Genomic DNA, 57024 nt, shown 5'->3' with positions numbered 1-57024 from the left:
CGGCCGTAGGCCCGGCGGCCTTCTTCGGCGTACCAGTCGAGCACATCGGCACTGACCTGGATTTCCATCCGTGCCTCGCCCAGCGGCTTGCCTTGCTCCAGGCAGAGGATCGCCGCTGCTTCTTCGGTGCGTTGGCGCAACAGTCCGGCGGCCGTGCGCAGGATCTGGTAACGCGCTTCGGCGCTCTTGCCGCGCCAGCCGGGCAAGGCCTCGTCCGCGGCGGCCAGGGCCGCATCGATATCGGCCGGCGAGGCGTGGCGGTAACGGCCCAGCACCTGTTCGGTGGCCGGGTCGAGCACCTCTTCGACGGCCTGCCCGCCGCCTTCGACCCAGTGTCCGGCAATGAATTGATAAATCTGCGGATAACTCGCAATGCTCATGAAGGACTCCAGTGCGTTAAACGGTCGGCATAGGGCGATTGGCGGTTTCGGACACCGTCAAGGCCACCAGCAGGGAAAGAAAAGCCATGGCCATCAGGATCCAGGCCGGGGCATGGGGCACGCCGGTTACCGAGATCAGCCAGGTGGCCAGGTACGGCGCGCTGCCGCCGGCGAGAATCGCCGAGAAGTTGTAGCCCAGGCTGAAGCCGCTGGAACGCACCCGGGCCGGGAACATCTCGCAGTAAGCGGCCAGGATAACCCCCAGGTAGGCGGCTTCGATCTGTCCGAGCACGATCTGCGAAAAGAACGCCGCACCCACCGAGTTCTGCATGAACAGGAACAACGGCCAGGCCAGCAACAGATTGGCGACGCACACGCCGATCAGGATCGGTCGCCGACCGATGCGGTCGGTGATCTTGCCCCAGACCGGAATGGCCACCGCCGCCAACAGCAGCGTCAACGTCGTCGACCAGGCCGCCAGCCCCGGACGCATGATGCCCTGGCGTTCGAAGTAGGTGGCCATGTAGGTGAACACCAGGTAGTAGGAGGCGAATGACACCAGGGTCAGGCCGAACACGGTGAACACCGCCCGAGGGTGGGAGACCAGTGCCGACAATGCCGGGATCTTCGCGACCGCGCCCTGCTCTTCCACGGACTCGAACTGTTTCGACTCCTCCATCCTGCTGCGCACGATCAGGGCGGCAATCCCCAGCGGCAGGGAGATCAGGAACGGAATCCGCCAGCCCCAGGACAGGATCTGCTCGTCACTGAGCCCCATGTGCATCAGGCCGACACACAGCGAGCCGAGCATGGTGCCGACCAACGTACCGACCTGGGTGGTGCTGGTGAGAAAGCCGCGACGGGCATCCGGCGCCACTTCCGCCACATAGGAGCCGGCGCTGCCCAGTTCGCCGCCGGCCGATAGCCCCTGCACACAACGCAGGACGAACAACAGTACCGGCGCGGCAATTCCGATACTGGCATAGACCGGCAGCAGCCCGATCAGGGTGCTGGCGAACGCCATGCCGACCACCGCCACCGTCAGGGCCGGGCGCCGGCCATAGCGGTCGCTGAGGTGGCCGATCAGGATGCCGCCCAGGGGACGGGCGACAAAGGCCGCGCCAAAGACGCCCAAGGTGTAGAGCAGTGCCGCGGTCGGGTTCTGGGCCGGAAAAAAAACCGCGGCCAGAGTGGTCGCCAGGAAGGCGTAGACACTGAAATCGAAGTACTCGACCACGGTCCCGAACGCGCCGGCCAACACCACCCGGCGAATGGACTGGCGACTGGCGTCGGGCGTCGTTGCTGATGACGTCGGCGCCGAAGCCCCGGCCATCACACCGTTATTGACTGTGTTCATAAGAAAGCTCTCGTGTTGTTGTTTTTATTGAAATTGGCGGTCTCAGACCACTTCGAACAAACCGGCTGCGCCCATCCCTCCGCCGACGCACATCGTCACTACCACCCAGCGCGCGCCACGTCGTCGTCCTTCGATCAGGGCGTGACCGGCCAGGCGCGACCCCGACATACCGTAGGGATGGCCGAGGGCGACCGCGCCGCCGTTGACGTTCAGGCGTGCGTCGTCGATGCCCAGTCGCTCCTGGCAATACAACGCCTGTACGGCAAAGGCTTCGTTGAGCTCCCAGAGATCGATATCGTCGACACGCAAACCGTGCCGCGCCAACAGGCGAGGCACCGCCAGGACCGGCCCGATGCCCATTTCATCCGGCTCGCAACCGGCCACGGCAAAGCCACGGAAATACCCCAGCGGCCGCAGGTTGGCCCGCTCGGCCCGGCGGGCGTCCATGAGCACACAAGCCGAAGCGCCATCGGACAACTGGCTGGAGTTGCCGGCGGTGACACAACCGCCTTCGATCACCGGCTTGAGCACAGCCAGCCCTGCGACGGTGGTGCCGGGGCGAATGCCCTCATCCTCGCTCAAGTGACAGGCTTCGCTGCCGACCTGACCGCTCTCCTTGTCGCGCACCTGACGCCACACCTCCATGGGCGCGATTTCGGCGGCAAACCGGCCTTCGGCCCGGGCCCGCTCGCTACGCTGCTGGCTGCGCGCGGCAAAGGCGTCCTGGCGCTCCCGGGAAATGCCGTAGCGCCGGGCAACCACCTCGGCGGTCTCGATCATGCTCAGGTAGATCGAAGAGTGTCGGGCCAGCAGCCAGGGGTCCTGCGCCATGAAGTGATTCATGTGCTCGTTCTGTACACAGGAAATGCTGTCCAGGCCTCCGGCGATCACGGTTTGCGCATCGCCACAGGCGATCATCTGCGCGCCCATGGCAATGCTCTGCAACCCGGAGGAACACAGGCGATTGATCGTCGCACCGGGCACCGATACCGGCAGCCCGGCACGCAAGGCCACCTGCCGGGCGATATTCTCCCCGGCGGTGCCTTCCGGGCGACCGCAGCCCATCAGCACATCGTCTATCTCGCTGGCATCAAGGCCCGATCGCCTCAACGCATGTTCCACCGCGTGCCCGCCCAGCGTCGCACCGTGGGTGGCATTCAGAGCACCGCGATAGGCCTTGCCAATGGGCGTGCGGGCAGTGGAAAGAATCACGACTTCGTTCATCAGCGTTCTTCTCCTTCGTAGGCCGACAGGCGGGCACCGCGCTGCGCCATATTGCCCAGCAGGCGCGGCGGGGCCCAGAACGCAGCGTCATCCTGGGCGGCACGCCGATTCAAGCGTTCGATCAACGCCGGCAACCCGGCCTCGTCGGCCTGAAACAGCGGTCCGCCCTGTACACGAGGAAAACCGTAGCCGTTGAGGAAGACCGCATCGACATCCGAACCCCGTTGGGCCACGCCATCTTCGAGCAGGCGGATACCTTCGACACTCAATGCATCCAGGCAGCGACTGACGATCTCCTCATCAGTGAACGCCCGGGGCATGACACCCCGTTCGCGCCGGTAGGCCTCGATCAATGCCTGTACCGACGGGTCTTCGACCGCTTGCCGACTGCCTTGCGGGTACGCATAAATACCCTGGCCGCCCTTGAGGCCGAGCCGACCACTTTCACTGACGCGGTCGAGCCAACCGGACCAGCGCTGATCCGGGTAGTCGCGGTATTGCCGCTGGCGAATGCTGTAGCCGACATCCAGGCCCGCGAGATCGGCGACCCGCAACGGCCCCATGGCGAAGCCCCAGTCCTGCAGGGCGCGGTCCACCTGCATCGGCGAGGCCCCCTCTTCCACCAGCAGCGAGGCCTGGCGCAGGTACTGGTGCCACATGCGATTGCCGATAAAGCCGTCAGCGCTGCGTGCCACCACCCCGACCTTGCCGAGGGTCCTGGCCAGGCCCAGGGCCGTGACCAGCACCTCATCGCGGGTCGCACGACCGCGCACGATTTCCAGCAGGCGCATCACCGGTGCCGGGCTGAAGAAATGCAGGCCCAGGACTTGCCTCGGACGGCGGGTGAACCCGGCGATATGGTCGATATCCAGGGTCGAGGTGTTGCTCGCCAGCAACGCCTGCGGCTTCATGACCCGATCCAGGGTTGCGAATACCGTCTGCTTGACGGCCAGGTCCTCGAACACCGCCTCGACCACCAGGTCCGCGTCGGCAATCGCCTCGAAGCGGTCATGTGGCTCGATCCGCCCGACCAACTGCCGCGCGGCCCCGGCACTCAGGCGGCCCTTGTCCACTTGTGCCTGGTAGTTCTGGCGAATGCCGGCCAACCCACGCGCCAGCGAGTCCGGATTGACATCGAGCAGGCCGACGGTAAACCCGGCATTGGCGAAGCACATGGCGATCCCGCTGCCCATGGTGCCGGCACCGACCACCGCGATCTTGTGCAGGGCCAGCGGACGTGTTCCGGCCGCCAGCCCCAAAAGCGTACCGGCGCGGCGCTCGGCGAAGAAACCGTGGCGCAGGGCGGCCGACTCGGCACTGCGTTCCAGATTGGCGAATGTCGTGCGCTCCAGGTCCAGCGCGGCCTCGAACGGCTGGTGCACGGACGCCTCGACGCACTGCCGCAAAGCCTGCGCGGCACGGCTGGCGGCCCGTCCGGAGAGTGCCGGCAGTGCCTGTTCGACAACCTGCCGCGCGCAACTGCGGCGCACGCCTTTACCGCTGTCGAGCAAGGCGGCGAACCAGTTGAGCGCCTGTTCGCGAACCTCGCCGTCACACACCTCATCCACCAGGCCGAGGCCCAGTGCCCGGTCGGCATCGACCGGCTGGCCGCCGAGCATCATGTCATAAGCCGGCTCAAGGCCGATCAGCCGGGGCAGACGCTGGGTACCGCCGGCACCGGGAATCAGCCCCAGGTGAATTTCCGGCAACCCCAGGCGGGAGCGGCGGCTGGCGATGCGCCAATGACAGCCCAGGGCCAACTCCAGGCCACCGCCCAATGCGTGCCCATCGATGGCGGCCAGTATCGGCAGATTCGCGTTCTCGATCCGCCGGATCAAGACGTCCAGGGAAGGTTCGGCGTGGCTGGCCGGCAAGTCGAACTCAGCGATATCCGCCCCCGCTGAAAAAGCCCGTCCGCCCGTCCCCATCAGCATGATGCCGCGCACCGCCGGGTCGGCCAGGCAGCGTTCCAGGCGTTCGCCCAACGAACGCCGCAAGGCATGGTTCAAGGCGTTCACCGGCGGGTTATCCAGCGTCAGCAACGCAATCCCTGCGTGTACTTCATAAAGTGTCGTCATGGCAGGAAAATCCTGAAAAAGTGAAGCCGCAAGGGTCAGCCGATACGGCGAACAATCGCCTCGACCCGCTCACGGTGGTCGTCGGTGGCATGGGCCAGCGCCTGGAACGCCGCGGACATTTCCAGGATGGTTTCCAGCCGTGCATGGGCCGACTCGCGCATCAAGCGCTTGGCCATGCGCAACGCGTGACCGGGATTGACGGCGATGCGCGCGGCCAATGCCCAGGCTTCATCCAGCAGCGTCTCGTGTCCGACCACCCGGGAAACCAGACCAAAGGCCAGGGCCGTGGGGGCATCGATCGTGTCGCCGGTGAAGGTCATTTCCGCAGCCCGGGCAACCCCGATGGCCCGCTGCAGCAACCAGGCCCCGCCATCACCGGGAATGATCCCGACCTTGACGAAACTCTCGGCAAAGGTCGCCTTTTCGCTGGCGATGCGCAGGTCGCACATGCACGCCAGGTCCAGCCCGGCACCGATGGCCGGCCCGTTGATCGCGGCAATCACCGGCACCTCCAGGCGATGCAGGGCCAGAGTCACGCGGTGGATGCCTTCCTGGTAGCGGTAGCGTTCTTCAATGGGCTCGGCGGTGCGGTCCTGGGCACGCTGGTGCATCAGCTTGACGTCGCCGCCGGCGCAGAATGCCTTGCCGGCGCCGGTCAGTATGGCGACGCGAATACTCCGGTCAGCCTGGATCCGTGCGCAGGCGCGTTCGATGGCATCGAACTCACGGGCGGTGCTCAGGGCATTGCGGGTATCCGGCGAATTCAGCGTGAGCAGAACGATGCCGTCCCGTTCGGCAACAGTGACAAAAGGAACATCAGTCATTGGGTATCTCCAGAAAACCGGGGCAGGCGTTTCTCGCGAAACGCCTGCAGTCCTTCTTGATGGTCGGCACTGCGCCGTGCAACGTCGAGATCCTGCTGGCTGCCGCGAACCGCTTCGAGCAAGGTCTGTTCATGGGCGGCCCAGGCCTGGCGCTTGATCACCGCCAGGGAACGCGGCGAGCAACGCTCCACCAGCGCCAACAGATAGTCTTCGACATGCGCGTTGAAGCCCTCGCCATCGACCACCTGATTGACCAGGCCCATTTGTCGCGCTTCGAGCGCCTCGACCAGGCGACCGGACAACAACAGGTCATTGCTCGCTCCCGGCCCGATCAAGCGAGGCAGCCACCAGGCAATGCCATATTCGGCGACCAGGCCAACGCGGCTGTAGGTAAACCCCAACCGCGCGCGGGCCGAGGCGATACGGATGTCGCAGAACGCCGCCAGCACCAGCCCGACGCCCACCGCCGCGCCGTTGATCGCCGCGACGATCGGCTTGCGGGCCTGGATCAGGTAGCCGAAGCGAAAAGCCTCCAGGCTGTGCGGTTCCAGGCTGTAGGGAAGCTGCGCCGGCAGCGCCGGCGATACGCTCAGGTCGGCCCCGGAACAGAAACCTTCGCCCATGCCGCTGATACAGATCACGCGACAATCGGAATCGCCCTCGGCACGGAGCACGCAGGTACGCAATTCGGCATCCATGTCCGCGCTCAGGGCATTGCGTCGTTCCGGACGATTGAGGGTGATCCAGGCCACGTGGCGATCCAGCAGATACAACACCGAGGGGCCGTTTTCCCGGACAACCGCGGAATCATTGACCATGGCGCTTTCTCTCGGACAACACCACGCCCTGACTGAGCATCTGTTCGATCTGCGCGTCCGAATAGGCCGCCTCGCCGAGGATCTGCCGGGCATGCTGGTTGTATTCCGGCGGGGCGCTGTGCACCTGTCCCGGAGTGCGGGACAACTTGATCGGAATCCCGGTGCTCTGGTACTCGCCAAGCTGCACGACCATCTGGCGATGCAGGGTATGAGGATGGCTCAGGGCCTGATCCACCGATTGCACGGCACCGGCGCCCACGCCCACGGCCATCAGCTTCTGGCAGATATCGACGCCTTCGAAATGCGCCAGTTGCGCTTCCATGGCATCGGTCAGTACACGACGGTTGACGATGCGCCTGGCATTGCTGGAAAAGCGCTCGTCCTCGGCCAGTTCCGGCAGTTCCAGCACCGCGCACATGCGCTTGAACTGGTTGTCGTTCCCCACCGTGATCAGCACCGGCTGGGTCTTGGTCTGGAACAGGCTGTAGGGCGAAATGCTCGGATGCTCGTTGCCGGTCAGTCCCGGCACCTTGCCGGACATGAACCAGTTGGGCGCATGAGGGTGCAACAGGCTGATGGCGGTGTCGTAGAGCGTCAGGTCGATATGCTGGCCCTGGCCGGAACGATCGCGTTCATAAAGCGCCAGCAGGATGCCGATCACCGCGTTGCTGGCGGTGGACATGTCGATCACCGGAATACCCAGGCGCAGCGGACCGCTCTGTGGCGTGCCGTTGGTCGACACCAACCCTGACCACGCCTGGGCCATCAGGTCATAGCCCGGCTGGCCGCCGAACGGGCCGTCCTTGCCGAAACCGGTGACGCTGGCGTGAATCAGGCGCTCGAATCGCCTGGACAATACGTCGAAGCCGATGCCCCACTTCTCCAGCGTCCCGGGCTTGAAGTTTTCGATCAGGATATCCGCGTCTTCGAGCAGGCGCATCAGCACCTCGCGCCCTTCCTCGAGGGACAGGTCCAGGGCCAGGGTGCGTTTGTTGCGATTGACATTGAGGAAGTAGGCCGAGGCATCTCCCCGGAAGGGTGGGCCCCATTCACGGGTCTCGTCACCCTGCGGCGGTTCGACCTTGATCACATCGGCGCCATGGTCGGCGAGAATCTGCGCCGCCAGCGGTCCTCCCAGCACCCTGGACAAATCGATCACGCGTACGCCCTTGAGCGCACCGGAAGTCGACACTGACGGTCGGGATGAGGTGCCCATAAAACGATCTCCATAACGGTTTCTTGTTTTCACCGCGGCGCAGGGGCCACAGGTCATGTCAACCGATTATGTGCAAGCACTCGCCGGGCAGCGACGGCCTAATCCCACACAGTGGAATTGTCTGTGTCCACGTACTGCGGACCTTCAGCGCCATGCCCCGTCGCTCAGGGACGCCGACCCTCTACGACAAGTCTTCCAGCGAACGGACTTGCGCCAGTTGCTCGCGGACTTTTTGCAACAGTCCTTCGAGCAAGGGGGTCAGTTCGCTGTCGATTTGCCCGGCGGTGAAATCCTGGCTGGCGAAGCTGATGTTGAACACATAGGGCGGTTGATCCTCCAGACCCAGGGGCAAGGCGATGGAGGTGATACCGGCCTGCCATGACGCCTGGCAGACACCCCGACTGTGCACGGCCTTGCGCGCCGCGGCGATCGCGGCGCGCACCTGCTTCCAGTTCTTCGGGTGCCGTGGCTTGAGTTGCTCCAGGAGTGTTTCCAGGGCCGTCCCGGACAGAGTCGACAAATAGGCTTGCCCCAACGAAGTGATTTCAATGGGCACCCGCGAACCACTGGTGACATGGCGGAACAGGCCGCTGCGGTTCTTGCGCACGGACTCCAGGTAGACCATGTCCGTCTGGTCGGCGACGGCCAGGCCCACATTGATCTTGTGACCCTCGGCAATTTCGCGCATCAGCGGCTGGGCCAGCTTGAGGATCTCGGACTCCAGGCGCAGGGCATGGGCCAGGCTCAACAGCGGCGGACCGAGGCGATAGGTGCCGCGCTGCAACTCGTATTGCAGGAAACCGTTTTCCACCAGCGTCTGGGTCAGGCGACTGATGGTCGAGCGTGGCAGGCCGGTCAGTTCCACCAGTTCGGCATTGCCCAGCGACGCCACACCGGGGCGAAAGGCCCGCAGGATCAACAGCGCACGCTCGACCGAGCGGTTGGAGGGAGAACTGCGCGACTCGGTGGCTTTTCTGGGCATCGGGACACTCCTGGGTGTTCATCATGATGGTCATGCAACGGTTTACAGGTAGCGCGAGAATGACACTCAAGCCAATCCCACTCAATGGAATTACACGCTACTGCCCGCGAGAGCCGCCATCGATAATCCCTGGACAGCCATGGCTGCCATCTTTCTCCGCGGCATGGCATTACCCACGACCATCGAGAGTCTGCCCATGTTGAAAAGCTTCAGTTTCCAGACCGTCAAATCCCTGCTCGTCGAAGCCGGCGCAGTGAGTCGTCTTGGCGAAATCGCCGAGCGTCACGCCATGCATTCGATCTTGCTGGTCTCCGACGCCGGAGTGCAGCGCCTGGGCCTGCTGGACGCCGCCATTGCCAGCTTGCGGGCCAGCAACATCATTGTGACCCTGTTCACCGAAGTCGAGGCCGACCCTACCGCCAGCATGGTCGAAGCCGCCGCGGCCGCCGCCCGCGCCGCCGGTGCCGATGGCGTGATCGGCATCGGTGGCGGCAGTCCCATGGACGTCGCCAAGCTCGCCGCCCTGCTGGCCCGAGGCGAGCAGACGCTGGACATGGTCTACGGCGTCGACCTGGCAAGCGGCCAACGCCTGCCGCTGATCCTGATTCCGACCACCGCCGGCACCGGCTCCGAAGTCACCCCCGTGGCCATCGTCACCACCGCCAGCGGTGAAAAGAAAGGTGTGGTTTCGCCCCTGCTGCTGCCGGACTGCGCCCTGCTCGACGCCTTGCTGACCCTGGGCCTGCCCAAGCCGGTCACGGCGGCGACCGGGATCGACGCGATGGTCCACGCCATCGAGGCCTATACCAGCCGACGCCTGAAGAACCCGATTTCCGATTGCCTGGCCCTGGATGCCCTGCGACTCCTGAGCGCCAACATTGTCCGGGCCTGCGAGCAGGGCCAGGATGTCGCCGCCCGCGAAGCCATGTTGCTCGGTGCCTGCCTGGCCGGCATGGCGTTCGCCAATGCCCCGGTGGCGGCCGTCCACGCCCTCGCCTATCCCGTCGGGGCGTTGTTCCATGTGCCCCACGGCCTGTCGAACGCCCTGTTGCTGCCCGGCGTGATGGCCTTCAACCTGCCCGAAGCCCGACCGCTGTATGCGGAACTGGCCAGGGCGGTGGTGCCGGATGCCCGGGGCGACAGTGGCGAACTGGCCGCTGCCTTGCTGCGGACCATGACCCGCCTGCCGCTGCAACTGGGCCTGCCGACCCGTCTGGCCGACGTGGGCATTGCCGCCGCCGACCTGCCGAAGCTGGCCGGGGACGCCATGAAACAGACCCGCCTGCTGGTCAACAACCCGCGCGAGATGACCTACGATGCGGCCCTGGCGATCTACCAGGAGGCTCTGTGACCCAGCGGCAGGCCGCACCAACCCGCGACCGCTTTCCCGTGCTGCGCAGGATGCCGACGCGCTGGGCGGATAACGACAGCTACGGGCATATCAACAACGTGGTGTATTACGCCTATTTCGATACCGTGGTGAACACCTGGCTCATGGAGCAAGGGGCCTTGCAGTCCCTGGAGGCCGGCGCCGAAACCATTGGCCTGGTGGTCGAGACCCAGTGTCGTTACTTTGCCTCGGCGCAGTTTCCCGATGTGCTGGAGATCGGCTTGCGGCTCGCCCATGTCGGCACCAGCAGCGTTCGCTACGAGTTGGCGGTGTTTCGCGACGACCATGACTTCGCCGTGGCACAAGGGCATTTCGTGCATGTGTATGTGCACAGTACGAACCGCCGGCCGGTGAAGGTATTGCCCGGCGCACTGCGGACCGCGCTGGCGATGCTCGAATCGATGCCGATGGGTTTCAAGGCCCTGGTCGAACCCGATGGTTTGTCAGTCCCGGGCTAAGCCTGACGGGGCTCGCGCCTCCTCGGAGAAGTCAGCAGGGCTCTCACCGCCATCAGCGCTCATGGACGGTTCAGTGGCGTCGCTCAGGACATCCCAGTAGGGCGGGGAGCCGAAACGTTCGACAAGGAAGTCGACGAACGCACGGACCTTCTTCGACGTCCGACGCCCCGGCAGGTATACCGCGTAGATAAAACCGCCATTGCCGCCCAGTCCCGCCTCCCAGTCGGGCAGGACCACGCGCAGGCGCCCCGCCTCGATATCCGCACCGACGAGCCAGCTCGGCAGCAGTACCAGCCCCATGCCGCCGACCGCCGCTTCGCGCAGCACCTCGGAATTGTTCGTGCGCAGATTGCCGCTGACACGGACGACCTGCTCGGAACGTCCCGAAAAGCACCAGGTGCTATGGCCCCGGGTGTAGGAAAAGGTCAGGCAATTGCGCTCGGCAAGCTCTGCGGGCGCCTGGGGTTCGCCCCACTGTTCAAGGTAATCGGGGCTTGCGCACAGCAGCCGACGATGGGGTGCAATCTTGCGTGCAACCACACTTGGCGTTTCGGCGCTGCCGAGACGAATGGCCAGGTCCAGGCGCTCACCGACCAGGTCGGCCCTGTCGTCCGACAGCGAGAGATCCAGTCGAATGCCGGGATACAACCTGGAGAACGCCGCGATGGCCGGGGCGATATGCAGGCGCGCGAAGGTCACGGGAAGGCTCACCCTCAGAAGTCCCCGGGGCGGCCCCGCCGCCTCGCTGACCTCGAGGTTGGCGTTTTCGAGGTCACCCAGGATACGCACCGCCTGCTCGAAGTAGCTCTCGCCCATGCTGGTCAACGTCACGCTACGGGTCGATCGGTTGAGTAGCTGGGTCCCGAGACTTTTCTCCAGCGCATCGACCTGACGTGTCACGGACGAAGTGGCGACCCCCATCCGCCGACCGGCCGGTGCGAATCCTCCACCCTCGATCACGGCCACGAATGCTTTGAGCGCTGCGAATGTGTCCATGAATCACCTTTGCGTCTTGTGCAATGAACTTAACCGATTTTGCCCAATTATCAAGTATCACGCTACGACCTACAGTGACGACCAAGAGCAACCACCTTCCCAAGGAGCAGCACCTTGATCACACATCTTTTCCAACCCATCACGCTGGGCGCTTCCACGTTGCAACACCGGGTGGCAATGGCTCCGCTGACACGCTCCCGCGCCGGCCAGCCCGGCGATGTGCCGACCGCCCTGAACGTCGAGTATTACCGGCAACGTGCCGGCGCGGCATTCATCGTCACCGAAGCCACCCAGATCTCCCGTCAGGGCCAGGGTTACGCCTGGACCCCGGGGATCTACAGCGAAGAACAGGTCCAGGCCTGGCAAGCGGTCAGCGCGGCCGTGCATGAGCAGGCCGGCACGATCTTCATGCAGTTGTGGCATGTCGGTCGGGTCTCTCATCCGAGCTTCCAACCCGATGGCGCACTGCCGGTCGCCCCCAGTGCGCTGCCCGTGCCCGGCAAGACCTTCATCGTGGATGACCAGGGCAATGGTGTCTGGGGCGATGTGCCGGTGCCCCGCGAACTGACTGTTGATGGTATCCAGGAGATCATCGGCGACTATCGGCGTGCGGCGCGCAACGCCATCCGCGCGGGTATGGACGGGATCGAGATTCATGCCGGCAACGGTTACCTGCTCGACCAGTTCATCAATAGCAACAGCAATCATCGCCACGACAGCTATGGCGGCACCGTGGAAAACCGTGCCCGCCTGCTGCTGGAAGTGGTCGAGGCGGTGGTAGACGAAGTCGGTGCCCAACGGGTCGCCGTGCGCCTGACCCCCATGGGCCGGTTCATGGGCATGGGCGACGAAACACCGCAAGACACTTTCGGCCATATCGTCAGCCGGCTCAACGACTGGGACCTGGCTTACCTGCACCTGGTGGAACCGGCCGTGGTCGGGACCGTGAAAGACGAAAATTTCGACCCGCGCTGGGATGAAATCATCCACCAGTTGAGGACGCTGCACCGTGGTGTGTTGATGCTCGCCGGTGGCTACAGTGCCGACAGCGCCGAGCGGGCGCTTGCCGACGGGCGCGCGGACATCATTGCCTTCGGCCGGCCGTTCATCGCCAACCCGGACCTGCCCGTACGCCTGCGAGACAACCTGCCGCTGAACGAACCCGACCCCACGACCTTCTTCGGTGGCGACCACCGAGGCTATATCGACTATCCGACCCACCCTTGAAACCGCGGGGGCTGGGATTGCCGCTCAGCCCCCCGCCTCCAGTGCCAACTGCGAACTGATGGTGTCAATCAGGGCGCGGACACGGCGCGGCAGGACACGCACCGGAGGATAGACGATCTGCAGCGCCGTCTGGCCGGGTGAATAGTCCGGGAGCACCTCCACCAGCCGCCCCGCCGCGATGTCGGCCTGGACGTCCCAGACCGATTTGTTGCAGATGCCGTGACCGTCCAGGCACCACTGCCTGACCAGCCCGCCGTTATTGGCCACCCTTCTCCCCTTCACCGCCACGCGATGGCTTTCGTCGCCCACCCGGAAGGTCCAGATCCGATCGATATTGGTGCCAAAGCGCATGACGATGCAGTCATGCCGCGCCAGATCGTCCGGGTGTTGCGGCGTGCCATGGAGTTCGAGGTAACGAGGCGCCGCGCAGATCACGCGACGGTTCTCGCCGATGGGCCTGGAGCGCAGCGTGCTGTCGGCCAGGGCACCATAACGAACGGCGAAATCGATCCCCTGGCTGACCAGGTCGACGAAACCGTCGGTGAGGTTGAGATCGATCGTCACGTCAGGATGTTCGGCCAGGAAACGGTCGAGGACCGGCACGATCTGCGCCTGCCCCAGATCGACCGGGGCACTGAGGCGAATCAGTCCGGAAATTTTCTGCGCCCCCAGGCGGATGCTGCTTTCCAGTTCCTCGGCTTCGGCCAGCAGGCGGCGGGCACCGTCGGCCAGCAAACGCCCCTCGTCGGTCAGGCTGATGGAACGGGTGGTGCGGGTGAGCAGGCTCGCGCCGTAATAGCCTTCCAGCACCGCCAGCCGTTCGGAAACCGAAGCTGGTGACAACCCCAACTCCCTCCCCGCGGCAGACAGGCCGCCCTTCTCGACGATCATCAGGAACAGCGCCAGGTTATCCAGGGTCATTCTTCGGAAACTCCGAAATATAATTTCGAATCCTAAGCAATTATCAAGTCGTTCCGCAATGTCTATCTTCGCCACATCCACCGGCAAGGCGTACGCCGGCAACCCACTGATTTGTGCATAGGAAGAAGCCTCATGTCACTGACCTCGAGAATGCCGATCCAGATCTGGATCCTGACCCTTTCCGCCTTCGCCATCGGCACCGCCGAATTCCTCATAGCCGGCATCCTGCCCCAGGTCGCCGACAGCCTGAAGATCAGCACCGGACAAGCCGGCAACCTGATCACCGCCTATGCCCTGGCCATCGTGATCGGTGGTCCCCTGCTGACGTTGTGGCTGGCTCGCTTCGAAAAACGCAACGTGCTGATCGTGCTCCTGGGACTGTTTGTCGCCGGCAACCTGATTGCCGCCTTCAGTACCGACTACACGATGCTCCTGATCAGCCGGGTGGTGGCCGGTCTCACCCAGGGCCCGTTCTACGGTATCGGTGCGGTGGTGGCGACGCGCATGGTGGCCGATAACATGGCCGGCCGTGCGGTAGGCCAGATGTTCGGCGGCCTGACCCTCGCCAACGTCCTGGGCGTACCGGCCGGTGCCTGGATCGGCAATGCCTTCGACTGGCACACCGCCTTTCTCGTGGTGGCGGTCATGGGCGTCGTCGCCATGCTGATGATTGCCGTCACCATTGCCCGCAGCCCGGAAAACAGACCGGCCTCGATGCTGGCCCAGCTCTCGGTGTTCCGCGACCGCAACCTTCTGGCCAGCCTGGCCTTCACCATGCTCGGCTGGGTGGGCTTCATGACGCTGTACGGCTACATCGCACCGGTGGCCGAACAGGTCGCCGGCTTCGACCGCAGTGCGATCACCTGGGTACTGGTCGTGGTCGGCGCCGGCCTGGTGGTCGGCAACAGCATCGGCGGCCGGACCGCGGATGCCAACCTGCGTCGCTCACTGAACTTCTGGCCGCTGGCGATGATTGCCGCGCTGCTCCTGGTGGGTTTCCTCGCCCCCTACAAATGGCTGTTCCTGGTCGCGGCATTCATCTACGGCGTGACCACCTTCGCCAACCTGCCCCCCATGCAGATGCGGGTCATGAAGTACGGCTCGAAAGCGCCCGAACTGGCGGCCACCGCGAATATCTCGGCCTTCAACATCGCCAACGCCCTGGGCGGCTTCATCGGCGGCGCAGTGATCGACAGCCACCTCGGTGCCGCCGCGATCCCGTTTGCCGCAGCCATCATCCCGGTGCTGGGCCTGCTCTTCATCTGGTCGCAGGAGGCCAGGTTGTCGGCCCAACCGAAGACTGCCGCCCCTTGTGTATCGCTTGGCAACTGATTCCTTATCCCACCTGATCCAGGAGACGACAATGTCCACGACATCAAAGCTGTTCAGCACCACCCGGCTTGGCTGCCACGAGTTGCCTCATCGCATCGTCATGGCGCCGATGACCCGGGCCCGCAGCACCCAACCCGGCGATATCCCCAATGCCCTCAATGCCCGCTACTACGCCCAACGCGCCTCGGCCGCACTGATTGTCAGCGAAGCCACGCAGATTACGCCCCAGGGCAAGGGCTACTCGTTCACCCCGGGCATCTACAGCGCGGAACAGATTGCCGGCTGGAAGCAGGTGACCCAGGCGGTGCACGATGCCCATGGCCGTATCTTCCTGCAGCTCTGGCATGTCGGCCGGATGTCCCATCCGGACTTCCACGACGGCGAACTGCCGGTCGCCCCCTCCGCAGTGCCGTTCGACGGCTCGATCTGGAAGGTCGACCCGGCCACCGGTATCGGCGCCATGGTGCCGAGCCCGACACCCCGGGCGCTGTCCCATGACGAGATCAAGGCCATCGTCGACGACTTCCGCCAGGCCGCGCGCAATGCCATCGAGGCGGGATTCGATGGCGTGGAAGTGCACGGCGCTAACGGTTACCTGGTCGACCAGTTCCTGCGCACCACCTCCAATGTACGCACCGATGAATACGGCGGCTCCCGGGAAAACCGCCTGCGCTTCCTCAAGGAAGTGATCGACGCGATCGTCGACGAAGTGGGCGCCGAGCGCACCGCGATCCGCCTGGCGCCGTTCCTCACCGCACGCGGCATGGGCTGCCCGGATATCCTGCCGACCATCCTGGAGGCCAGCGAATACCTCCAGGCCAGGGACATCGCCTATCTGCACCTGGTGGAAGCGGACTGGGACGATGCCCCGCAATTCACCGAGCAGTTCCGCCAGGATATCCGCCAGCGTTTCCACAACTCGATCATCGTTGCCGGGAAATACGACAAGGCGCGGGCCGAGTGGGTGCTTGCCAAGGGTTATGCCGACCTGGTGGCCTTCGGTCGGCCTTTTGTCGCCAACCCCGACCTGCCACACCGACTCGCCGAGGGCCTGCCGCTGGCGGACTTCGATGGCGGCTCGCTGTTCGGCGGCACGGAGCAGGGCTACACCGATTACCCGGTCTGGAGCGCTACGCATCAAGCGGTGTCGCCGGCCTGACCCAAAGCCCCGCTCCCTCTCCATGACTGATCCAGCGTATTCGCCTGTGCGGGCTCTTCCAACCGCCCAGGCGAATGCAACCGCTGCACCGGTCACGTCCTTTGCTCCTGACTCCCCTCCACCTTCCCCAATGCTCGCTGCCCGATCGCCTTGCATCTCGTTGGCAGTTTTTCGAAAAATCACCTAAATCCCACAATACGAAATATTTGATAAATCCCTATTTACAGAATTTTTGATTAGGCATAGATTGACTCCATGGCCCGCCTGCCGAAACACGGGCCGCAAAAACAAAAAAAAGAGTCCATGCCATGCAAACCGTGCCTGAAACAGAAAACGTCCTCAGCGACGTGATCGACCCACGTCCCATGGGGCGTCTGCAGTTCGAGTTGATCGGCCTGTGTGTGATCCTCGCCGCCATCGACGGCTTCGATACGCAAGTCATGGGGTTTCTCGTCGGGCCGATGGCCGACTCCCTGGGCCTGCCGGCGGCCAGCTTCGGCCCGGTATTCGCCAGCACCCTGTTCGGGCTGATGATCGGTGCCTTGAGCCTGGCCCCCCTGGCCGACCGCATCGGACGCAAGAAAGTCCTGCTGGGCTGCGTGGCCACCTTCAGTCTGTTTTCACTGTTCACCGCCCTGACCCACAGCTACGAACAACTGCTCCTGGCTCGCTTTCTCACCGGCCTGGGTCTGGGCGGCGCGATTCCCAACCTGATTGCCCTGGTTTGCGAATACACCCCCAGGCGCCATGCCCGCAGCGCGGTCACGCTGGTGTTCTGCGGCATGCCACTGGGCGCCATGGCGGCCGGACTGATTGCCGAGCAGGTGCTGCCGGCCCTGGGTTGGCGCGCGGTGTTCATCTGCGGTGCGCTGCTGCCGCTGGTCTTCGCCGACCTGTTGTGGCGCAGCTTGCCGGAGTCGGTGGAGTTCCTGTCGCGGACAGCCGCCAACCGCGGGCAGGTGGCGAGGATCGTTTCACGCCTGGTGCCGGGCCTGGAAACCCTGCCGGAAACGCTGTTCGAACGCCCTCGGGCAAATGCCCCGCGCATCTCCCCCTATCGGTTGTTCGAACACGGTATGTGGCGCCGGACGCTGCTGCTGTGGCTGCCCTATGCGATGAACCTGCTGATCCTGTACTCGATCATGAGCTGGGTGCCGACCGTGTTGAGCAGCGCCCGACTGCCCGCTCATACCGGCGTCCAGGCCATCGTGCTGTTCAGTCTCGGTGGTGTGCTCGGCTCATTGGTCCAAGGCCGGTTGATGGATGCACTGGGTGCCCATCGGGTACTGATCGCCGAATTCCTCGCCTATCAAGTGCTGGTCCTGTTGCTGGTGATGCTGCCGCTCCAGGCGGCCAGCTTCCTGACCCTGCTGTTGCTGATGGGCGTACTGATCCAGGGCGCGCAAGCCGGGCTCAACGCCCTGGCCGCCGAACTCTATCCCCAGGAAATCCGCTCCACCGGTATCGGCTGGGCACTGGGCGTCGGTCGCATCGGCTCGATCCTCGGCCCCTTGCTCGGCGGCCTGATGGTCGGCCTCGGCTGGCACGTCCAGCAAGTCTTCATGGCGGCGCTGATTCCCAGCCTGATTGCCCTGTGCGCGCTGCTGGCGATTCATTTCAGCCAGCGCCGCGCCAACGCTTCCCACCCTACCCCGACTTATTGATCCTTCCAGGAGACCCACCATGAAAATTGCCAGCTTCCTCAACCAGGGCATCCCGAGCTACGGCATTGTCGACGGTGACCAGGTGCTCGACCTGCAATCGTTGAAAGCCGAACTGGGCTATGACCTGAAAGCCGCGATCACCCACGGTCTGTTGGGCAGCCTGACACCTGAGCGCATCGCCGCCCTGCCCCGCCTGGCACAGGCCGAAGTCACCTTCCTGCCGGTGATCCCCAACCCCGGCAAGGTGCTGTGCATCGGCATCAACTACGCCACCCATGTCCGCGAAACCGGTCGCGAAATGCCGACCTACCCGATGATCTTCACCCGTTTCGCCGACAGCCAGGTCGCCCACCTGCAAGCCATCCTGCGCCCCAAGGCCTCGCACAAGCTGGACTTCGAAGGCGAGCTGGCCATCGTCATCGGCAAGAAGGCGCGTCACGTCAAGGCCGAGAATGCCCTCGACCATGTGGCCGGTTACGCCTGCTACAACGATGGCAGCGTGCGTGACTGGCAGAAACACACGATCCAGTTCGTGCCCGGCAAGAACTTCCCGCAGACCGGCGGTTTCGGCCCCTGGCTGGTGACCGCCGATGAAATCGGCGATCCGCAGGATCTGGAACTGACCACCCGCCTCAACGGCGAAGTCATGCAGCACACCGCCACCAGCGACATGATTTTCGATGTGCGCAAACTCATCGAGTACTGCAGCACCTTCACCGAACTGGCTCCCGGCGATGTGATCGTCAGCGGCACCACCGGCGGCGTCGGCGCCTTCCGCGAACCACCGGTGTGGATGAAACCGGGCGACGTGGTCGAAGTGGAAATCTCCGGCCTGGGCATCCTGCGCAACACCATCGCGGACGAGATCTGAATCATGACAGAAGCCAACCAACCCGTCGTTCCCCCGCCATCGACCGAGACATTGGAAAGCACCGCCGACGCCAAGGGCTCCAGCCTGGAGCGCATGCTCAAGGTGCTGGACCTGTTCACCGAGCACCAGCCGGTGTGGACCGTCGACGACCTGGGCAGTGCCATGGGCTTCACCCGCTCGACGATCTACCGCTATGTGCGTGAACTGGCCGAAGTGGATCTGTTATTCCAGGTCGAGGCCGGCCGCTATGCACTCGGTGCCCGGATCATCACCTGGGATCGGCAACTGCGGGTCAGCGATCCGTTGGTGCGCGCGGCCAACCAGTTGGCCGGCCAGTTCCCGCAGTGGAGCCCATCACAGGTCTGGTTGACCTGCCGGCTGTTCAAGGACCAGGTGGTCTGCGTGCACCAGAGCGGCAGCATCACCAGCGAAGTCAGCTACACCCGCGGCACGCCGCGCCCGCTGTTCCTCGGGGCGACGTCCAAGGCCATTCTCGCCAACCTGGGTTCACGCCAGCACAACCGCCTGTACCTGGAAAAGCACGAAGAGATCCGCCTCAGCCACCTGGGGCAGAACTGGGAGGAGTTTCGTCGCTCGATGCAGCGTCTGCGCAAGAAAGGCTATGTCGTCTCGCGCGCTGAAGTCGACAGCGGCATCTGCGGCATCGCGGCACCGATCCTCGACAGCGATGGCAAGGCCATCGGCAGTATCAGTTGCGTGCGTCCGGACAGTGAATGCGACGCCGCCCGCGATGACGAGTATGGCCAGCAGATCGTGCAACTGGCCCGGCAGCTATCGCAACTCATGCAGGCTTTTTCCGGGCGTCCCCGGCCGTTGGACTAAACAGCATCGGTATCGACCATGACCACTTCCAATATCATCAAGACCGGCGTACTGATCAGCGGCGCCGGTCCCACGGGCCTGACCTTGGCCAATTATCTGGGTCAGGCCGGCGTGGAGACGTTCATCATCGACCGCAAGCAGGGCACGGTCGGCGAACCGCGGGCCGTCTCGATCGACGACGAATCCCTGCGCACCATGCAAGCGGTGGGCATGGACCAGGCCGTGCTCAAGGACGTGGTGCCCGGCTATGGCGTGCACTACTACACCCGTCCGGGCGGCCGCTGTTTCGGCAAGGTCGAGCCAACCTCGACCCTGTACGGTTTTCCCAAGCGCAATGCGTTCCGCCAACCGCTGTTCGAGGCCACGTTGCATGCAGGCATGCAGCGCTTCGACAACCTGCGGGTCGGTTTCGCCCATGAACTGCTGCATGTCGAACAGGACGCCACGGGAGTGACCGCCAGCGTGCGCAACGCCGCCGGTGAAATCCTCATCGTCAGGGCCCGCTACCTGGTGGCCTGCGACGGCGGGCGCAGCCCGGTACGCAAGCAACTGGGTATTAACCTGGTGGGTTCGAGCTTCCAGTCACGCTGGCTGGTGGTGGACACCGAGCGGGATGACGATCCGTTCTGGCAATGCCGGATGTATTGCGACGCCCGTCGTCCGACCGTGGACGTGCCAGGCCCCCATCACACCCGGCGCTACGAGTTCATGCTCAAGGCCGATGAAAGCGACGAGGAGATGCTCGACGAAGAGCGGATCAAAGAGCTGGTCAAACCCTTCCGGGGTGACAAACCGATCTCCATCGTGCGCAAGACCGTGTACACCTTCCACGCCCGGGTGGCCGAGCGTTGGCGCGAAGGTCGGATCTTCCTCGCCGGCGACGCCGCGCACCTGACCCCGCCCTACGCCGGGCAAGGCATGAACAGTGGTGTACGCGATGCCCATAACCTGGGCTGGAAACTGGCCGGCGTGTTCAAGGGCCAGCTCGGCAGCGATGCCCTGGACAGCTATGAAACCGAGCGTCGCGATCACGCCTGGGCCCTGATCAAGCTGGCCCTGGGCCTGGGCGTGGTGATGGCGCCGTCCACTGTCTGGCGGGCCAACCTGATCAGCGCGGCATTTCGCGTCATCGGCCTGCTGCCGCCGCTGCGCGACTACTTCCTGCAGATGCGCTTCAAGCCCAAGCCGCGTTTCACCCAGGGCCTGGTGATCGGCAACGGTAGCTGCGGGCAGTTGAGTTGCGGGCAGATGTTCCCGCAACCCCGGGTCGAGGATGCCGAAGGCAACAGCGTGCTGCTGGACAAGGTCCTCGGCACCGGCTTCGCCCTGCTGCAATACGCCAGCCCCACCGACAGTCGACTGGACGCGTTGCGGCACCCGCTGTGGGAGCGCCTGGAAGCCCGGCGCATCCTGATCCAGCCCAAGGACAGCACATCCGATCCGGCGCGCATGAACGTCTGGACCGACAGCGACGGAGCCCTGGCAACGCTGCTCGGCGAGCCCTCGGGGCAGTTGTTGCTGCTGCGTCCCGACCGGTATGTCGCGGCGATTTTCCCGCTCGCCGAGGAACAGGATATCGCCGAGGGCTTCGCCGCCCTGCTGGGCATCCAGCAGACCCCGGCCAGCGACAGGGTCGATGCGCCAGCCCTCGACGAATCATTACTGCGAAATTCACGCTAAGGAGACCGTCATGCACACCTTGCAGACCCAAACCCCTGCGCACCTGTTGTACCTGCACCTCTCCAGCAAGGAGCCGCAGCGCCAGGTGGACTTTTACCAGCGCATGCTCGACCTGCAGGGCTATCGGCAGGCCGATGGCACCTGGGTACTGACCGGGCCGCAACGCGCCGTGCTGATCAGCCCGGCCGACAGCAACGGCTTTCTCGCCGCGGCCTATGGCGTGGCCGACCAGGCCAGCCTCGGCCGGCTGCGGGTGAACCTGCAGGCCCGCGGCTGCCAGCCCGAAGACGTCCGCTCGCCGCTGCTGGAGGACAACGCCTTCAGCATTCGCGATCCCCAGGGCCGGCAACTGCTGTTCGGTGTCAGCCAGGGTATTCCCGACGCCAGCCATCCCGGCATGCCGGGTCGCCTGCAGCATGTGGTGTTCCAGACCACCGAGCTGGAAGCGGTGCTGGACTTCTACATCAACAAGGTCGGCTTCACCGTATCCGACGATGTGGTCGACGAGGCCAACGGCGCCCTGATGACCCGCTTCATGCGCTCGGACAACGAGCACCATTCGCTGGCGTTCTTCCGCGGTTCCAGGAACGAACTGGATCACCACTGCTACGAAACCAACGAGTGGAACGACATTCGCGACTGGGGCGATCGCTTCGCCGCCGAGCGCATCACGATCTTCTTCGGTCCCGGCCGCCATGGCCCCGGCAACAACCTGTTCTTCATGGTGGTGGATGCCGACCGTAACCGCCTGGAGCTGTCCTCCGAGCTGGAAATCACCGGTCCGGAACGCCAGGCCGGAGTCTGGCCGCACTGCGAATACTCGCTCAACTCCTGGGGCAAGGCCTGGATCAGGAGCTGAAGCGCAACACCCTCGATCAACACCACAAAAACAACAGACAGGTGACCTATGAGCGCTTCATTCACTCAGCAACTGCAAGGTGGCTGGACCCGTTTCATGCATGGCGAATTCGAGTGCACGGTCATTACCGACGGCCCGTTGCACATGGGTGCGCCGCATCCGACCTTTATCGGGGCTGATCCGAAGGAAATCGATCAGTTGCTGGAAGACAACTTCCTGCCCAAGGACCGGATGTCACTGAACCAGAATATCCTGATCGTCAACACCGGCAGCCAGCTGGTGCTGTTCGATACCGGCTCCGGGGTCAATGCCGATTTCGGTATCAAGACCTTCGGGGCGCAGACCGGCCAGGCCCTGACCAACCTGCGGGCGGCGGGGATCGATCCGGCGGACATCGACATTGTCGCCCTCACCCACGCCCACCCCGACCATTGCTGGGGCCTGGTGGACGATGACGGTCAACTGCTCTACCCCAATGCACGGATCGCCATCGACCCCAGGGAGCTGGACTACTGGACCGACCTGAGCATTCTCTCGACACCCAAGGGCGAGGCGATGAACCCGCACATGCGCGATCACTTCCTCGGCGCGCACAAGAACCTCACGCCATACGTCGAGCGCGAACGCATCATCCTGATCGGCGACGGTTTCGAATTGCTGCCCGGCATCACCGCGGTCAGCACCCCCGGCCACAGTCCGGGCCACACCTTGTACAAGATCGAAAGCCAGGAACGGACCCTGGTGCTCTGGGGCGACCTGTGCCACCACCAGGTGCTGCTGTTGCAGCGCCCGGAGTGGGGTTTCCTGTTCGACTTCGACAATGCCGCCGCCGCCCACACCCGCATGCGCGTGCTCGAAGAAGTCGCGCGCGAACGCCATGCCGTCCTGTCCTATCACTTCCCGTTCCCCGGGCACGGCCATCTGGTCGCGCGTGATGGCGGCTACCGCTGGTTGCCGATCGAATTGCAACTGTACTGAGTCGAGGAATCACCATGTCCCAGCCAATCGCTTCGACAGCCCGCTGCCACTGCGGCCTGATCGATGTTCATGCCCATTGCCTGTCGCCCACCTACCAGGCCGCGCTGACCCGCGCCGGCCTGCTGACCCTGGACGGCGGTTATCCGGTGCCGCAGTGGTCGCCGGAAAAAGCGCTCGCGGTCATGGATGCCGGCAATATCGAAACAATGATCCTCTCGGTGTCGTCGCCCAGCGTCGGCTTTCTCAAGGAAAAGCACGAACGCGTGGCCCTGGCCCGTGCAATCAACGAAGACACCGCGGCGGTGATCCAGCAGCATCCGGGCCGCTTTGGCGGCTTCGCGACCCTGCCGCTGCCCCACGTTGCGGAGTCGCTGGCAGAAATCGCCTACGCCTTCGACGAGCTGAAATTCGATGGCGTGGTCATCGAAACCAACGCCGACGGCAAGTACCTGGGCAGCGAGGACCTGGCACCGATCTTCGATGAGCTGAACCGTCGCCAGGCCACGGTGTTCCTGCATCCGACCTCGCCGCAATGCTTCGACGCGGTCGGCCTGGGCCGCCCGGCACCGTTGTTCGAGTTTCCGGTGGACACCGCCCGTACAGTGATCGACCTGGTGTTTTCCAACACCTTCAAGCGCTGCCCGGAGCTGAACCTGATCCTGCCCCACGCCGGTGGCGTGCTGCCGTCGATTGCCCGGCGTATCGCACTGCTCTCCGGCATGCCGGCGATGAAGCCGGCGCCCAAGCCGGGGACCGAGGTGATCGCGGAGCTGCAACGGCTGTACTACGACGTGGCAATGTCGGCCAACCAGCCGACCTTCGATGGCCTGCGCACGCTGGCCCCGCTGTCGCAGATCCTGTTCGGCACGGACTTTCCCTTCCAACCGGCGGCCAACGTCGAAGCCAACGTGAACCACTTCCGCGCTCTCGAAGGCTTGACTGCCAGTGAACACGAAGCCATTGCCCGCGGCAACGCGCTGCGCCTGTTCCCGCGTCTGCAGCGCCGCTGAGAACGCCAACGAGCGCCCGGCGCTCGCCAACATCAAGAGAGCGAAGAGCATGAGTTCCAGTCACTACACCGGCTTTGCCGGTCAATACATCGACGCTGAACAACGCCCTGGCGGCATCGGCCAGTGCCTGCTGGACGTCAACCCGTACGACGGCGAAGTGATCGCCGAACTGCAACTGGCCAACCTCGCGGACCTCGAACACGCCTGCCAGGCGGCCCAGGCCGCGCAACAGGGCTGGGCGCGGGCACTGCCGGCCGAACGCAGCGCCGTGTTCCACCGGGCGGTGCAGATCATGCAGGCGCGTCGTGAGGAAATCGTCAGCTGGCTGATCCGTGAAAGCGGCAGCACCCGGACCAAGGCCAACATGGAATGGGCCGCGGTACGCGACGGCATGCTCGAAGCGGCGACCTTCCCCAACCGTGTCACCGGACGGATCCTGCCGATCGACATCGCCGACAAGGAAAGCCGCGTCTACCGCAAGCCGCTCGGGGTGATCGGGGTCATCAGCCCCTGGAACTGGCCGATGCACCTGTCGCACCGCTCCATCGCCCCGGCACTGGCCCTGGGCAACGCCGTGGTGGTCAAGCCGTCGCAGGAAACCCCGATCACCGGCGGCCTGCTGCTGGCCCGTATCTATGAAGAAGCCGGGCTGCCGGCCGGGCTGTTGAACGTGGTGGTCGGCCAGAACAGCGAGATTGGCGACGCCTTCGTCCAGCACCCGACGTTGCGCTTCATCTCCTTTACCGGTTCGAACAATGTCGGGCGCCATATCAATGCGCAGATCGCCGCCGCCGGTACCCTCAAGCATGTCGCCCTGGAACTGGGCGGCAACGCGCCGCTGGTGGTCCTCGACGATGCCGACCTGGAGCACGCGGTGCACGCCGCCGTGGTCGGGCGCTTCCTGCACCAGGGCCAGATCTGCATGAGCACCAACCGGATCATCGTCGACCATTCGCTCTACAACGACTTCGTCCAGTTGTTCGTCGAGCGGGTCTCACGCCTGAAGTTCGGCGACCCGGACGCCGCCGACACGGTGATCGGTCCGCTGATCAACCGGCGGCAACTGGACGGCGCACTGGCCCATATCGCCCGGGCCCGCGCCGATGGCCTGGCGCAACTGCTCGGTGGCGAACCGCAGGGGCTGGTGTTGCCACCCCATGTATTCGGCCCGGTCGGCAATGATTCGGCCCTGGCCCAGGCCGAGCTGTTCAGCCCGATCGCGCAGCTCATCCGCGCCGACAGCGAAGCCCATGCCCTGCACATGGCCAACGACACCGAATACGGCCTGAGCAGCGCGGTGTTCACCCGTGACGAAGGCCGTGGCCTGCGCTTTGCCCAGCAGCTTCAGGCGGGCATGGCGCATATCAATGACATCCCGGCCAACGACAGCCCCAACAGCATGTTCGGTGGCGTGAAGAACAGCGGGCTGGGCCGCTTCAACGGCGACTGGATCATCGACGCCTTCACCACCGACCACTGGATCAGCGTGCAGCACGCACCACGTCCTTATCCGTTCTGAGCCGAGGAGTGATTGTTCATGCAACAGCCACAGCCAAACCTGCACCGCGCCAAGGCGGCGGTGATCCGGGAAAAAGGCGGTCGCTTCCTGATGGAAGAGATCGAACTGCAAGCGCCCCGTGCCGACGAGGTACTGGTACGGGTGGTCGCCTGCGGGGTCTGCCACACCGACCTGATCGTGCGTGACCAGTACTTCCCCTGCCCGCTGCCGATGGTCCTCGGCCACGAAGGCTCGGGGGTGGTCGAGGCGGTCGGGGCCGAGGTGAAGGACTTCAGCGTCGGCGATCACGTGGTGATGAGCTACCTCTCCTGCGGGCACTGCGAACCCTGCTGCACCGGCGAGGCGACCTATTGCACCCACACCTTCGCGCTGAATTTCGGCGGCAGCCGGCTCGACGGCAGCGGCTCGACCCGGGACAGCCACGGGCAGGTGATCCACGACCATTTCTTCGGCCAGTCATCGTTTGCCACCTACTCGATTGCCAATCGCCGCAACCTCGTCAAGGTCGACAAGGACCTGCCGCTGGAGCTGCTGGGGCCATTGGGATGTGGCGTGCAGACCGGGGCCGGCGCGGTGCTCAATGTCTTGCAGCCAAAGGCCGGCACGGCATTTGCCGTATTCGGTGCCGGCGCCGTCGGCCTCAGCGCGCTGATGGCGGCGCGCATTGCCGGGGCGACCACGCTGATTGCCGTGGACATCACCCCCGGCCGGCTGGAACTGGCCAAGACGCTGGGGGCCACCCATGTGATCAATAGCCGCGAGGTCGACCCGGTGGCCGAAGTCCGGCGCATCACCGCCGGCGGTGCCCATTGCACCCTGGAAACCAGCGGTCGCCCGGCGGTGCTGCGCCAGGCCATCGATGCTCTCAGGGCGCGCGGTACCTGCGCCATCGTCGGTGCCCCGCCGGCCGGCACCGAAGCCAGCTTCGACGTCAATGAGGTGATGACCCAGGGCCGCACCATTCGCGGGGTGATCGAGGGCGAAAGCATTCCTTCGGTGTTCATCCCGCGCCTGCTGGAGCTGTATCGCCAGGGACGATTTCCGTTCGACCAACTGGTGCGTTTCTACGACTTCGAGGATATCAACCAGGCCGTTGCCGACGCCCAGAGCGGCCTGACCGTCAAACCGATCCTGCGCATGGGTTGAATCCCGACGCAAACGACACGCTGCCCGCCCGCTCCCCGGCAGTCGCCTGATGCGGGCGGCAGCGAATCCGCCTACCTATAAAAACAAGAGAAAGGCAATGCATACCATCAAGATCGCTCAGCTTGGTGCGGCCCTGGCCGCCTGCGTAACGCTCACCGTCCACGCCGCCCCCTCCGAAGACCGTGGCGAAGGCGCCCTGTTTACCGCGCTTTTCGGCGACAGTCTGGAAAAGCAGACCGGGATCATCGTCTCGGGGCTTTCGGAAACCACCTACTCCAGGAACAACCGCTCCACGGCGGACGAACGCAAGGACGGCATGAGTAACTTCCCACTGATCGGCGCCGGCGACGAAGGCCTGGAGTTCGGCTCGCTGCGCCTGTTCATCGACAAGCCGCTGGACTCGAACATGGTCCCGCGCGTCACCCCACTGCCCGGCCCGACACCCGACAAGTTCTCGTTCGGCTTCACCTTCGAAGGCAACTACGGGCGCAATGCCCAATTCGCCCGGACCTTCGGCTGGGACATGCATTGGGGCGTGAATGCCCCGGGCGACAACGATCCGGCCAAGGCCCAGCGCGACAAGCAACGCTTCCTCGCCGTGCCCAACCTGGCCGCCACCGCCTACCTGCCGATCGGCACCGGCCTGACCGTCATGGCCGGAATCTTCGGCCCGGGAATCGGCTACGAAATCCCACCGGACATTCGCGAAGCGCGCAATGCCTTCGCCACCAAGACCTACGCCCTGGTCTCGGAGCCCGGAACCTTTTCCGGCGTACTCATGGGCACCCGTCTGATGAGCAACGACAGCGGCGTGCTGGGGGTCGAACTGGGCGTGGTGCAAGGCTGGAACAACCTGCGCGACAACAACGACAGCAAATCGCTGACCGGTGCCGTGCGCTGGCGCACGCCGGACATGAAGACCTGGATCGACTATGAGTTCGTCGTCGGCAACGAGGAGAACAGCAGCAACAAGGATGTCCAGGCACCGATCCAGCGGCTGGTCTCGCCATACGGCCAACTCAAGCAGCAGCACTCGCTCAACGGCTGGCATGAGTTTGACGCGCGGTGGTCGATGGGCGCCGAAGTGCTCTACGGCCATCAGGCCGGCGACGGCCGGCCGGACACCATCGATATCGTCAACGGGCCGGGGTTCGACGGTGCCCGCTGGTGGGGGGCGAATGCGGTAGTGACTTACCGCTATCGCAAGGACCTGGCGTTCTCGGTACGTGGCGAGCACTTCAGCGACCCGGATGGTTTCGCCCTGTTCCCGGTCAGCAGTGCCCGTGGCGACTTCAACGCCCTCACCGCCGGCTTTCGCTACGACGTCAACCGCTACCTCTCGCTGCGCCCGGAACTGCGTTACGACTGGTTCGACGGCAACCGCCAGGACCACCCCTTCGGAAACGGGCGTGATCGCGATCAGCTGACCGCCAGCATGGACGCGTTGTTCTACTTCTAGACCACTGTTCCCAAGCCGCTCCTGGCCTCGGATCTCCCCGGCCACGGGCATGCCTCATCCTCAAATCTGGAAACCCGAACCATGAATGACCACAAGACTGCATGGGACTCGCGTTACGAATGGAAAGCCGTCCTGCTCCTGGCCTTCGGCTTCGGCCTGGTCGGACTGGACCGCTTCATCATCCTGCCGCTGTTCCCCGCGATCATGAAAGACCTGTCCCTGGATTATCAGGACCTGGGCAATATCTCGGCGGTGCTGGCCCTGGCCTGGGCGCTGTCCTCGATCCTGATCGGTCGCATCTCGGACACCTTCGGCAGACGCAAGGTACTGATCCCCTCGCTCATCGTTTTTTCACTGTTGGCCGGCGTCTCGGGCCTGGCGACAGGCATCGCCTCGTTGCTGGTGATCCGGGCGATCATGGGCGTGGCCGAGGGAGCCTTCACCACCACCTCGATCGCCACCAATGCCGAGGTTTCCCATCCGTTGCGCCGTGGGCGAAACATGGGCATCCAGCTGAGCTTCTTTCCTCTGCTCGGGCTGGGGCTGGCGCCGATCATCGCCACGCAATTGCTCGTGGTGGTGCCCTCCTGGCGCTGGGTCTTTGCCATCGTCGCGCTGCCGGGCTTCATCCTGGCCTGGTTGATTTACCGCAACCTCAAGGAAACCCGGCCCCAAGCCGCCAGGACCCCGACGAGCGCCCCCGAGCCCGTCGAGAAACACCGCTGGCTGACCGTCCTGCGTCATCGCAACATGCCGCTGAACATCATCTGCATGTGCTGCGCGCTGACCTGCCTGTTTGTCGTCAGTGTGATGACCGCCAACTACCTGACCGACTACCTGCACCTGAGCCTCGCGCAGATGGGTTTCGTCATGTCCGCCATCGGTTTCGGCGGCTTCGCCGGGGACATGATCATGCCCTCGCTGTCGGATCGCCTGGGACGCAAGCCAGTGTTGCTGTTGTCATTCGTTGCCACCGCGTTGTCGCTGTGGCTGCTGATCAACACCGGCGCCGAACCGATGCAGTTGTTCGGACTGCTGTTCATGACCACCTTCTTCAACTTCAGCATGATTTGCGTGATCAACGGGCCACTGACCAGCGAGTCGGTGTCGCCGGCGCAGATCGCCACCGCGACCGGGCTGGTGGTCGGTGCCGCGGAGTTGTTCGGCGGCGCGGTCGCGCCGGCACTGGCGGGTTTTATCGCGCAGCACTATGGCATCGAGAAAACCCTGTTGCTGGCGCTGGGCAGCCTGGCGATCGGCCTGCTGGCCGGCCTGTTCCTGCGCGAAACCCTGCCGGGCAAACGTCAATCGACACCGGTCCGGGCGTTCCCGGCTACCGGCCCGCGCGTGGCCGAGCACAAGCCTGACTGATACCCGCCGCACGACTTCAAGGCAGCGACCATGGCGCCTGCGGATTGAACGCCTCGACAAGGAAGTCGATCATCACCCGGACCTTCGCCGGCGGCGTGCGATCGGACGAGCGCACCAGGTGAATCCCGCCCAGGTCGGCCGATGGCGCGTCCAGCGTGACCGGCTCCAGGTCACCCCGGCGAATGGCGTCCGTGACGATGAACTCCGGCTCGTAGAGCACTCCCAGCCCGGCGGTGGCGGCGGCGACCAGGGCGTCGCCGTTGTTGGTACGCAGGCTGCCCTTGACCGCTACACGCTTGTCGGCCTCCTTGCCGAATCGCCACTCATCGGGACGCGACAGACTCGACAAGGAAAAGCTCAGGCAATTGTGCGTGTGCAATTGCGCCCAGCGCGCGGGACGTCCATGGCGGTCCCAGTAGGCCGGCGCGGCACAGACGATCATGGCGCTGTCGGCCAGCTTGCGCGACACCAGGCGGCTGTCCTTCAGCATCCCGACGCGGATCGTCAGGTCCCAGCCCTCTTCCATCAGATCCACCACGCGATCATTGAGCCCCAGGTCCACCGTGACGCCCGGGTGCCGACGGTAGAACTCCGGCAACAAGGGCGCCACAAAGCGCACGCCGAAAGACAGCGGCGTATTGAGCCGCAGCAAACCGGTCGCCTCCACCCGCTGCGAAGCGATCATCGCCTCCACGTCCTCGAGGTCGGGCAGCAGGCGGCCGCAGGCGTCCAGGTACTGCTGGCCCGCTTCGGTCAGGGTGAGTTTTCGCGTACTGCGATGAAACAGCCGCACGCCCAGGCGCCGTTCCAGCGCATCGACATGCTTGGTCGCCATCGCCGGCGACACACCCATCTGCCGGGCGCCGGCCGACAGGCTGCCCAGATGAGCGGCCTGGGAGAAAATCTGCATGCCGGTAATACGATCAAGCATTTTATTTCTCACTCCGGTTAAAAACTGAATCGACAGATCAACGAGTTATCACCCTGACAGTAAATATATAGAGTGACGCGCAACGACACCACCACGCTTGAGACAGGGCTCCACGATGGACTCCAAGACACGCCAGAACGCATCCTCCTCCCACGGGCTGTCACGCCGTCAGTTACTGGTCGGCGCCTCGATGGGCGGCCTCGGTGCCGCCCTCGCAGGCCCACTTTCCAACGCCCTGGCGGCGACACGACAACCGACGTGGGACCGGGCCGAGGCCATGGACGCGGTGATTGTCGACGCGGTGAACCGTGGCCGGATTGTCGGGGCAACGGTCATTGCCGCCAAAGACGGTGAAATCGTCTATCGGCGCGCGGCCGGCTTTGCCGACCGGGAACAGCGCCGGCCCATGCAAGAAGACGAAATCTGTCGCCTGGCCTCGATGACCAAACCCATCGTCGGCGTGACGGCCCTGGCCCTGATCGACCAGGGCCGGCTCGGCCTGGATGACCCGCTGACCCGCTGGCTCGCCGATTTTCGTCCGAAGCTGGCGGACGGCCGTGAGCCACTCATCACCGTGCGCCATCTGCTGACCCATACGGCGGGCCTGTCCTATGGTTTTCTCGAAGCACCCGACGGGGCCTACCATCGGCTCGGGGTCTCCGACGGGCTGGACGCCCGCGGCCTGAGCCTGGCAGAGAACCTGCGCCGCATCGCCTCGGCCCCCTTGCTGTTCGAGCCGGGAACCGCCTGGCATTACTCGGTGGCCATCGATGTGCTCGGCGCGGTTATCGAACAGGTCACCGGCATGACCTTGCCCGAGGCGGTCGAGCAGATCGTCACCGCCCCGCTGGGTATTTCCAGTATCCGTTTCGTGGCCGCGCCCGGCACCGTGCTGGCAACCCCCTACGGTGACGCGGCACCCCGCCCCGAGCCCATGACCGAGCCCTTTTCCCTGCCTTTCGGACCCGGTGCGATTGTCTATTCGCCCAGCCGGGCCTTCGATGCCAATGCCTTCGCTTCGGGTGGCGTCGGCATGGTCGGCACGGCCGGGGACTATCTGCGGTTCGTCGAGGCTATCCGCACCGGTGGCGGCGCAATCATCCGCCCGGAGACGATGGCGGCCATGACCCGCAACACCATCGGCGACCTGCCGGTGGCGGCGGCCGGCCCGGGCTTCGGCTGGGGCCTGGGGGTGGCGGTGCTGAAAGATCCGGTGGCGGCGAAATTGCCGCTCAACCCCGGCAGTTGGCACTGGGCCGGTGTCTACGGCACGAACTTCTGGGTCGACCCAGTACAACGCCTGAGCGTCGTGACCCTGACCAATACCGCGGTCGCCGGCATGAGCGGTGACTTCCCGACCGCGCTGCGCCACGCCGCCTACCCGGGTTGAGCCACGCACTTTTTCTCCCTCTTCAATCACTTCAAGGGTTTTCATATGACACAGCCAGCAAAGCACTGGATCAACGGCGAGTGGATGGACAGCGGACCGCTGCGCGACAGCATCAACCCGGCCACCGGCGCGACCTTCGCCACCTTCCATGACGGTGGCCTGGCCGAAGCGCGACAGGCCGTGGCCGCCGCCCGGCAGGTGTTTCTCGACAGTGACTGGAAGGTCGATGCCATGCGCCGCTCGACCGCGCTCAGTCACCTGGCCGATGCCTACGAGCAGCGCTCGGAGGAGATCATCGACTGCCTGGCCATGGAAAACGGCAAGCTGAAAATCGAAGCGGGCTTCGAGGCCATGCAGATCGTCCGCGCCCTGCGCTTTGCCGCCGGCCTGGCACTGCACACGTTCGGCCGTGTGGCCGAGCCACGCCCCGGTACCCAGTCCATGGCGTTGCGCCAGGCGGTGGGCGTGGCGGGCCTGATCGTGCCGTGGAACTCTCCGGCGTTCCTGCTGATCCGCGCCCTCGCCCCGGCGCTGGCCGCCGGCTGTACGGCAGTCATCAAGCTGCCGGCCCAGGCCGCGCAGAGCGCCTGGTTGTCGGCGCAGATCCTGGCCAGCGTGCCGGAGATTCCCCGGGGCGCGATCAATATTTTTATCGAGAGCGGTGCCGAGGGGGCGAAGTTCCTCGTCGACAGCCCTGACGTACCGGTGATCAACTTCACCGGCAGCACCTCGACCGGTCGCCTGATCGCCGCTGCCGGCGCCGCGCACTTCAAGCGCATCGGCCTGGAACTGGGTGGCAAGACCCCGCACCTGGTGTTCGACGATGCCGACCTGGAAGCGGCCGTGCCGGCCATCGTCGCGTCCTCGACCGTGTTCGCCGGGCAGTTCTGCGTGACCGGCAGCCGTATCCTGGTACAGCGGGGTATCGCACAGAAACTGAAGGACCTGCTCACGCAACGCCTCTCGGCGGTGCAGCCCGGCCCCGCGGCCGACCCGGCCAGCCAGATGGGCCCACTGATCGACCGCGAGGCGGCCGAAGGGGTGGATCGGAAGGTCGAGGCCGCCCTCGAAGAGGGAGCGACGGTAATCGTGCGTGGCGGCCTGATCAGCCAAGGTCCCCTGGCCGGTGGCGCGTTCTACCGCCCGACATTGCTGGAGGTGCCGGCCGCGGGCCTGGCCATCTCGCGAGAAGAGGTCTTCGGCCCGGTCCAGACGCTGCAAGTGTTCGACAGCGAGGATGAAGCGATAGCCATGGCCAACGACAGCGAATACGGACTCAGCGCCTGTATCTGGAGTCGCGATGTCAATCGGCCGATTCGTGTCGCCCGCCAGCTCGAGGCCGGCCATATCTGCATCAATGACTGGGCCGGCATGCAGGTCGAGTTCGAGGAAGGCGGCTTCAAGAACAGCGGGCAAGGTCGCCTGGGCGGCCTGGCCTGCCTGGATGACTTCATGGAGTACAAACAGATCCTGCAGGTTTTCCGCCAGCCCTGAAACGTCTCGCCAACGGCCCCGTGCGCACGCCTTTCGGCAGCGGGCACACGGGTTGCCCGGCCGGCCCTGAACGCAAAATAGATGAGTCACCGACAGACTGTCCTGTAATATCGGAACCCATCATTGAGCGAGATCCTTCATGAAGCCGGCCGAACGCCACCGTACTATTCTCGATATGGTTCGAACGCGCGACACCAACGTCGAAGAGTTGAGCGCAGCGCTGGGCGCATCCGAAGCCACCGTACGCCGGGACCTGACCCTGCTGGCCAGGCAGCGCCTGCTGGTGCGTACGCATGGTGGAGCCACCGCGCTGATCGGCGTGCATGAACCGGAAGCGTCGCTGGAAGAACGCAAAAGCGCGCGCCGCGACGAGAAGGATGCCATCGCCAAGGCCGCGGCGTTGCACATCCAGGATGGCGACACGATCTTCCTCGACAGCGGGACCAGTTGCGTCGCCCTGGCCATGCATCTCTATTCCCACCAGGACATACACGTGGTGACGAACAACCTGCTGGTTGTCATGGCGCTAGCCAATGTTCCCGGTGCCAGGCTCACCCTGATTGGCGGTGAACTTCGCGAGTCCAGCATGAGCACGCTCGGCCCGCTGGCCGAACTGTCACTGAGCCGGCTCAGCGTGGACCGCGCCTTCTTCGGCGCCGATGGTGTGGTCGCCGGGTTCGGCCTGTGTGAAGCCAGTGCCCAGCAGGCCTACCTGAAAGAGTGCGTCATCCGCCGCGCGGCCGAGGTGTTCGTGCTGGCCGACTCGGAGAAACTGGGCCGGGCGCGCCAACAGCACTGGACGCCACTGGAACGGGAATGGCGGCTGATCACGTCATCGCGCGATGAGGTGGAACTCCAGCCCTTCAGGGAAATGGACATGGTGACGGTCGAGACCGTCGTGGTCAGCCCCGCATAACCTGGCAGCACCTCCAGGTGCTGCACGGCCTGGTGTCACGCCAGCGTGCCTGGCGGCTTATCGCCGGGTCGCCAGCTCGGCCCCCTGGCGTAGCGCTTCGAGCAGGCTGCGTTCGTCGGCGATGCCCTTGCCGGCGATGTCGAACGCCGTGCCGTGATCGACGGAGGTGCGCACCACTTCCAGTCCGACGGTGACATTCACCCCCGCCTCCAGCCCCAACACCTTGACCGGGCCATGCCCCTGGTCGTGATACATCGCCACCACCAGGTCGAAGTCGCCCCGTCCGGCGCGGAAGAACAGCGTGTCGGCCGGTAGCGGACCGGTCACGTCGAAACCGCGCGCCTGCAGCAGTTGCACCGCCGGGATGATTTTCTCTTCCTCCTCGCCATAGCCGAACAAGCCGTTTTCGCCGGCATGGGGATTGATGCCGCACACACCGATACGTGGCCTGGCGATGCCGGCCTTGATCAGCGTCGCGTTGCCCCGCTCGATGGTGCGTTGCACCAGGCCCGGCTCGATCTTGCGGATCGCGTCGATGATGCCGATGTGAGTGGTCACGTGGATCACCCGCAGTTGCGGCGCGACCAGCATCATCGAGACCTCGTCGACATGGGTCAGGTGGGCGAGCAATTCGGTATGGCCGGGGTATTTGTGACCGCCGGCATGCAGTGCTTCCTTGTTCAGCGGCGCGGTGCAGATGGCGTCGATCTGCCCGGCCTGCGCCAGTTCGACGGCGCGGGCGATGTATTGATAGGCCGCATCGCCGGCGACCGCCGACAGTTGCCCGAACGGCAGGTCATCGGGGATCAGGTCCAGGTCGATGCAATCGATGGTGCCCGGCTGGTACAAGGCTTCGCCGGCGTCCTTGATACGCCGAACCGTGGCACTGCCGTTGACGATCCGATTGGCCTGTTCAAGACGGCGGGCATCGCCGATCACCAGCGGCCGGCATTGTTGGTAGACGACGTCATGGGTCAGGCTCTTGACGATGATTTCCGGCCCGACGCCCGCGGCGTCGCCCATGGTAAGACCGATAACGGGAAGATAGTTGCTCATAAGACTGACCTTGATCCTTTCAATGCATGAAGTGGAGCGCCGGACCCGGTGTCCGCGCTCAAATGAAGCCAGGCGGCATACAGCGCCTGTTCGCTGCCGAAGGCGCCGGCCTTGGTGACGATGCCCGGACGCCGGCCGTGTTCAATGGCAAGGGGGCGGCCCACGGCGACTCCGGCTTCGATTTCCGTGACCAGTTCCAGGCTCTCGATACCGACGGCCATGAGCATCGCCCGGGCGGTTTCCCCTCCCGTCGCCACAAGGCCACTGACGTGGGCGAAACAGGGTTTGACCATGGCCGCCAGCATGCTCGACAAGTGCGCGCCTTCGGCCGGGTCGAACGCCTCGTCGCGACCGATGCGCAGCAACAGGTCCTCGCCACGGCCAAGGTGTTGATGGATGCGCGTCGCCCACACGGGCCACTGCGCGGACGCCGTGCCCAGTCGCAACACGGCGGACGGCACCACCAGCTCGGCAATCGCGCTGCGGGCCTTGAGCACCGCGCATTGGCGCTCGGAAACAGCGGACAGGCTGCCAACCATGACCAGCACCGGTCCCGCGCCGTTGCGCAAGCTCACCTCGCCCGGTGTCGAAGCTTGCAACAATTCGGGCAGATGGGTGATCTCGCGGGCCAGGCCTCCGGAGCCGACCCAGAAAAAGGGCGGTTCCAGGTGTACGGTCAGGTCCGCGAGGATGCGCAGGTCGTCGCGGGTCTCGGCATCGACGATCAGCGCCTGGATACCCTGGTTCCTGAGTTCGTGCAGATGCCGGACGAGCTGTGCCGGAGGGCCGCGCAACAGCTCGATTGCCACCTGGGCGGTACTCAGGCCGGCGGCCACGAGCATGCCGTCGACATCCGCCGGGCGACCGGCATTTTCCAGTTGCCAGGTCTCGGTACTTTCCAGGGGAACACCGTTGACCAGCACGCGGCCGCCGCGCAGTGTGCGCCCCGTCGCCGGAAATGCCGGGGCGACGATCGCCAGGCCGGCCAGGCGCTGCAGCGCCGCGACCTCGGCCGCCCAGTTGCCGCGCAAGGTCGAATCGATTTTCTTGTACAGCCGCTGCCCCGGCCGGATCAACGCCTGGTACGCGGCACTGGCGCACTCAGCCGCCTCGCGGGCCGGCAAGCGGCGCGAGTCGGTGTCCACCGCGATGACCTGGGCATCGCCCGTGACTTGCGCCGGACTCAACGCCACCACCGTGCGCAGGCCCGCGCAGACAAAACCGATGGCACAGTCGGCGGCCCCGGACAGGTCGTCGGCGATGATCAGCATGCTCATCGTGGGGCTCCCTGCCCGTCCGTTGCCTGTGACCGGGCCTCATGGGCCTCTCGCGCCTTGACCCGCTTGGCGATGGCGGAAACCAGCACCGGCGAGACGATCGCAGTGACCACGACACAGGAAGCCACCAGCAAGGTAGCGCTGGCCGCCGCCTGCTCGTAGACCGGATTCGCCGCGGCAATCAGGGCCGGCACCGCAGCAGCATTGCCGGCCGTGTTGGCCGCCGCCGCCCCCGCCACGCCGGTACCGCCCGACAGGCGATCGGCGAAGTACAACGGGATGCCGGTGACCACGACCACCGCGATGCCCAGGGCAATACCGAGCAAGCCGGCCTGCCAGACTTTATGCAGGTCCAGGGTCGCCCCCAGGGCCAACGCGAAGAACGGAATCATCACCGGCACGGCCCTGGCGAGAAAGTCGCGCATCTCGCGGTCAAGGTTGCCCAGCAACATGCCCAGCAGCAGCGGCAGGATCGCGCCCACCAGGGTCGGCCAGGGGAATGCCGACAGGCCGGCGACACCGAGCGTCACCATGGTCAGGAACGGGCCGGACTCCAGCGACATCACCGAATACGCACCGACGTCTTCGGAACGACCGTACTGCCCCATCAGGGCCATGTACAAGCCGCCGTTGGTATCGTTCATGGCCGCTACCAGCGCCAGGGTCGACAGCCCGGCAAACAGTCCGGACGATATCGGCTGCTCGCCGAGGAAATGCCCCATCACAATGCCGATGAGCATGGCGGTGCCGACCTTGGTGCCGAACAGCACGCCGCCTTTTTTCAGCAGGTAGGGCGTTGCCTTGACGTCGATGCTCGCGCCCATGCAGACATAGAACACCGCCAGGATCGGCAGGGCACCGGTAAACATGGCATTGGTAAAGGAACCGAAAAACTTCGGCATATCGGGCAGGAACGTGGCGACGAGCGAACCGATGAGCAACGGGACAATCATCATGCCGCCCGGGACGCGTTCGATCGACCGCTTGATGGGAAACTGGGCCATGCGGGTACTCCTTATTTTTATAGGGGCGCTGCTGAGCAAGCCTGACCGAATCAGTCATCACCATGATTGATTCAGTCACAATAACGGTATGACAAAGCCTTGATATGCGCAAGCAATCATTTTTATGATCACTTCAATCATTTTCAGGGTTTCATATTCGAAAAACTGCTCAGCGATAGCCACTCAGGAGAGCACCGGCGTACCGACCACCTCCTTCAGGCTGCGGCCCTGGTCCTGCAGGACCGCCTGCGCCGTGTTACGTCCCGGCAGGCCACTGATCGATCCGCCAGGCGCCGTGCAGGCACCGGTTTGATAGAGGCCGGGGATGCCCATGCGACAGGGGGCGAAGTTGGCCCCGCGATTGTCGAAATGGTGCGCGCCACCGCGCCACATGGAGGGGTTCATCCGTTCGATGTCCAGGGGGCTGAGCAGGAATTTGCCGAGCAGCTTGTCCTGGCTCAGGTTGGTCGTGTAGCGCAGGTAGCGCGTCAGCACCGCATCGGCGACCTGGTCCTTGATATCGTCCCAGTGCTGCGCCCCGCCCTTGAGGGTGTAGGGCATGCACCCTTCGATTTTCAGCAACCCGCGCCCGGCCGGCACCCGCGTCGGATCGAAGACCGAGGGATGACAGACCTGTAGCGGATAGTCGGCAATATTCAGCTCGCCATGGGCGTCGTCCGGGGTCAGCGTGAAAATGCTCGCGGGGTCTTCCATCAGCGCGGCTTCGCAACTGGCAATGGTTCCGCCCGAGGCCTGCGCATAGGCGGGCTCCTCGGTGAAGGCGAAGTGAAACTGGAACATCGCCAGTTCCGGTTGCATGAGGTCAACGCCATCGAGAACGGCATCGCCAAACAGTTCACGCGGCGCCATGTCGACCAGGTGCTTGACATGGATGCTGGACACCACGCCCTGGTCGGCACGGTACTGCGTGCCGTCGGCGCACTCGACGCCTTTGCATGCGCCCTGCTCGATCACCAGCCGGACAATCGACTTGCGGGTCAGAATGACCCCGCCATGGGCTTCGATAAAGCCGCCCAGCGCCACGCTCAACATCCCCGAACCGCCCTTGGGGATCGGTCGGCCCTTGAGGTGATCGAGCATCGAGAACGCCTGTCGCCCGGTGCCGTAGTCGCTGCCCATCGGTCCGAAGAAGCGGCCGCCGGACAAGGCTGCCGCCCGCATGTGAGGGCTTTCCCAGACGACCCGGGCGGCCGCGAACCCGGTCATTTCGCCGAGCCGGCGCAGGTACAGACCGTCACGGGAAGCCGCCGCCGCTTCCGCCGGCATGGCCGCCAGGCTCGCACGTACCGCTGCCGCGCGCCGGAAGGTCTGGGCATCCTTGCGGGACACCTGCTCGATGGTCGCGGCCGTGCGCTCGACGTCATTGCGAAACACGGTGAAGGACGCACCATCGAGAAACGGATAGTGCAGCACTACATCCGGATACAGCAGTTCGTAGCCGTACCGTGCCAGGTCCAGCTCATGGTCGCGGATCAGCGGGTTGCCGAGGATCGCGCCATGGGCGCTGGAGCACAGGTCTTCCCTGAAGCCCGGCAGCAGCGGTTCGCTGGTCTTGCAGCCACCGCCGATCAGCGCGTCGCCTTCGAGTACCAGGATCCGGTAGCCCGCCTTGGCGAGATAGGCGGCGCAGACCAGGCCGTTATGGCCCGCGCCGGCCACCACATAGTCGAAATGCCCGGCCGGTGCCCCGGCTCGCGGCAGCGCTGGCGGCGGTGTATCGGCAGCGGTGACGGGCGCGCCGTGCATGAGTCCGTTGGCCAGCACCGGCATGGCCGCCGCAGCTTTGAGGAAGTCTCGACGAATGATTGGCGGCATGTCCTGCTCCCGGGGTCGCTATTTCGCTGTGACACTAGCGACAATCCCTCGGAGCCATTAGAGGTCGGGGATGAAATTCACTTCACACCCAGAGCAGGGAATACCGCTTGCCGGGCAATTCGCCCAGGCTTAGGCAATGCCCAGTTTCTTCAAGCGCGAAGCCAGTGTGGTCGGCTTGATACCCAACAGTTCGGCGGCACCGTCCTTGCCGAACAGCTTGCCACCGCAGGCAGCCATTGCCGCGCACAGGTTGTCGCGCTCCAGCGTACGCAACTGCTGTTCGGTCATGATCGGCCGGTGCTGCTCCAGCGCCGGTGCCTGGCCGGGCAACGCCGAGCCGGGCAGGTCGATATTCAACTCCGACCCGATGGCCGTGATCAGCGCCCGCTCGATCACGTTCTGCAGCTCACGGATATTGCCCGGCCAGTCGTAGGCCTGCAGGCGAACCATGTCACCCTTGCTCAAGCGCCGCCCGGACATGTTCAGCCGCGTCCCGATCAGTTGCAGAAAGTGCGAGGCCAGCAAGGGAATATCGGAACGACGCTCGCGCAGGCTCGGCGAATGGACGGGAAACACGTTCAGCCGGAAAAACAGGTCTTCGCGAAAATGCCGGGCCTGCACTTCGGCCCGCAGATCACGATTGGTCGCGGCAATGATGCGCACATCCACGCTGCGGGTACGCTCTTCCCCTACCCGCTCGAATTGCCCTTCCTGCAGCACGCGTAACAGCTTGCTCTGCAGCTCCAGGGGAATCTCGCCGATCTCGTCGAGAAACAGCGTGCCGCCATCGGCCAGCTCGAAGCGCCCGACCCGGTCGCGCACCGCCCCGGTGAAGGCGCCGCGCAGATGACCGAAAAACTCGCTTTCGAACAGTTCGGCCGGAATCGCCGCGCAGTTGACCCGGATCAGCGGCTGCTCGCGCCGCCGGCTGGCCTGGTGAATGGCCCGGGCGATCAGTTCCTTGCCGGTACCGGACTCGCCATGGATCAGCACGTTGGCATCGGTGGGACCGACCACATCGATCTGCCGGACGATCTTCAGGATCGGCTCGCTCTGGCCGACGATATCCCGGTAGTTGTGCTCGATATGGATTTCTTCCTGCAGGTAGGCGTTCTGCTCCTCGAGTCGCTGCTTCAGCGCCTGCAGTTCGGCCAGGGCGTTCTGCAGTTGCAATTCGGTGGTGCGACGCTCGGTGATATCGCGGAACACCACCACCGCACCGACAATGCGGCTGTCGCTGATCACCGGGGTGCTGGTGAACTCCACCGCAAAGGAGCTGCCATCGCGTCGCCAGAACACTTCCTGGCGCCCCTCGTGCACCATGCCGTCGTGCACCGCCTTGTAGATCGGGCAGTCCTCGACCGGATAGTGACTGCCATCGGCGTGGGTATGATGGTGGATGCGATGGATGTTCTTGCCGATCATCTCCTCGGGGGCCCAGCCCAGCATGCGCGCACCGGCCGGATTGACAAAGGTGGCAAGCCCTTCGCTGTCGATGCTGTAGATGCCATCGCCCACCGAACTGAGCAGCAGTTGCTTGTCACGCTCGGTTTCCTGGAACAGGTTCATGATGTTGCGCCACTCGATCAGGCCACCGCGCATGGTGCGCTCGGTGTCGGCCTGGTCGCGATGGTAGCGTTGCCGGCTTTGCTCGCGCAGCACCAGGATCAGTTGCGGCTGGCCCTTGACCTGAAGCACGGTGGCGGAGATTTCGAGCTGGATGCGCTCGCCGCTCTTGCAGTTGCAACTGAGCTCGTCGGTCCAGCCCCGCCCCTTGTCCATCACCGCCTGGGTAAAGACGATCAGGTCCGCCAGTTGATGGCCGAACAGCTTGCTGACCGGCAGTTCCAGCAGTTCCTGGCGGGGATAGCCGAGCAATTGGCAGGTGGCGATGTTCAGGTCACCGAAGCGGTCGCCGTAGGGGTTGAGCAGGGCAATGGCTTCGGCGCAGTGCTCGAACACCATGTGGCGGGAGGAATAGGCCAGGTCGGCCCAGCCGGCCAGGAAATCAGTCTCGCTCATACCTACGAAATCCCGTGACCGCCAGTGTTGAAGACTGCCAGTTATACGGAATTTCGTAGCATCCCGATAGGATCAGATCGACCTGAAAAAGACGTCTCAGATAACCCGATCATCCCGGCGTATGCCGCAGCCGATAGTTGGGGAAAATGGAATTATGTTGTCCATTTCGAGGTAATTATCTCTTCGGGAAAACAATCCACCATTGCCCCCGTTCGCACCCGCAGCAGGAAACACGCCATGCACCCTCGACCGCCACCAGGCTCCGCCGCGCTGCGCGCCTGCCTGCGGATCGCAACCTTCGGGCTGTTCGCAGCGATCGCACTCACGGCGTGCGCAAGCACACCGATACCTGACGCCAAGCAAGAGATGAGCATGAAACCTTCCATCACGTATTTGCATCTGCTGCGGCACACGCCGTTCTTCACGGCGCTGTCGAGCGACCAGTTGCAGTGGGTGATCGACCATTCGCAAGAATGGGAAACCGAGAACGGATCGGTCATCGTCAGGAGCGATCAGGCCAACGCATCGGCCGCCGACTACTGGATCCTGCTCGACGGCGGCTGGCAGCTGGAGCACGCCGGCCATGGGTTTCCCAGCGGGCATGCCGCCCCTGGCAAGTGGTTCAATCTTCGCGAAGCACAGGGTTCGGACTGCGTACTGAGCACCACCGAACACAGTTACGTGATGCGTATTACCGAGGCCGACATGCAGGTGATGCTGGAGAAAGGCTTCGCCTTCGGCCACCACCTCGGCAGCGGTCATGCCTACTACGGCTCGATCTTTCACGACAATGTCCCGGCATCGCGCCCCGGCGTGCGCTGAATACAGAGGCAACCACGATGAAGGTACTGATTCTCGGGGCGACGGGCCAGGTCGGCCGCAACTTGCTGGAGCAGGCGCTGGCAAACGAACACATCGAACAGATCATCGCGCCCACGCGCCGGGCGCTCGCGGAGCACCCCAAACTGCTCAATCCGGTATCGGCCGATCTGCACCAGACCTTTGCCGATATCGCCGGACTGTCCATCGACGCCATGATCTGCACGATGGGCACGACGATCGCCAAGGCCGGTTCGAAGGAGGCGTTTCGACAGGTCGACTACGTTCTGCCGATCAAGTTCGCCGAATGGTCCCTGGCGCTGGGAGCAAAGGCCTGCGCAATCATCTCCTCGCCCGGCGCCTCGCTGTCCATACCGCTCTACTATTGCCGGATCAAGGGTGAGCTGGAGCGGGATATCCAGGGCATCGGGTTCCGCTCGCTGACGATCATTCGTCCAGGCATGATTGGCGGCAGCCGCGAAGAGTTCCGCCCCGCCGAACGCCTGGTACTGCCCCTGGCAGCCCTGCTTCGGCCGGTACTGCCACGCGGCCTGTGGATCAACCCGCCGGCCAATATCGCCCGGGTGATGATCGACGCCGTGCTGTCCAGGCCCCAGGGCGTTCGCCTGCTCACGTCCCGGGACCTGGTGTGAAAAAGGGCTGCCCGCCGGCAGCCCCCTGCCCCGTCAGGCGCTCAACCCGAGTTTCCTGGCCCAGACATCGTATTCGTTGATATCGCGCACGGTATCCGGGCTCGATGCGGCAAAACGGGCGATCTCGTCCTTGCGCATGAACACCACCCCCGGTTGCTTGAGGGCGTATTCGAGGAATCGTCCCAGCGAACGTACCCGTGCCGGCCGCCCCGCGATGCGGTCATGGGTGCTGATCGACATCATCCGCCGCCGGCTGCCGGCCTCTTCGTAAAGCTGGTCGAACTCGTCGTGCAACTGGCGCTCGAAGGCGTCGACGCTGTACTGGTAGCCCTCGAACTGGATGATGTCGTTGAGGTTCATCGTATAGGGCACCACGACAAAATCCTTGCCCCGCACCGGAATCAGGAACGGCTCGTCGCGGCTGACATCATCGATGTGGTACTCGAAGCCCAGGTCCTGCAGCAGGTTGAGGGTATTGGGCGTGCCGCGCATGGCCGCGCCGTTGTAGCCGACCGGACGCACGCCGGTAGCCTTGATGATGCTGTCGATATTGTCGGCGATGAACCTGCGCTCATCGTCCAGGGACAAGTCGTACTGCGGGATCCAGTCACGTCCGTGGGCAGCCGCTTCATGGCCGCGCTGGACGATTTCCTTCGCCACCTCCGGGGAGCGGTCCACCGCACTGCCGACCATGTGCGAAGTGACCTTGATGGCGTATTTGTCCCAGAGATCGAGCATCCGCTGGATGCCCTCGCGGTAGCCGTACTTGTACCAGGACTGGGTGGGGAAATCCGGGTAGCCATCCTTCATGCCGAACATGTTGCTGAACGGCCCCATGGCGCCGAAGGGGGCTTCGCCACCCGCTTCGAACTGCATGGAAACCGATATCACGAGCCGGACACCTTCCGGCCAGAACGTCTTGGTCATGGTCTTGCCTCTTTCGCGGTGATGCGGGGATGGAGGCCCGGCCCACGGGGGCCGAGCCTGGATTTGCACGAGGAAATAGCGTTATTGGCCGGCCCAGATGCCACGGTAGACATCCCGGTAATGGTTGTCCGGGTCATACAGGTTGCGGGCGCCGCCATCGGTGGCGATGTTGCCCGCCACGACCAGATGCACGGGCGCACTGAAACCACTCGGCGACTGCCCGGCAAAAGCCCGGTTCAGCTCATCGACCGCTTGCCAGCCGTGCAGGGACACCGGCTCGGCGACCGTGGCGCTCTGGTATTGCCCGGTACGAATGCGCTGGAAGGCGGTTTCGCTGCCATTGCCGGCCGAGACCCCGAGCAACGGCCCGTCCGCGGCATAACCCGCCTGTTGCAACGCCGGCGCCATGAAGTCGAACGTCAGGTCGTTGATCGACAAGGCATAGGTCCACTTCGCGCCGAAACGCTGCAACAGCGTGGTGGTCAGCTGCGGCATGCGCGTCGCGGAATCGGCCAGGGGCGCATCCTCGACCTTCAGCAACTGGCAACCCGGACATTGCTTGACCAGGTCGGCCATCGCATTGGATTTACTGATGGCGATCTCGTAGGTGGAGTCGGTGAAGATCACCACCCCGGCCTTGCCGTCGGACTGCGCGACGGCGTACATCACTGCCGCCTTGCCGACGTCGAGCGGGTCGGTCGCCAGGTTGGTGAACAGTCCCGCCGCCGGCGCGGGCCCCGGCCTGGACAACGAATGCCAGCCGACCACGCGGATGCCCCGGCTGCTGGCATCCTTGATCAACTGCGCCTGCTCGTTGGCATCCACGCTGCCCAGCACGATACCGTCCGGCTTGAGGGCAATGGCCTGGTTCAAGGCTGCCGAGCGGCCCGAGATGGAGCCCTGGCCGTCAATCGAGCGGAAGGTCCAGCCGATGGCCTTGGCCGCCTCCTGTACCGACTGGCCGACGCCACGCGGACCGCTGTCACGCTGGTCCGCGGAAACGAAGACAATGCTCTTGCCCGTCTGGGCGGGCGCTCCGGTGGTGGGGCCGGTCCAGGGCTGGCCGGGCTGGGTGACGTCGCGGGTATACGCACGCGCCTGTTCGAGAAAGGCCTCCTCGGCATGGGCCGGCGCGGTCAGTGGCAACCAGACGGCCATGGCCGCGCAGAGGTGTAGCCGCTTCAGATCGAGCATTTTCATGGTGTCCCCTTTTGTTGTTTTTGGATTGAGGTGCAGGGCTGGAAAGAAGGTTTCAGACAGGGGTTGTTTTTCCCTGCGGATCGCCGGCTGCGGCGGTCGCGATAGCCGGGCGCTTGCGGGCCACGCTGCGCCGACGCTGGGCATAACCGGCAATGCCGATCGCCACCAGCAGGGTCATGCCGTTGAACAGCGGCTCGACATAGAACTCGCCGCCCAGTTGCTGGATACCGGAGATGCCCACGGCGAGGATCACCACCCCGACCACCGTGCCCCAGACGTTTACCCGCCCCGGCTTGATCGTGGTCGACCCGAGGAACGCGCCGACCAGTGCCGGCAGCAGGAAGTCGAGCCCGACACTGGCCTGGCCGATGCGCAGCTTGGCGGCCAGGATCACCCCGGCGAAGGCCGTCAATGCTCCAGAGGCCACAAACGCGCCGATCACATAACGGCGGGTGGGAATACCGTTGAGGGTGGCGGCGCGGGAGTTGGCGCCGATGGCATACAGGTAACGCCCGACCGGCAGGAAATCGGCCGCCAGCCACAACACCAGGCTGATGACCAGCACGTACACCGCGACAATGGGCATGCCCCACAGGTGGCTGGTGAACAGCGCCGTGAAGGCATCCGGCAAGCTACCGATGACCTGCCGCCCCTGGGTGTGCCACATGGCGACGGCATACAGCACGGTGCCGGTGCCCAGGGTGGCGATGAACGAATCGATCTGGGCGATTTCCACCAGCAAGCCGTTCAGCAACCCCAGCAACGCGCCCAGCACCAGGACGATAAGCACGGCGGTGATCCAGTCGAGCCCGTAGACCGTCTGCAAACTGATGGCGAGGATGTGCCAGAGGACAATGCCGTAGCCCACCGTGAGGTCGATACGCCCGCTGGACATCGGGATCATCGCCGCCAGCGCGAGAATCGCGATGATGGCTTTGTCGCCGATGATCGAGCGCAGGTTGAGCAGCGTCGGGAAGGTATCCGGCAGCAGGATCGAGAACAGCGCGATCAGCAACAGGGTCAGGATCGGCAGGCCGAACACCGGCAACAGCCGCAACAGGCGGGCGAACCCCGACAGCTCGGCCAGCTCTCGACGGGTCGGTTCGAGCGCGTTGGATTTAAGCGATTGCATGGTGGAACCTCACGCGGTTTTGATTATTGTTGTGGGAGCGGATCGACGGCATCCAGGGACGCGCAGCGCAACAGCGCATCGACGCTCAATTGCGCCAGCGGCAACTCGCGGGCAATGCGGCCATCGCGAAAGATCAGGGCGCGGTGGCAGATCTGCGCCGTCTCTTCGAAGTCCGAGGAGATCAGCAGCACGGCCATGCCGGTCCGGACCGCATCGCCGAGCAGGCGATAGATCTCCACCTTGGCGCCGATATCGACGCCGGCGGTGGGGTCTTCCAGCATCAGCACATGGGCACCGATACGCAGCCAGCGGGCGATCACCACCTTCTGCTGGTTGCCGCCGGACAGCGTCTCGATCGGCGCCGAGGGATCATTCGGGGCCAGGGCCACGCGGCGCCCCAGTTCAAGTGCTTCACAACCCTCGCTGGCCGGGGAACGCGGCTTGAGCCCCGTGCGTCCGCTGGCCAGGGGATTGAGGAAGAGGTTTTCGCGGATACTCAGGCCCGGCGCGATCGACTCGCCATAACGGTCTCCGGCCACCAGGCAGACACCACTGGCGATGGCGGCAGCGGGTGTCGACAGATTCACCCCGGTGCCGTTGAGCAGGATTTCACCGCTGACGATCGGCACGGCCCCGAACAGCGCCTTGCCCAACGAGTCATGTCCGGCCCCGCGCAGCCCCACCAGGCCGAGGATTTCGCCCCGGCGCACGTCGAAATCCAGTGGTCCGGCGTCCTCCGTCACCAACCCCCTGACGGTCAACACGGTCGGTGCCGCCCTGACCAGCTCCGGCCGGACAAACACCGAGTCGGGTTCACGCCCGATGATGTGCCGGACCAATTCGTCCGGGCGGGTCTGCCCGGTGGCTTGCTCGGCCACCTTGCGCCCGTCGCGCAACACGACGATGCGATCCGAGAGCGCAAAGACTTCGTCGAGCCGGTGCGACACGTAGATCATCGCCACGCCCCTTGCCCGCAGCCCCTTCAGCACCTCGTGGAGTCGCAGCACCTCATTTTCCGGGAGGCTGGCACTCGGCTCGTCCAGCACCATGACATCAGCCTGGCTGGACAATCCCCGGGCAATCGCCACCAGGGATTTCTCGGCCCGGCTCAACTCGCCGACCCGTTGCCGTGGATCGATCTCGCCACCGACCAGCGCCAGCGCCTCACGCGCCCGGCGGATGACCGACGACCAATGAATGAGCCCGGACCTTTTCGGATAGAACGTCGAGAGTGCGATGTTTTCGGCAACGGTCATCCAGTCGACCAGCCCCAGGTCCTGGTGCACGAAAGCGATGCGCTTGTGGTTGGCGGCGGGATCGAACAGCTCGCCGCGAAACAGCAGGCGCCCGCCGGACGGCAGGTGGACACCGGCGAGAATCTTGATCAGGGTCGATTTCCCCGCGCCGTTCTCACCCAGCAAGGCGACGATTTCGCCGGGGGCAATCTGGAAACTCACGTCCATCAGGGCGGGCACGCCGTTGAATTTTTTCCCGATGCCTTCAACCGTGAGGATCGCCGGCGCGGCAGTACCTGGCGTGGGGTTTTGCGGATGCAGCTCAGCTTGCATATCATCCTCCGTGGCCGATTTTAGTTTTATGGCCATATTATTTTTGTTTTCGGCTATTATCCGCCCCACAGAAATTGCCACCGACTGAAATCGGCCAATCATTCATCGAATATCGGCCACCCCTCAGGCGCGACTCGGTGCACAGCAGCCCTTCCACTGGAGTGAGGACATGAGTGACGCGGCGCAGTTATCGGTCTGGATCGAACCGGAAGATGACGCATATAACCCTTTTCGCTGCGACGCCCCCACGCCTGAATGCGTGGAGCGCATCGAACCGGGCCGGCTGACGGTCGGTTCGCGGGGCGACAGCAAGAACAAGATCCTCTGCGTCGAGCGTGGCCGGGTAAAACTCGAAGGTCCCCACGGCCAATGGCTGATCCTGCCGGCGCACATGGTGTTCATTCCCCATGACCGGCCCTACCGGATCCATGCCAGTGCCGATGCCGTGCTGGTGGTCATCCACCTGGGCGCGGAACATACCGTCTGGCAGCACGAAGGCTGCTGGGCCGCCTCGATCAGCAGCCTGGCCCGGGAAATGTTCGGTTATGCCTTGCGCTGGGGACGCACGCGGGACGCCGACGATGCCGTGGCCAACGGTTACCTCAATACCCTGGGCCTGCTCTGCAAGGACTGGTTCGAATGTTCGAGAATGATGTGGGTGCCCTATGGCGAATCGCCGATCATCAAGCGCGCCGTCGCCTACACCCGCACGCGACTGGACACCGCGACCATCGAACTGGCCGCCGAAGCGGCCGGGACCTCGACGCGCACCCTGCGTCGACATTTCCAGGAGGAACTGGGCATGAGCTGGCGCCGCTTCCTCCAGGAACTGCGCATGACCCGCGCCATCGAACTGCTCACGCGCAAGCAGATGTCGGTGACCCAGACCGCCCTGGAAGTCGGCTTCAACAGCGGCGCCGCGTTCACCCTGGCGTTTACCGCCTTCACGGGCAAGACGCCAAGCGCCTATGTGCGCGAGTTCCTGAACAACGGCTCCATCATCCAGCAGGCATGAGACCGCCCGGGCGTTGCACGGCAATGCCCGGCGGATACGAACTCTCGTCGAAGCACACTACGAATAATCGTATTTCTACGTAATTACGTAGCCGTTTATCTCCTCAGATTCGCTCAAAAAATTCGCCAAAAAATAAAAATACTTATATTTTTCAACAAGATAAAAACACCCGCTCGACACCACGAAAAACTGGCACGCCCTTCGCTCTATGCCTTGCAACGATCAGCCGCTCCCCGGCCATCGATAACAGCAACCATAACGGAGACGACAACATGCCAAACGTGGACATTGCCCATTACCAAGACGGCGACTTCCTGGTCAATTACGAAGAAAAAGTCTTCGAGGACGTCAAGGCCGAACCCGGTGCCAAGGCCCTGCTGACGTTCCATACCATCGCCTTCGAAGGGTCCATCGGCCTGGTCAACCTGCTGCAGGCCAAGCGTCTGCTGCGCAAAGGCTTCGAAACCAAGATCCTGCTCTACGGACCTGGTGTGCAACTGGGTGTACAGCGCGGCTTCCCGACCCTCGGCGCCGAAGCCTTCCCCGGCCATCTGGCGGTGAACAACCAGATCAAGGCCTTCATGGCCGAAGGCGGTGAGGTCTACGCCTGTCGCTTCGCCCTGCAAGCCCTCTATGGCCAAACCGAAAAAGCCCTGATCGAAGGCATCCGCCCGATCAACCCGCTGGACGTGATGGACCTGCGCCTGCTGATGCGCCGCGAGGGCGCCATGATCATCGACACCTGGACCGCATAAGCTCGCCTCGAACCTGGTGGGTGTGCGATGGCGACCGTGAGCGCCATCGCCGGCACCGCAACGTTCAACGCCGCTCGACAGCCGATCTCCCCGACAGGAACCCCGACATGCCCACTATCCGCGCTGCCGCCGTGCAGTTCAGCCCCGTGTTGTACTCCCGTGAAGCCACGGTGGCGAAGCTCTGCAACACGCTTCTGGACCTGGGCCGCCAAGGTGTGCGGTTCGCGGTGTTCCCGGAAACCGTGGTGCCTTACTACCCCTATTTTTCCTTTGTCCAACCACCCTTCGCGATGGGCAGGGAGCATCTGCAGCTGCTGGAACAGTCGGTCACCGTGCCGTCCGATGTGACCCGGCAATTGGGTGAAGCCTGCCGCGAAGCCGGGATCGTCGCCTGCATCGGTATCAACGAACGCGATGGCGGCACGATCTACAACGCGCAGTTGCTGTTCGATGCCGACGGCACGCTGATCCAGCATCGGCGCAAGATCACCCCCACCTACCACGAACGCATGGTCTGGGGCCAAGGCGACGGTTCGGGCCTGCGTGCCACGGACAGCGCCGTCGGCCGCATCGGCGCACTGGCCTGCTGGGAACATTACAATCCGCTGGCGCGCTATGCCTTGATGGCCGATGGCGAGCAGATTCATGCGGCGATGTTCCCCGGTTCCCTGGTCGGGCAGATCTTCGCCGAACAGATTGAAGTCACCATCCGCCACCACGCGCTGGAGTCCGGGTGCTTCGTGGTCAATGCCACGGCATGGCTGGATGCCGAACAGCAGGCCCGGATCATGGCCGACACCGGCTGCGCCCTGGAACCCATTTCCGGCGGCTGCTTCACCGCCATCGTTTCGCCGGAAGGCAAGTTGCTGGGCGAGCCGCTGCGCAGTGGCGAAGGGGTGGTGATCGCCGATCTCGACTTCAACCTGATCGACAAGCGCAAGCGGATGATGGACTCGGTGGGACATTACAGCCGCCCCGAACTGCTGAGCCTGCTGATTGACCGGCGCCCCGCCGCACACCTGCATGAGCGACGCGAAAGCTTCGCGGGGCAGGCCCATGAGTAGCCTGCCCGCCTCCCCGGCCGGCACCGACCTGCTGGCCGAACTGCAATGCCACGGCGTGCGCTGGCAAGGTGCCGACGGCCTGTCGCGCAAAGGCGGCGCCGGGCCTTCGGACCACAAGGCGCTGAGCCTGGGCGCCCACACCGCCATGGTACCGATGCTCAACCGCGCCTCCCTGGACTCGCCCTACTCCGCCGTCCCCGATGCGGCCGGAAGCCAGGCGCTGATCTTTCGTGAAGGCCTCCAGGTCGGCCGGGTGCAGTTGCCAGGGGTGCCGAACTTCTATGCCCTGAGCACCGAAGATGGCACGCCCTACTGGAAAATCGCCACGCTGCACAGCAAAGACGTGCTGGCGACCACGATCCTGCAGCACTGCATCCGCATGAACGAAGCCGCAACCTCCTGCCAGTTTTGCGCCATCGGCCAGTCCCTCGCCACGGGCAAGACCATCGCCCGCAAACGCCCCGCGCAACTGGCCGAAGTCGCCAGGGCCGCGGTGGAGCTCGATGGCGTCAAGCACATGGTGATGACCACCGGCACGCCGCAGACGCCCGACCGTGGCGCCGCCATTCTCTGCGAATCCGCAGCGGCCGTGAGCGCCGTGGTCGACCTGCCGATCCAGGCCCAGTGCGAACCGCCGGACGACGATGCCTGGTTCCAGCGCCTCAAGGACAGCGGCGTGGTTTCCCTGGGCATGCACCTGGAAGCGGTCACCGACGCCGTGCGCCAACGCATCATGCCGGGCAAGGCCGAGGTGCCGCTGGAGCGCTACTTCAGTGCCTTCGACGCCGCCGTCCAGGTGTTCGGTCGAGGCCAGGTCAGCACCTACATCCTCGCCGGCCTGGGTGACAGCGAAGACGCCATCGCGCAGATAAGCGAACGCCTGGCCAGTGCCGGCGTGTACCCCTTCGTCGTGCCGTTCGTGCCCATCGATGGCACGCCGCTGGCCCAGCATCCCAAGCCCGACAGCGCCTTCATGCAGCGACTCTACCCGCGCATCGGCGCCAGCCTGCGCAGGCACGGCCTGCACTCGGACCAGATCAACGCCGGCTGCGCCAAATGCGGCGCCTGCTCAGCCCTGAAACACCACGAGTAACGGGAGTCCCACGCCATGGCCGAACACGCCTTTGCCCTGATCGACAGCACCTTCAGCGATTTTCTCGCCGATGACCTGCTGGTCAAGCCCGCCGCCGAAGCCTGGGAGCGCCAGGATTACTACGCGCTGCGCCGTGCGGTGTTCTGCGCCGAGCAGCAACTGCTGGCCCAGGACAAGGACGACAAGGATTTCCAGGCCATCCCCATCGTCGCCGTGGCCCATCACTGCGGCATGCCCGAGCAGGTCGTCGGCGCGGTGCGCATCTACGAGAGCGCACCGGGAACCTGGTATGGCGGCCGCCTGTGTGTCGAGCGGGCCTACCGTCGTCACGGCATGATCGGCAAGGCGCTGGTCAACGAGGCCGTGTCGCGGGCCATCGACCTCGGCTGCCGGACCTTCCTCGCCACCGTGCAGCAGGCCAACGAGAGCTACTTCCACAGCCTGCATTGGCAGACCTTGCGGCCCATGGACCTGCTGGGTCAGCCGCACTGCCTGATGCAGGCCCGGCTGGAGCGCTATCCGTTCATGCCCCGGCAAGTCGCGCTGGTGCCCCGCAAGGTAAGCCGACATGACTGATCCGAGACGCGTCCAGAGCGCACTGCCGGCCATGCTGCACAGGCTGCGTGACACTCCGGCGATGCGCGCCAAGCTGGCGATACAGCATCCGGCGCGGACACTGCCGGCACACGCCATCAGCCACGACGATCACTATGCGTTACCCGGCGATGACACGGCGGCGATCCGCTGTGGCGACCAGTATCAGTTGCTGGCCATCGAAGGCATGATCCCGGCCTTTGTCGAGCAGGCGCCGTGGTTCGCCGGCTGGTCGGCGGTGATGGCCAACGTCAGCGATATCACCGCCATGGGCGGTCGCGCCAGCGCCGTGGTCAACGCCTATTGGCACCATGACAGCCAAGCCGCCGACAGTGTCCTGGCCGGCATCCGTGACGCCTGCCAGGCCTACGGCCTGATCCTCGCCGGCGGCCACACCAGCCAGGCCCCAGGCAATCCGGCGGCCCTGGCGGTGGCGATCAGCGGCTGGGCACGCAGCCTGCTATCGACCCTGCACGTCGCGCCGGGCCAGGTCATCGCCATGGCCGTGGACCTCGACGGCAGCTGGCACGGCACCGCGCCCTACTGGAAAGCCTTTGAAAACGTGCCCGCCGAACGCCTGCGGGAAAAACTCGAAGTCATCCCGCGCCTGGCCGAAGCCGGCCTCCTGCTGGCCGCCAAGGACATCAGCAACGCCGGGGTTCTCGGCACCTTGCTGATGCTGCTGGAGCCCACGACCTGCGGTGCGCGCATCGACCTCGACGCCCTGCCCCTGCCGGTCGGTGCCGCGCTGGAGCGCTGGCTGCAGGCGTTCCCCAGCTACGGCTTCCTGCTCACCCTGGCGCGCAAGGACGTGGCCACCGTCGAGGCCGCCTTTGCCTTTGAAGGTATTCACTGCGCCTGCATCGGCGAGGTCGATGACAGCGCCCGGCTGCGGGTCGGCCAGGGCGATGAGCAATACGAGTTCTGGAACCTGGCCGAGCAACCGTTCACCGGCTTCAGCTACCCCGACTTTGCACTTTCAGTCATCTCAAAGGAGCACTGACATGCCCGCCGTCAATATTCGCCTGCGCTGGCCCGATGGCCAGGAAAGCAACGCCTACTCCCCTTCGACCACCATCTACGAACACCTCGAAGCCGGTCGTTCCTATGCCATGGCCGAGTTTCTGCGCCGCGCGGAAACCGGCCTGAACGCCGCCTCGGAGCGGGTCAGGCAGGTCAAGGGGTTCTATTGCAGTTCGGCCATGGACAGCCTCGGCGGCCTGCGCCTGATGGCCCGCGCCTTTGCCGATCCGGATGCCCGGGTGCAGGTGCTGGACATCAGCAACCAGGGTGCCGGCAAGGTTCACTACGCGGGCTTCGGCGATATCTGAGCGCCCCGCTCATCCCCCAGGAGGATTGCAACATGACTCACTACAAAGCCATCGTCGTCGGCGGCGGCCAGGCCGGACTCTCCGCCAGTTATTACCTGCAACAACAGGACATCGATCATCTGGTGCTGGAAAAGCACAGCCTGACGCACACCTGGCGTAACCAGCGCTGGGATGCCTTCTGCCTGGTGACACCGAATTGGCAATGTGCCCTGCCAGGCCACCCGTATGAGGGTGACGATCCCCATGGTTTCATGAAGAAAGAGCAGATCATCGACTACCTCGACGGGTTCATCGCCAAGGTCAAGGCGCCGGTCCGGGAAGGCGTGGCCGTGCAGCGCATGACCGCGCGCGCCGAGGGCGGCTACCTGCTCAACACCTCGGCCGGCGACTTCACCGCCGACCAGGTGATTGTCGCCAGTGGCGGTTATCACACGCCGATCATCCCGCGGCTGGCCGAACGCCTGCCCGCCGGGATCAGCCAGATCCACTCCGAGCAGTACCGCACCCCCCAGGCCCTGCCCGCCGGTGCGGTGCTGGTGGTCGGCTCCGGGCAGTCCGGGGCGCAGATCGCCGAGGACCTGCACCTGGCCGGGCGCAAGGTGTTCCTGGCGGTCGGCGACGCGCCGCGTTGCGCCCGCTTCTATCGCGGCAAGGATGTGGTCGACTGGCTGGCGCAGATGGGCTACTACGATATCGGCGTCGACACCCACCCACTGCGCGAAGGCGTGCGCGACAACACCAACCATTACGTCACCGGGCGTGATGGCGGGCGCGACATCGACTTGCGGCGCTTCGCCAGCGAAGGCATGGAATTGTTCGGGCGGCTGGACAGCCTGGACGACAGTACCCTGAAATTCGCCGGCGACCTGGGGACCAACCTGGATGCCGCCGACGCCGTGTACAACCGCATCAACAGCAGCATCGACAAATACATCGCCGATAACGCCATCGAGGCGCCTGCCGGCACACCGTACACCCCGCTCTGGACCCCGCAAGCCGAGAGGAACGAACTGGACCTGAGCGGCAGCGGCATCACCAGCATCATCTGGTGCATTGGTTTCCAGCCGGACTTCAGTTGGGTCGATGTGCCGGTTTTCAATGGCCGCAGCTATCCCGGGCACCACCGTGGCGTCACCTCTCGCCCCGGCCTGTATTTCCTCGGCCTGCCGTGGCTGCACACCTGGGGCTCGGGCAGGTTCTCGGGGATTGCCCGGGATGCGCAGTACCTGGTGGAACACCTGGCGGCGCAACGGGGCTGATCGGGCGACCCGGCAACCCCTCTACAGCCTGAATTGCTCGACCAACCCCTGGAGACCGACGGCCAACCTGGAAAGCTCGCCGCTGACAATGGACGTCTGGTGCGACCCGGTAGCCGTTTGCGTCGAAAGGTCGCGAATGCTGACCAGACTTCGATCCACCTCCCGCGCGACCTGCGCCTGCTCCTCGGCAGCCGTCGAGATCAGCAGGTTGCGCTCGTTGATATGGCCGATCGATTCGGTGATCTCGCTCAGGGCCTGGCCCGCCGCCTCGGCCAGGCGCAAGGTTTTTTCCGCCTGCGTGGTGGTCTGCTCCATGGAGGCCACGGCATGGCCGGTGCCCGCCTGGATATCGCCGATCATCGTCTCGATTTCCTGCGTGGAGACCTGGGTACGGTGGGCCAGCGCCCGCACTTCATCGGCCACTACGGCAAAGCCGCGCCCGGCCTCGCCGGCACGCGCCGCCTCGATCGCCGCGTTCAAGGCCAGCAGGTTGGTCTGCTCGGCAATGGCCCGGATCACATCCATCACCTTGCTGATGTCCACGGCCATGAGCGACAGCCTCTTTATATCCGTGGAAGTCGATTGCACGCTCGACACCATCAGGCCAATGGCACCCAGGGTCTCATCGACACGACCACGCCCACGCGAGGCGGTCAGGCTCGAGGTGTTCGCGGCGGTACAGGCCAGGGTCGCGTTGCTGGCCACCTCATCGACGGCGGCGCTCATCTCGGTGACGGCCGTGGCCGCCATGGCGATCTCACTGTCCTGGCGAACCATCCCCCTGGCGGCCTCCTCCGTCACCGCCTGCATTTGCTCGGCGGTGGCGGCCAACTGGGTGGACGAACCGCCAATCCGGGTGATGGTCTCCCGCAGATTGGCCTGCATGGTGACCAGTGCTACCAGCAGTCGAGCCAGTTCATCCGAACCCTTGACCTCGACGGGCTGACTGAGATCGTTGCGCGCAATACGCCGGGCGATCTCCAGGGACTGCCCCAGGGGCACCATGACGCTGCGGGTGTACAGCCAGGCCAGCAGCAATGTGATGACCAGGGACGCGACGATCAGCACACTGACCATGATGCGTGTCTGGCGATAGACCGCACTCGCCGCTTCGCCGGCATTCCTGGCCTTGAGCTGCCCCTGCTCGATCAGCGCCTGGATGCCGGAAGACACCCGGTCGATTCCCGGACGCACATCGCTCTGGGTGAAACGGTTGGCGCCGATCAGATCGTTTGCCGTCATGAAGGCCAGGTAGCGGTCCTCGATGACATTGAAGGCCTGGATACTGGTTTGCAACGCGTCGAACAATGCCCGCTCCTGCGCCGTGACGATCAGCCCCGACAGGCGCTTCATCTGCTCCCCGGTGCTGGCACGCAACGCCGTTATCTCCTCCAGGCCCCGGGCATTGACCTCTTCGGTTTCAAGCGGGTTGCGCAGGCTGGCATTGTCGGCACGGACCAGGACAAAGCTTTTATCGAGTTCGCCCAGGACCTGGACCGTCGGCAGGACCATGCCCTCGACCAGGTCCTCGGCGTCATTGAGCGCTGCCGCCTGTCTCAGTGCGAACAAACCCATGCCAATGATCAACAGGCAGAACAGCCCGAAACATACAACCGAACGAGGCGCGAGGTTCAGCTTTCTGAGAAGCATATGTCACTCCAGGTAAATAATTGACCACGAGCACCCGCCCGCCGGGGGAGCAACCCGTTCGGGCCGCCCACCCGGCGGGACTGTCCGGTTCAGTCGCGATAACGCCTACACACTCATCGCTTCATCCGCGACCGGTCCGACAAGGCTTGTGCCGCCTCAAGCACGCCCTGCAGGGTGATGCCGAAGTGCTCGAACAAGGCCGGCGCAGGCGCCGACTCGCCGTAGGTGGTCATGCCGATCACGCGGCCTTCCAGACCCACGTACTTGTACCAGTAG

General features: G+C 64.6%; 51 protein-coding genes and 1 pseudogene (1 of these 52 only partly in view). 29 read left to right on the top strand and 23 right to left on the bottom strand.

The genetic code is table 11. The features are described 5' to 3' along the window. The 8 genes from HX851_RS32395 to HX851_RS32360 form a co-directional block, all read right to left on the bottom strand. On the bottom strand, positions 1-380 hold the beginning of the coding sequence (locus HX851_RS32395; RefSeq protein WP_177057928.1) for an NAD-dependent succinate-semialdehyde dehydrogenase. 1081 nt of this gene lie to the left of the window's left edge; only the first 380 of its 1461 coding nucleotides appear in the window; the start codon lies at positions 378-380; the stop codon falls past the left edge of the window. Between the two features lie 16 nt (positions 381-396). Further along, positions 397-1737 (bottom strand): MFS transporter, encoded by a 1341-nt coding sequence (locus HX851_RS32390; protein ID WP_177057927.1) that lies wholly within the window; start codon positions 1735-1737, stop codon positions 397-399. 42 nt (positions 1738-1779) lie between these two features. Next, complete coding sequence (locus HX851_RS32385) at positions 1780-2961, bottom strand: acetyl-CoA C-acyltransferase (protein WP_177057926.1); 1182 nt, start codon at positions 2959-2961, stop codon at positions 1780-1782. Then, positions 2961-5039 carry a 3-hydroxyacyl-CoA dehydrogenase NAD-binding domain-containing protein gene (locus tag HX851_RS32380; RefSeq protein WP_177066323.1) on the bottom strand — a complete coding sequence of 693 codons (2079 nt, stop codon included), beginning with the start codon at positions 5037-5039 and terminating at the stop codon, positions 2961-2963. The genes HX851_RS32385 and HX851_RS32380 overlap by 1 nt, the downstream gene beginning before the upstream one ends. 35 nt (positions 5040-5074) lie before the next feature. Further along, positions 5075-5863, bottom strand: a complete 789-nt coding sequence (locus HX851_RS32375) for a crotonase/enoyl-CoA hydratase family protein (protein ID WP_177057924.1) — start codon at positions 5861-5863, stop codon at positions 5075-5077. Continuing rightward, entirely contained in the window at positions 5860-6681 is an 822-nt protein-coding gene (locus tag HX851_RS32370) for an enoyl-CoA hydratase-related protein (protein WP_177057923.1), read from the bottom strand. Before HX851_RS32370 ends, HX851_RS32375 begins: the two co-directional genes overlap by 4 nt. After that, positions 6671-7897, bottom strand: a complete 1227-nt coding sequence (locus HX851_RS32365; RefSeq protein ID WP_177057922.1) for a CaiB/BaiF CoA transferase family protein — start codon at positions 7895-7897, stop codon at positions 6671-6673. The genes HX851_RS32370 and HX851_RS32365 overlap by 11 nt, the downstream gene beginning before the upstream one ends. 181 nt (positions 7898-8078) lie before the next feature. Continuing rightward, complete coding sequence (locus HX851_RS32360; protein WP_177057921.1) at positions 8079-8879, bottom strand: IclR family transcriptional regulator; 801 nt, start codon at positions 8877-8879, stop codon at positions 8079-8081. 199 nt (positions 8880-9078) lie between these two features. Between HX851_RS32360 and HX851_RS32355 the strand changes: the two genes are divergently transcribed. After that, positions 9079-10230 carry an iron-containing alcohol dehydrogenase gene (locus tag HX851_RS32355; protein ID WP_177058108.1) on the top strand — a complete coding sequence of 384 codons (1152 nt, stop codon included), beginning with the start codon at positions 9079-9081 and terminating at the stop codon, positions 10228-10230. A 50-nt stretch (positions 10231-10280) separates the two neighbouring features. Further along, positions 10281-10727 carry an acyl-CoA thioesterase gene (locus HX851_RS32350; protein WP_177058107.1) on the top strand — a complete coding sequence of 149 codons (447 nt, stop codon included), beginning with the start codon at positions 10281-10283 and terminating at the stop codon, positions 10725-10727. On the opposite strand, the gene HX851_RS32345 is transcribed toward HX851_RS32350, so the two are convergent. Then, positions 10713-11723, bottom strand: a complete 1011-nt coding sequence (locus tag HX851_RS32345; RefSeq protein WP_177057920.1) for a LysR family transcriptional regulator — start codon at positions 11721-11723, stop codon at positions 10713-10715. The genes HX851_RS32350 and HX851_RS32345 overlap by 15 nt on opposite strands. A 114-nt stretch (positions 11724-11837) precedes the next feature. On the opposite strand from HX851_RS32345, the gene HX851_RS32340 reads away from it, so the two are divergent. Next, positions 11838-12950: an alkene reductase gene (locus HX851_RS32340; protein WP_177057919.1), complete on the top strand. Its 1113-nt coding sequence runs from the start codon at positions 11838-11840 to the stop codon at positions 12948-12950. A gap of 24 nt (positions 12951-12974) precedes the next feature. Here the strand turns inward: HX851_RS32340 and HX851_RS32335 are convergent, their stop codons facing one another. Beyond that, the gene (locus HX851_RS32335; protein WP_177066321.1) at positions 12975-13871 is read right to left on the bottom strand and encodes a LysR family transcriptional regulator; all 897 of its coding nucleotides are present in this window, start codon (positions 13869-13871) and stop codon (positions 12975-12977) included. A gap of 132 nt (positions 13872-14003) precedes the next feature. Between HX851_RS32335 and HX851_RS32330 the strand changes: the two genes are divergently transcribed. The 13 genes from HX851_RS32330 (at position 14004) to HX851_RS32270 (ending at position 29762) form a co-directional block, all read left to right on the top strand. Further along, the gene (locus tag HX851_RS32330; RefSeq protein ID WP_177057917.1) at positions 14004-15203 is read left to right on the top strand and encodes an MFS transporter; all 1200 of its coding nucleotides are present in this window, start codon (positions 14004-14006) and stop codon (positions 15201-15203) included. Between the two features lie 31 nt (positions 15204-15234). Next, complete coding sequence (locus tag HX851_RS32325) at positions 15235-16362, top strand: alkene reductase (RefSeq protein ID WP_177066319.1); 1128 nt, start codon at positions 15235-15237, stop codon at positions 16360-16362. 308 nt (positions 16363-16670) lie between these two features. Then, the gene (locus HX851_RS32320) at positions 16671-18026 is read left to right on the top strand and encodes an MFS transporter (protein ID WP_177057915.1); all 1356 of its coding nucleotides are present in this window, start codon (positions 16671-16673) and stop codon (positions 18024-18026) included. Between the two features lie 19 nt (positions 18027-18045). Further along, positions 18046-18897, top strand: coding sequence for a fumarylacetoacetate hydrolase family protein (locus tag HX851_RS32315; RefSeq protein WP_177066317.1), 852 nt, complete (start codon positions 18046-18048; stop codon positions 18895-18897). A gap of 3 nt (positions 18898-18900) precedes the next feature. Continuing rightward, on the top strand, positions 18901-19740 hold the full coding sequence (locus HX851_RS32310) for an IclR family transcriptional regulator (protein WP_370590575.1): 840 nt from the start codon (positions 18901-18903) through the stop codon (positions 19738-19740). Positions 19741-19758: 18 nt separating this feature from the next. Then, positions 19759-21420 (top strand): bifunctional 3-(3-hydroxy-phenyl)propionate/3-hydroxycinnamic acid hydroxylase, encoded by a 1662-nt coding sequence (locus HX851_RS32305; RefSeq protein WP_177066307.1) that lies wholly within the window; start codon positions 19759-19761, stop codon positions 21418-21420. Positions 21421-21430: 10 nt separating this feature from the next. After that, on the top strand, positions 21431-22279 hold the full coding sequence (locus HX851_RS32300; protein ID WP_177057912.1) for a VOC family protein: 849 nt from the start codon (positions 21431-21433) through the stop codon (positions 22277-22279). A gap of 48 nt (positions 22280-22327) precedes the next feature. Beyond that, positions 22328-23257, top strand: coding sequence for an MBL fold metallo-hydrolase (locus HX851_RS32295; protein ID WP_177057911.1), 930 nt, complete (start codon positions 22328-22330; stop codon positions 23255-23257). 14 nt (positions 23258-23271) lie between these two features. Continuing rightward, positions 23272-24267, top strand: coding sequence for an amidohydrolase family protein (locus HX851_RS32290; RefSeq protein WP_177057910.1), 996 nt, complete (start codon positions 23272-23274; stop codon positions 24265-24267). A gap of 49 nt (positions 24268-24316) precedes the next feature. Continuing rightward, entirely contained in the window at positions 24317-25786 is a 1470-nt protein-coding gene (locus HX851_RS32285; protein ID WP_177057909.1) for an aldehyde dehydrogenase family protein, read from the top strand. 18 nt (positions 25787-25804) lie between these two features. Continuing rightward, on the top strand, positions 25805-26932 hold the full coding sequence (locus HX851_RS32280) for an NAD(P)-dependent alcohol dehydrogenase (RefSeq protein WP_177066305.1): 1128 nt from the start codon (positions 25805-25807) through the stop codon (positions 26930-26932). A gap of 97 nt (positions 26933-27029) precedes the next feature. Continuing rightward, a complete protein-coding gene (locus tag HX851_RS32275; RefSeq protein WP_177057907.1) occupies positions 27030-28391 on the top strand; it encodes an outer membrane beta-barrel protein in 1362 nt (453 codons plus the stop codon). A gap of 81 nt (positions 28392-28472) precedes the next feature. Then, positions 28473-29762 (top strand): MFS transporter, encoded by a 1290-nt coding sequence (locus HX851_RS32270; protein ID WP_177066303.1) that lies wholly within the window; start codon positions 28473-28475, stop codon positions 29760-29762. A gap of 16 nt (positions 29763-29778) precedes the next feature. Here HX851_RS32270 and HX851_RS32265 read toward each other — a convergent pair whose 3' ends face one another. After that, on the bottom strand, positions 29779-30693 hold the full coding sequence (locus tag HX851_RS32265; protein ID WP_177057905.1) for a LysR family transcriptional regulator: 915 nt from the start codon (positions 30691-30693) through the stop codon (positions 29779-29781). A 115-nt stretch (positions 30694-30808) separates the two neighbouring features. Here HX851_RS32265 and HX851_RS32260 point away from each other — a divergent pair, with 115 nt between their 5' ends. The 3 genes from HX851_RS32260 to HX851_RS32250 all read left to right on the top strand — a co-directional run bounded on the left by HX851_RS32260 (position 30809) and on the right by HX851_RS32250 (position 34493). Next, positions 30809-32083, top strand: a complete 1275-nt coding sequence (locus HX851_RS32260; protein ID WP_177057904.1) for a serine hydrolase domain-containing protein — start codon at positions 30809-30811, stop codon at positions 32081-32083. Positions 32084-32128: 45 nt separating this feature from the next. Then, positions 32129-33577, top strand: a complete 1449-nt coding sequence (locus tag HX851_RS32255; protein ID WP_177066301.1) for an aldehyde dehydrogenase family protein — start codon at positions 32129-32131, stop codon at positions 33575-33577. Between the two features lie 139 nt (positions 33578-33716). Then, positions 33717-34493, top strand: coding sequence for a DeoR/GlpR family DNA-binding transcription regulator (locus tag HX851_RS32250; protein ID WP_177057902.1), 777 nt, complete (start codon positions 33717-33719; stop codon positions 34491-34493). 57 nt (positions 34494-34550) lie between these two features. On the opposite strand, the gene pdxA is transcribed toward HX851_RS32250, so the two are convergent. The 5 genes from pdxA to HX851_RS32225 all read right to left on the bottom strand — a co-directional run bounded on the left by pdxA (position 34551) and on the right by HX851_RS32225 (position 41688). Continuing rightward, a complete protein-coding gene (gene pdxA, locus HX851_RS32245) occupies positions 34551-35549 on the bottom strand; it encodes a 4-hydroxythreonine-4-phosphate dehydrogenase PdxA (RefSeq protein ID WP_177066299.1) in 999 nt (332 codons plus the stop codon). Then, positions 35546-36826: a four-carbon acid sugar kinase family protein gene (locus HX851_RS32240; protein ID WP_177066297.1), complete on the bottom strand. Its 1281-nt coding sequence runs from the start codon at positions 36824-36826 to the stop codon at positions 35546-35548. Before HX851_RS32240 ends, pdxA begins: the two co-directional genes overlap by 4 nt. Then, positions 36823-37830: a 2-keto-3-deoxygluconate permease gene (locus tag HX851_RS32235; RefSeq protein ID WP_177057899.1), complete on the bottom strand. Its 1008-nt coding sequence runs from the start codon at positions 37828-37830 to the stop codon at positions 36823-36825. Before HX851_RS32235 ends, HX851_RS32240 begins: the two co-directional genes overlap by 4 nt. 183 nt (positions 37831-38013) lie before the next feature. Then, positions 38014-39666 carry a phytoene desaturase family protein gene (locus HX851_RS32230; protein WP_177066295.1) on the bottom strand — a complete coding sequence of 551 codons (1653 nt, stop codon included), beginning with the start codon at positions 39664-39666 and terminating at the stop codon, positions 38014-38016. Between the two features lie 129 nt (positions 39667-39795). Further along, positions 39796-41688, bottom strand: a complete 1893-nt coding sequence (locus HX851_RS32225) for a sigma 54-interacting transcriptional regulator (RefSeq protein ID WP_177066293.1) — start codon at positions 41686-41688, stop codon at positions 39796-39798. 372 nt (positions 41689-42060) lie between these two features. Here HX851_RS32225 and HX851_RS32220 point away from each other — a divergent pair, with 372 nt between their 5' ends. Together HX851_RS32220 and HX851_RS32215 are read left to right on the top strand one after the other, a co-directional pair. Further along, positions 42061-42510 carry a hypothetical protein gene (locus HX851_RS32220; RefSeq protein WP_177057896.1) on the top strand — a complete coding sequence of 150 codons (450 nt, stop codon included), beginning with the start codon at positions 42061-42063 and terminating at the stop codon, positions 42508-42510. A 17-nt stretch (positions 42511-42527) separates the two neighbouring features. Then, the gene (locus HX851_RS32215) at positions 42528-43160 is read left to right on the top strand and encodes an NAD-dependent epimerase/dehydratase family protein (RefSeq protein ID WP_177066291.1); all 633 of its coding nucleotides are present in this window, start codon (positions 42528-42530) and stop codon (positions 43158-43160) included. 33 nt (positions 43161-43193) lie between these two features. On the opposite strand, the gene HX851_RS32210 is transcribed toward HX851_RS32215, so the two are convergent. The 4 genes from HX851_RS32210 to HX851_RS32195 all read right to left on the bottom strand — a co-directional run bounded on the left by HX851_RS32210 (position 43194) and on the right by HX851_RS32195 (position 47987). Beyond that, a complete protein-coding gene (locus HX851_RS32210; RefSeq protein WP_177057894.1) occupies positions 43194-44087 on the bottom strand; it encodes a polysaccharide deacetylase family protein in 894 nt (297 codons plus the stop codon). Positions 44088-44168: 81 nt separating this feature from the next. Next, complete coding sequence (locus tag HX851_RS32205; RefSeq protein ID WP_369680924.1) at positions 44169-45287, bottom strand: substrate-binding domain-containing protein; 1119 nt, start codon at positions 45285-45287, stop codon at positions 44169-44171. Between the two features lie 52 nt (positions 45288-45339). Further along, positions 45340-46419: an ABC transporter permease gene (locus tag HX851_RS32200; RefSeq protein WP_177057893.1), complete on the bottom strand. Its 1080-nt coding sequence runs from the start codon at positions 46417-46419 to the stop codon at positions 45340-45342. 23 nt (positions 46420-46442) lie between these two features. After that, positions 46443-47987, bottom strand: a complete 1545-nt coding sequence (locus HX851_RS32195; protein WP_177066289.1) for a sugar ABC transporter ATP-binding protein — start codon at positions 47985-47987, stop codon at positions 46443-46445. A gap of 169 nt (positions 47988-48156) precedes the next feature. Here HX851_RS32195 and HX851_RS32190 point away from each other — a divergent pair, with 169 nt between their 5' ends. From HX851_RS32190 to HX851_RS32155, 8 genes are all read left to right on the top strand, one after another. After that, positions 48157-49002, top strand: coding sequence for a helix-turn-helix domain-containing protein (locus HX851_RS32190; RefSeq protein WP_177057891.1), 846 nt, complete (start codon positions 48157-48159; stop codon positions 49000-49002). A 272-nt stretch (positions 49003-49274) separates the two neighbouring features. Beyond that, complete coding sequence (locus tag HX851_RS32185) at positions 49275-49757, top strand: MSMEG_0572/Sll0783 family nitrogen starvation response protein (RefSeq protein WP_017128788.1); 483 nt, start codon at positions 49275-49277, stop codon at positions 49755-49757. Positions 49758-49864: 107 nt separating this feature from the next. After that, positions 49865-50821 carry a Nit6803 family nitrilase gene (locus tag HX851_RS32180; RefSeq protein WP_177057890.1) on the top strand — a complete coding sequence of 319 codons (957 nt, stop codon included), beginning with the start codon at positions 49865-49867 and terminating at the stop codon, positions 50819-50821. After that, positions 50814-51914 (top strand): MSMEG_0568 family radical SAM protein, encoded by a 1101-nt coding sequence (locus tag HX851_RS32175; protein ID WP_177057889.1) that lies wholly within the window; start codon positions 50814-50816, stop codon positions 51912-51914. The genes HX851_RS32180 and HX851_RS32175 overlap by 8 nt, the downstream gene beginning before the upstream one ends. A gap of 15 nt (positions 51915-51929) precedes the next feature. Next, a complete protein-coding gene (locus tag HX851_RS32170) occupies positions 51930-52490 on the top strand; it encodes an MSMEG_0567/Sll0786 family nitrogen starvation N-acetyltransferase (RefSeq protein ID WP_177057888.1) in 561 nt (186 codons plus the stop codon). Further along, entirely contained in the window at positions 52483-53511 is a 1029-nt protein-coding gene (locus tag HX851_RS32165) for a sll0787 family AIR synthase-like protein (RefSeq protein ID WP_177057887.1), read from the top strand. The genes HX851_RS32170 and HX851_RS32165 overlap by 8 nt, the downstream gene beginning before the upstream one ends. Position 53512: 1 nt before the next feature. Beyond that, a complete protein-coding gene (locus HX851_RS32160) occupies positions 53513-53839 on the top strand; it encodes an MSMEG_0570 family nitrogen starvation response protein (protein ID WP_177057886.1) in 327 nt (108 codons plus the stop codon). A 32-nt stretch (positions 53840-53871) separates the two neighbouring features. After that, positions 53872-55098, top strand: coding sequence for an MSMEG_0569 family flavin-dependent oxidoreductase (locus HX851_RS32155; protein ID WP_177057885.1), 1227 nt, complete (start codon positions 53872-53874; stop codon positions 55096-55098). A gap of 21 nt (positions 55099-55119) precedes the next feature. Here the strand turns inward: HX851_RS32155 and HX851_RS45645 are convergent, their stop codons facing one another. The 3 genes and pseudogenes from HX851_RS45645 to HX851_RS45250 form a co-directional block, all read right to left on the bottom strand. Further along, on the bottom strand, positions 55120-55848 hold the full coding sequence (locus HX851_RS45645) for a methyl-accepting chemotaxis protein (protein ID WP_439899117.1): 729 nt from the start codon (positions 55846-55848) through the stop codon (positions 55120-55122). Positions 55849-55974: 126 nt separating this feature from the next. Further along, positions 55975-56748, bottom strand: a pseudogene (locus HX851_RS45640) (MCP four helix bundle domain-containing protein); the annotation flags it as partial. Positions 56749-56861: 113 nt separating this feature from the next. Further along, a partial coding sequence (locus tag HX851_RS45250; RefSeq protein ID WP_177066287.1) for a transketolase-like TK C-terminal-containing protein occupies positions 56862-57024 on the bottom strand: 163 nt, incomplete at its 5' end.

Origin of the sequence: Pseudomonas gingeri (genome assembly GCF_013385635.1) — a bacterium.
GTDB lineage: Bacteria > Pseudomonadota > Gammaproteobacteria > Pseudomonadales > Pseudomonadaceae > Aquipseudomonas > Aquipseudomonas gingeri_A.
Note: the sequence above shows the minus strand (reverse complement) of the source record. Positions and strands in the feature narration are given on the sequence as shown.

Excerpts from the sequence above, each read along its gene's own strand:
- HX851_RS32270 (WP_177066303.1), top strand. The coding sequence starts at position 28,473 with ATGAATGACCACAAGACTGCATGGGACTCGCGTTACGAATGGAAAGCC.
- HX851_RS32215 (WP_177066291.1), top strand. The coding sequence starts at position 42,528 with ATGAAGGTACTGATTCTCGGGGCGACGGGCCAGGTCGGCCGCAACTTG.
- HX851_RS32375 (WP_177057924.1), bottom strand. The coding sequence starts at position 5,863 with ATGACTGATGTTCCTTTTGTCACTGTTGCCGAACGGGACGGCATCGTT.
- HX851_RS32360 (WP_177057921.1), bottom strand. The coding sequence starts at position 8,879 with ATGCCCAGAAAAGCCACCGAGTCGCGCAGTTCTCCCTCCAACCGCTCG.
- HX851_RS32185 (WP_017128788.1), top strand. The coding sequence starts at position 49,275 with ATGCCAAACGTGGACATTGCCCATTACCAAGACGGCGACTTCCTGGTC.
- HX851_RS32170 (WP_177057888.1), top strand. The coding sequence starts at position 51,930 with ATGGCCGAACACGCCTTTGCCCTGATCGACAGCACCTTCAGCGATTTT.
- HX851_RS32330 (WP_177057917.1), top strand. The coding sequence starts at position 14,004 with ATGTCACTGACCTCGAGAATGCCGATCCAGATCTGGATCCTGACCCTT.
- HX851_RS32280 (WP_177066305.1), top strand. The coding sequence starts at position 25,805 with ATGCAACAGCCACAGCCAAACCTGCACCGCGCCAAGGCGGCGGTGATC.
- HX851_RS32325 (WP_177066319.1), top strand. The coding sequence starts at position 15,235 with ATGTCCACGACATCAAAGCTGTTCAGCACCACCCGGCTTGGCTGCCAC.
- HX851_RS32285 (WP_177057909.1), top strand. The coding sequence starts at position 24,317 with ATGAGTTCCAGTCACTACACCGGCTTTGCCGGTCAATACATCGACGCT.
- HX851_RS32320 (WP_177057915.1), top strand. The coding sequence starts at position 16,671 with ATGCAAACCGTGCCTGAAACAGAAAACGTCCTCAGCGACGTGATCGAC.
- HX851_RS32265 (WP_177057905.1), bottom strand. The coding sequence starts at position 30,693 with ATGCTTGATCGTATTACCGGCATGCAGATTTTCTCCCAGGCCGCTCAT.
- HX851_RS32240 (WP_177066297.1), bottom strand. The coding sequence starts at position 36,826 with ATGAGCATGCTGATCATCGCCGACGACCTGTCCGGGGCCGCCGACTGT.
- HX851_RS32300 (WP_177057912.1), top strand. The coding sequence starts at position 21,431 with ATGCACACCTTGCAGACCCAAACCCCTGCGCACCTGTTGTACCTGCAC.
- HX851_RS32220 (WP_177057896.1), top strand. The coding sequence starts at position 42,061 with ATGAAACCTTCCATCACGTATTTGCATCTGCTGCGGCACACGCCGTTC.
- HX851_RS32315 (WP_177066317.1), top strand. The coding sequence starts at position 18,046 with ATGAAAATTGCCAGCTTCCTCAACCAGGGCATCCCGAGCTACGGCATT.
- HX851_RS32205 (WP_369680924.1), bottom strand. The coding sequence starts at position 45,287 with ATGAAAATGCTCGATCTGAAGCGGCTACACCTCTGCGCGGCCATGGCC.
- HX851_RS32225 (WP_177066293.1), bottom strand. The coding sequence starts at position 41,688 with ATGAGCGAGACTGATTTCCTGGCCGGCTGGGCCGACCTGGCCTATTCC.
- HX851_RS32255 (WP_177066301.1), top strand. The coding sequence starts at position 32,129 with ATGACACAGCCAGCAAAGCACTGGATCAACGGCGAGTGGATGGACAGC.
- HX851_RS32200 (WP_177057893.1), bottom strand. The coding sequence starts at position 46,419 with ATGCAATCGCTTAAATCCAACGCGCTCGAACCGACCCGTCGAGAGCTG.
- HX851_RS32380 (WP_177066323.1), bottom strand. The coding sequence starts at position 5,039 with ATGACGACACTTTATGAAGTACACGCAGGGATTGCGTTGCTGACGCTG.
- HX851_RS32350 (WP_177058107.1), top strand. The coding sequence starts at position 10,281 with ATGCCGACGCGCTGGGCGGATAACGACAGCTACGGGCATATCAACAAC.
- HX851_RS32250 (WP_177057902.1), top strand. The coding sequence starts at position 33,717 with ATGAAGCCGGCCGAACGCCACCGTACTATTCTCGATATGGTTCGAACG.
- HX851_RS32230 (WP_177066295.1), bottom strand. The coding sequence starts at position 39,666 with ATGCCGCCAATCATTCGTCGAGACTTCCTCAAAGCTGCGGCGGCCATG.
- HX851_RS32365 (WP_177057922.1), bottom strand. The coding sequence starts at position 7,897 with ATGGGCACCTCATCCCGACCGTCAGTGTCGACTTCCGGTGCGCTCAAG.
- HX851_RS32165 (WP_177057887.1), top strand. The coding sequence starts at position 52,483 with ATGACTGATCCGAGACGCGTCCAGAGCGCACTGCCGGCCATGCTGCAC.
- HX851_RS32335 (WP_177066321.1), bottom strand. The coding sequence starts at position 13,871 with ATGACCCTGGATAACCTGGCGCTGTTCCTGATGATCGTCGAGAAGGGC.
- HX851_RS32235 (WP_177057899.1), bottom strand. The coding sequence starts at position 37,830 with ATGGCCCAGTTTCCCATCAAGCGGTCGATCGAACGCGTCCCGGGCGGC.
- HX851_RS32290 (WP_177057910.1), top strand. The coding sequence starts at position 23,272 with ATGTCCCAGCCAATCGCTTCGACAGCCCGCTGCCACTGCGGCCTGATC.
- pdxA (WP_177066299.1), bottom strand. The coding sequence starts at position 35,549 with ATGAGCAACTATCTTCCCGTTATCGGTCTTACCATGGGCGACGCCGCG.
- HX851_RS32155 (WP_177057885.1), top strand. The coding sequence starts at position 53,872 with ATGACTCACTACAAAGCCATCGTCGTCGGCGGCGGCCAGGCCGGACTC.
- HX851_RS32310 (WP_370590575.1), top strand. The coding sequence starts at position 18,901 with ATGACAGAAGCCAACCAACCCGTCGTTCCCCCGCCATCGACCGAGACA.
- HX851_RS32385 (WP_177057926.1), bottom strand. The coding sequence starts at position 2,961 with ATGAACGAAGTCGTGATTCTTTCCACTGCCCGCACGCCCATTGGCAAG.
- HX851_RS32160 (WP_177057886.1), top strand. The coding sequence starts at position 53,513 with ATGCCCGCCGTCAATATTCGCCTGCGCTGGCCCGATGGCCAGGAAAGC.
- HX851_RS32390 (WP_177057927.1), bottom strand. The coding sequence starts at position 1,737 with ATGAACACAGTCAATAACGGTGTGATGGCCGGGGCTTCGGCGCCGACG.
- HX851_RS32295 (WP_177057911.1), top strand. The coding sequence starts at position 22,328 with ATGAGCGCTTCATTCACTCAGCAACTGCAAGGTGGCTGGACCCGTTTC.
- HX851_RS32305 (WP_177066307.1), top strand. The coding sequence starts at position 19,759 with ATGACCACTTCCAATATCATCAAGACCGGCGTACTGATCAGCGGCGCC.
- HX851_RS32210 (WP_177057894.1), bottom strand. The coding sequence starts at position 44,087 with ATGACCAAGACGTTCTGGCCGGAAGGTGTCCGGCTCGTGATATCGGTT.
- HX851_RS32195 (WP_177066289.1), bottom strand. The coding sequence starts at position 47,987 with ATGCAAGCTGAGCTGCATCCGCAAAACCCCACGCCAGGTACTGCCGCG.
- HX851_RS32190 (WP_177057891.1), top strand. The coding sequence starts at position 48,157 with ATGAGTGACGCGGCGCAGTTATCGGTCTGGATCGAACCGGAAGATGAC.
- HX851_RS32275 (WP_177057907.1), top strand. The coding sequence starts at position 27,030 with ATGCATACCATCAAGATCGCTCAGCTTGGTGCGGCCCTGGCCGCCTGC.
- HX851_RS32370 (WP_177057923.1), bottom strand. The coding sequence starts at position 6,681 with ATGGTCAATGATTCCGCGGTTGTCCGGGAAAACGGCCCCTCGGTGTTG.
- HX851_RS32260 (WP_177057904.1), top strand. The coding sequence starts at position 30,809 with ATGGACTCCAAGACACGCCAGAACGCATCCTCCTCCCACGGGCTGTCA.
- HX851_RS32345 (WP_177057920.1), bottom strand. The coding sequence starts at position 11,723 with ATGGACACATTCGCAGCGCTCAAAGCATTCGTGGCCGTGATCGAGGGT.
- HX851_RS32180 (WP_177057890.1), top strand. The coding sequence starts at position 49,865 with ATGCCCACTATCCGCGCTGCCGCCGTGCAGTTCAGCCCCGTGTTGTAC.
- HX851_RS32175 (WP_177057889.1), top strand. The coding sequence starts at position 50,814 with ATGAGTAGCCTGCCCGCCTCCCCGGCCGGCACCGACCTGCTGGCCGAA.
- HX851_RS45645 (WP_439899117.1), bottom strand. The coding sequence starts at position 55,848 with ATGGCGGCCACGGCCGTCACCGAGATGAGCGCCGCCGTCGATGAGGTG.